General features: G+C 67.7%; 50 protein-coding genes, 1 tRNA gene and 1 pseudogene. 11 read left to right on the top strand and 41 right to left on the bottom strand.

The window, feature by feature from the left end; translation table 11 throughout:
• Positions 1-120: L,D-transpeptidase family protein (locus tag MKK67_RS06485; protein ID WP_243962143.1), on the top strand; the 120-nt coding region annotated here is incomplete at its 5' end.
• A 285-nt stretch (positions 121-405) separates the two neighbouring features.
• Here the strand turns inward: MKK67_RS06485 and dnaE are convergent.
• Positions 406-3,924 (bottom strand): DNA polymerase III subunit alpha, encoded by a 3,519-nt coding sequence (gene dnaE, locus MKK67_RS06480; RefSeq protein ID WP_243962909.1) that lies wholly within the window; start codon positions 3,922-3,924, stop codon positions 406-408.
• Positions 3,925-4,469: 545 nt separating this feature from the next.
• Here dnaE and MKK67_RS06475 point away from each other — a divergent pair.
• Both MKK67_RS06475 and MKK67_RS06470 read left to right on the top strand, forming a co-directional pair.
• A complete protein-coding gene (locus MKK67_RS06475; protein ID WP_243962907.1) occupies positions 4,470-5,756 on the top strand; it encodes a glycosyltransferase in 1,287 nt (428 codons plus the stop codon).
• A 175-nt stretch (positions 5,757-5,931) separates the two neighbouring features.
• Complete coding sequence (locus MKK67_RS06470) at positions 5,932-6,960, top strand: HWE histidine kinase domain-containing protein (RefSeq protein WP_243962905.1); 1,029 nt, start codon at positions 5,932-5,934, stop codon at positions 6,958-6,960.
• A gap of 22 nt (positions 6,961-6,982) precedes the next feature.
• On the opposite strand, the gene MKK67_RS06465 is transcribed toward MKK67_RS06470, so the two are convergent.
• From MKK67_RS06465 to proS, 3 genes are all read right to left on the bottom strand, one after another.
• Positions 6,983-7,696: an ABC transporter ATP-binding protein gene (locus tag MKK67_RS06465; RefSeq protein WP_243962903.1), complete on the bottom strand. Its 714-nt coding sequence runs from the start codon at positions 7,694-7,696 to the stop codon at positions 6,983-6,985.
• A 13-nt stretch (positions 7,697-7,709) separates the two neighbouring features.
• The gene (locus MKK67_RS06460) at positions 7,710-9,008 is read right to left on the bottom strand and encodes a lipoprotein-releasing ABC transporter permease subunit (RefSeq protein WP_243962901.1); all 1,299 of its coding nucleotides are present in this window, start codon (positions 9,006-9,008) and stop codon (positions 7,710-7,712) included.
• A 258-nt stretch (positions 9,009-9,266) separates the two neighbouring features.
• Complete coding sequence (proS, locus tag MKK67_RS06455) at positions 9,267-10,592, bottom strand: proline--tRNA ligase (RefSeq protein WP_243962900.1); 1,326 nt, start codon at positions 10,590-10,592, stop codon at positions 9,267-9,269.
• 642 nt (positions 10,593-11,234) lie between these two features.
• Here proS and MKK67_RS06450 point away from each other — a divergent pair.
• Positions 11,235-11,435 (top strand): hypothetical protein, encoded by a 201-nt coding sequence (locus MKK67_RS06450; RefSeq protein WP_243962898.1) that lies wholly within the window; start codon positions 11,235-11,237, stop codon positions 11,433-11,435.
• A 17-nt stretch (positions 11,436-11,452) separates the two neighbouring features.
• Here the strand turns inward: MKK67_RS06450 and MKK67_RS06445 are convergent, their stop codons facing one another.
• The 20 genes from MKK67_RS06445 to MKK67_RS06350 form a co-directional block, all read right to left on the bottom strand.
• Positions 11,453-11,776, bottom strand: a complete 324-nt coding sequence (locus tag MKK67_RS06445) for a DUF1467 family protein (protein WP_243962896.1) — start codon at positions 11,774-11,776, stop codon at positions 11,453-11,455.
• 8 nt (positions 11,777-11,784) lie between these two features.
• The gene (mce, locus tag MKK67_RS06440) at positions 11,785-12,189 is read right to left on the bottom strand and encodes a methylmalonyl-CoA epimerase (protein ID WP_243940259.1); all 405 of its coding nucleotides are present in this window, start codon (positions 12,187-12,189) and stop codon (positions 11,785-11,787) included.
• Positions 12,190-12,510: 321 nt separating this feature from the next.
• Entirely contained in the window at positions 12,511-14,184 is a 1,674-nt protein-coding gene (locus MKK67_RS06435; protein WP_243962894.1) for a ribonuclease J, read from the bottom strand.
• Between the two features lie 16 nt (positions 14,185-14,200).
• Entirely contained in the window at positions 14,201-15,004 is an 804-nt protein-coding gene (locus MKK67_RS06430) for a biotin--[acetyl-CoA-carboxylase] ligase (protein ID WP_243962893.1), read from the bottom strand.
• Between the two features lie 57 nt (positions 15,005-15,061).
• Positions 15,062-16,507, bottom strand: a complete 1,446-nt coding sequence (nuoN, locus tag MKK67_RS06425) for an NADH-quinone oxidoreductase subunit NuoN (protein WP_243962891.1) — start codon at positions 16,505-16,507, stop codon at positions 15,062-15,064.
• Between the two features lie 10 nt (positions 16,508-16,517).
• The gene (locus tag MKK67_RS06420) at positions 16,518-18,038 is read right to left on the bottom strand and encodes an NADH-quinone oxidoreductase subunit M (protein ID WP_243962890.1); all 1,521 of its coding nucleotides are present in this window, start codon (positions 18,036-18,038) and stop codon (positions 16,518-16,520) included.
• Between the two features lies 1 nt (position 18,039).
• A complete protein-coding gene (gene nuoL / locus MKK67_RS06415; RefSeq protein ID WP_243962889.1) occupies positions 18,040-20,154 on the bottom strand; it encodes an NADH-quinone oxidoreductase subunit L in 2,115 nt (704 codons plus the stop codon).
• 109 nt (positions 20,155-20,263) lie between these two features.
• Entirely contained in the window at positions 20,264-20,569 is a 306-nt protein-coding gene (nuoK, locus tag MKK67_RS06410) for an NADH-quinone oxidoreductase subunit NuoK (protein WP_058192287.1), read from the bottom strand.
• Between the two features lie 22 nt (positions 20,570-20,591).
• Entirely contained in the window at positions 20,592-21,212 is a 621-nt protein-coding gene (locus tag MKK67_RS06405; RefSeq protein ID WP_243962888.1) for an NADH-quinone oxidoreductase subunit J, read from the bottom strand.
• Between the two features lie 221 nt (positions 21,213-21,433).
• Positions 21,434-21,922 carry an NADH-quinone oxidoreductase subunit NuoI gene (gene nuoI / locus MKK67_RS06400; RefSeq protein ID WP_007560744.1) on the bottom strand — a complete coding sequence of 163 codons (489 nt, stop codon included), beginning with the start codon at positions 21,920-21,922 and terminating at the stop codon, positions 21,434-21,436.
• A 25-nt stretch (positions 21,923-21,947) separates the two neighbouring features.
• Positions 21,948-22,970, bottom strand: coding sequence for an NADH-quinone oxidoreductase subunit NuoH (gene nuoH / locus MKK67_RS06395; protein ID WP_147853845.1), 1,023 nt, complete (start codon positions 22,968-22,970; stop codon positions 21,948-21,950).
• Between the two features lie 10 nt (positions 22,971-22,980).
• Positions 22,981-25,062 (bottom strand): NADH-quinone oxidoreductase subunit NuoG, encoded by a 2,082-nt coding sequence (gene nuoG, locus MKK67_RS06390; RefSeq protein ID WP_243962887.1) that lies wholly within the window; start codon positions 25,060-25,062, stop codon positions 22,981-22,983.
• 10 nt (positions 25,063-25,072) lie between these two features.
• Entirely contained in the window at positions 25,073-25,303 is a 231-nt protein-coding gene (locus tag MKK67_RS06385; protein WP_243962886.1) for a hypothetical protein, read from the bottom strand.
• Positions 25,304-25,307: 4 nt separating this feature from the next.
• Positions 25,308-26,609 carry an NADH-quinone oxidoreductase subunit NuoF gene (gene nuoF / locus MKK67_RS06380; protein ID WP_243962885.1) on the bottom strand — a complete coding sequence of 434 codons (1,302 nt, stop codon included), beginning with the start codon at positions 26,607-26,609 and terminating at the stop codon, positions 25,308-25,310.
• 10 nt (positions 26,610-26,619) lie between these two features.
• On the bottom strand, positions 26,620-26,874 hold the full coding sequence (locus MKK67_RS06375; RefSeq protein ID WP_243962883.1) for a hypothetical protein: 255 nt from the start codon (positions 26,872-26,874) through the stop codon (positions 26,620-26,622).
• Positions 26,875-26,879: 5 nt separating this feature from the next.
• Entirely contained in the window at positions 26,880-28,184 is a 1,305-nt protein-coding gene (nuoE, locus tag MKK67_RS06370; protein ID WP_243962882.1) for an NADH-quinone oxidoreductase subunit NuoE, read from the bottom strand.
• Between the two features lie 12 nt (positions 28,185-28,196).
• Positions 28,197-29,387 carry an NADH-quinone oxidoreductase subunit D gene (locus tag MKK67_RS06365; RefSeq protein ID WP_243962881.1) on the bottom strand — a complete coding sequence of 397 codons (1,191 nt, stop codon included), beginning with the start codon at positions 29,385-29,387 and terminating at the stop codon, positions 28,197-28,199.
• Between the two features lie 16 nt (positions 29,388-29,403).
• Positions 29,404-30,054 carry an NADH-quinone oxidoreductase subunit C gene (locus tag MKK67_RS06360; RefSeq protein ID WP_238261884.1) on the bottom strand — a complete coding sequence of 217 codons (651 nt, stop codon included), beginning with the start codon at positions 30,052-30,054 and terminating at the stop codon, positions 29,404-29,406.
• 9 nt (positions 30,055-30,063) lie between these two features.
• Positions 30,064-30,663 carry a NuoB/complex I 20 kDa subunit family protein gene (locus MKK67_RS06355; RefSeq protein WP_007560753.1) on the bottom strand — a complete coding sequence of 200 codons (600 nt, stop codon included), beginning with the start codon at positions 30,661-30,663 and terminating at the stop codon, positions 30,064-30,066.
• Between the two features lie 41 nt (positions 30,664-30,704).
• Positions 30,705-31,070, bottom strand: coding sequence for an NADH-quinone oxidoreductase subunit A (locus tag MKK67_RS06350; protein WP_007560754.1), 366 nt, complete (start codon positions 31,068-31,070; stop codon positions 30,705-30,707).
• A gap of 342 nt (positions 31,071-31,412) precedes the next feature.
• On the opposite strand from MKK67_RS06350, the gene MKK67_RS06345 reads away from it, so the two are divergent.
• Positions 31,413-31,489, top strand: a tRNA-Asp gene (locus tag MKK67_RS06345).
• 63 nt (positions 31,490-31,552) lie between these two features.
• On the opposite strand, the gene MKK67_RS06340 is transcribed toward MKK67_RS06345, so the two are convergent.
• From MKK67_RS06340 to MKK67_RS06300, 9 genes and pseudogenes are all read right to left on the bottom strand, one after another.
• Positions 31,553-32,707 (bottom strand): hypothetical protein, encoded by a 1,155-nt coding sequence (locus MKK67_RS06340; RefSeq protein ID WP_243962880.1) that lies wholly within the window; start codon positions 32,705-32,707, stop codon positions 31,553-31,555.
• Positions 32,670-32,987: a hypothetical protein gene (locus tag MKK67_RS06335; RefSeq protein ID WP_243962879.1), complete on the bottom strand. Its 318-nt coding sequence runs from the start codon at positions 32,985-32,987 to the stop codon at positions 32,670-32,672. Before MKK67_RS06335 ends, MKK67_RS06340 begins: the two co-directional genes overlap by 38 nt.
• A 1-nt stretch (position 32,988) precedes the next feature.
• Positions 32,989-33,237 carry a hypothetical protein gene (locus MKK67_RS06330; protein ID WP_243962878.1) on the bottom strand — a complete coding sequence of 83 codons (249 nt, stop codon included), beginning with the start codon at positions 33,235-33,237 and terminating at the stop codon, positions 32,989-32,991.
• A complete protein-coding gene (locus tag MKK67_RS06325; protein WP_243962877.1) occupies positions 33,234-33,509 on the bottom strand; it encodes a hypothetical protein in 276 nt (91 codons plus the stop codon). The genes MKK67_RS06330 and MKK67_RS06325 overlap by 4 nt, the downstream gene beginning before the upstream one ends.
• A complete protein-coding gene (locus tag MKK67_RS06320; RefSeq protein WP_243962875.1) occupies positions 33,502-33,813 on the bottom strand; it encodes a hypothetical protein in 312 nt (103 codons plus the stop codon). The genes MKK67_RS06325 and MKK67_RS06320 overlap by 8 nt, the downstream gene beginning before the upstream one ends.
• Positions 33,814-34,036: 223 nt before the next feature.
• Positions 34,037-34,402, bottom strand: coding sequence for a hypothetical protein (locus tag MKK67_RS06315; protein WP_243962874.1), 366 nt, complete (start codon positions 34,400-34,402; stop codon positions 34,037-34,039).
• A gap of 2 nt (positions 34,403-34,404) precedes the next feature.
• Positions 34,405-34,509, bottom strand: a pseudogene (locus tag MKK67_RS06310) (GapR family DNA-binding domain-containing protein); the annotation flags it as partial.
• 91 nt (positions 34,510-34,600) lie between these two features.
• Positions 34,601-35,275: a hypothetical protein gene (locus tag MKK67_RS06305; RefSeq protein WP_243962873.1), complete on the bottom strand. Its 675-nt coding sequence runs from the start codon at positions 35,273-35,275 to the stop codon at positions 34,601-34,603.
• The gene (locus MKK67_RS06300; RefSeq protein WP_243962872.1) at positions 35,272-35,640 is read right to left on the bottom strand and encodes a hypothetical protein; all 369 of its coding nucleotides are present in this window, start codon (positions 35,638-35,640) and stop codon (positions 35,272-35,274) included. The genes MKK67_RS06305 and MKK67_RS06300 overlap by 4 nt, the downstream gene beginning before the upstream one ends.
• Positions 35,641-35,839: 199 nt before the next feature.
• On the opposite strand from MKK67_RS06300, the gene MKK67_RS06295 reads away from it, so the two are divergent.
• Positions 35,840-36,163 (top strand): hypothetical protein, encoded by a 324-nt coding sequence (locus MKK67_RS06295; protein ID WP_243962871.1) that lies wholly within the window; start codon positions 35,840-35,842, stop codon positions 36,161-36,163.
• A gap of 71 nt (positions 36,164-36,234) precedes the next feature.
• On the opposite strand, the gene MKK67_RS06290 is transcribed toward MKK67_RS06295, so the two are convergent.
• The 5 genes from MKK67_RS06290 to MKK67_RS06270 are packed head-to-tail and all read right to left on the bottom strand — an operon-like array spanning position 36,235 to position 38,152.
• A complete protein-coding gene (locus MKK67_RS06290; protein ID WP_243962869.1) occupies positions 36,235-36,462 on the bottom strand; it encodes a hypothetical protein in 228 nt (75 codons plus the stop codon).
• Positions 36,462-36,782 (bottom strand): hypothetical protein, encoded by a 321-nt coding sequence (locus MKK67_RS06285; protein ID WP_243962868.1) that lies wholly within the window; start codon positions 36,780-36,782, stop codon positions 36,462-36,464. Before MKK67_RS06285 ends, MKK67_RS06290 begins: the two co-directional genes overlap by 1 nt.
• Positions 36,779-37,147, bottom strand: a complete 369-nt coding sequence (locus MKK67_RS06280; protein WP_243962866.1) for a hypothetical protein — start codon at positions 37,145-37,147, stop codon at positions 36,779-36,781. Before MKK67_RS06280 ends, MKK67_RS06285 begins: the two co-directional genes overlap by 4 nt.
• On the bottom strand, positions 37,144-37,311 hold the full coding sequence (locus tag MKK67_RS06275; protein ID WP_243962864.1) for a hypothetical protein: 168 nt from the start codon (positions 37,309-37,311) through the stop codon (positions 37,144-37,146). Before MKK67_RS06275 ends, MKK67_RS06280 begins: the two co-directional genes overlap by 4 nt.
• Positions 37,312-37,357: 46 nt before the next feature.
• Positions 37,358-38,152, bottom strand: coding sequence for a hypothetical protein (locus MKK67_RS06270; RefSeq protein WP_243962862.1), 795 nt, complete (start codon positions 38,150-38,152; stop codon positions 37,358-37,360).
• 204 nt (positions 38,153-38,356) lie between these two features.
• Between MKK67_RS06270 and MKK67_RS06265 the strand changes: the two genes are divergently transcribed.
• The 5 genes from MKK67_RS06265 to MKK67_RS06245 all read left to right on the top strand — a co-directional run bounded on the left by MKK67_RS06265 (position 38,357) and on the right by MKK67_RS06245 (position 41,962).
• A complete protein-coding gene (locus MKK67_RS06265) occupies positions 38,357-39,265 on the top strand; it encodes an MT-A70 family methyltransferase (protein ID WP_243962860.1) in 909 nt (302 codons plus the stop codon).
• Entirely contained in the window at positions 39,262-39,426 is a 165-nt protein-coding gene (locus MKK67_RS06260; RefSeq protein ID WP_243962858.1) for a hypothetical protein, read from the top strand. The genes MKK67_RS06265 and MKK67_RS06260 overlap by 4 nt, the downstream gene beginning before the upstream one ends.
• A complete protein-coding gene (locus tag MKK67_RS06255) occupies positions 39,423-40,019 on the top strand; it encodes a hypothetical protein (protein WP_243962856.1) in 597 nt (198 codons plus the stop codon). The genes MKK67_RS06260 and MKK67_RS06255 overlap by 4 nt, the downstream gene beginning before the upstream one ends.
• A gap of 64 nt (positions 40,020-40,083) precedes the next feature.
• Entirely contained in the window at positions 40,084-40,491 is a 408-nt protein-coding gene (locus tag MKK67_RS06250; protein WP_243962855.1) for a MucR family transcriptional regulator, read from the top strand.
• A 4-nt stretch (positions 40,492-40,495) separates the two neighbouring features.
• Complete coding sequence (locus MKK67_RS06245) at positions 40,496-41,962, top strand: AAA family ATPase (protein WP_243962854.1); 1,467 nt, start codon at positions 40,496-40,498, stop codon at positions 41,960-41,962.
• Between the two features lie 56 nt (positions 41,963-42,018).
• Here the strand turns inward: MKK67_RS06245 and MKK67_RS06240 are convergent, their stop codons facing one another.
• From MKK67_RS06240 to MKK67_RS06235, 3 genes are all read right to left on the bottom strand, one after another.
• Positions 42,019-42,882: a sugar transferase gene (locus MKK67_RS06240; protein WP_243962853.1), complete on the bottom strand. Its 864-nt coding sequence runs from the start codon at positions 42,880-42,882 to the stop codon at positions 42,019-42,021.
• Between the two features lie 14 nt (positions 42,883-42,896).
• Complete coding sequence (locus tag MKK67_RS32850; protein ID WP_409568372.1) at positions 42,897-43,187, bottom strand: PadR family transcriptional regulator; 291 nt, start codon at positions 43,185-43,187, stop codon at positions 42,897-42,899.
• A 1,253-nt stretch (positions 43,188-44,440) separates the two neighbouring features.
• The coding region (locus MKK67_RS06235; RefSeq protein ID WP_243962852.1) for a methyl-accepting chemotaxis protein at positions 44,441-45,554 on the bottom strand (1,114 nt) is incomplete at its 5' end.

The following is a 45,554-nucleotide window of genomic DNA, read 5'->3' as shown; positions in this document are numbered from 1 at the left end:
ACCATGGTCTCGTCGGGCTGCGTGCGCTTCCTGAACCAGGACATCATCGACCTGTACCGCCGCGTTCCGGTGGGGACGCGGGCGGTGGTGCTGGCGGCAGGCGGGTCGGCGGCGAGTTAGATGTTTGATCCCGGGTTTTCGCGGACGCTCCAGCCTTCACCCTGTCATCCCGGGGCGCCGCAGGCGAGCCCGGGCTCCAGAGCCGCCGCCGGTGCAGGTCCTTGACCCGACAATGATTCTGGATCCCGGGCTCCGCTTCGCGGCCCCGGGATGACGCGGTTGTTTTCAGACCGGCCTCTGCAAAAACCACGGGTGCCGGCTAAGCGGAACGGTCCGATGCCGACCGCTGCTGCAAACATCGTGAAACGGCCGGATCAGGAGGCCGAACAGGCTCCTGGGCCGCCCTCAGCTCACCTCCACCTGCACCACCCCCGGCACGGTCCGGAGCTGACCGGCGAGCTGGGGTGAGGCCTGGAATTTGCCCGGCAGCCGGATCTCGACCTCGCGGCCGCCGCCGTCGAGCTTGAGGATCAGCGAGACCTCGCTCTCTCCCCGCATCGACAGCCGCTGCTGCACCGGCGCGACCCCGCGCGGGTCGCTCAGATGGATGCGGATGCCCTTCTGGTGCCGGGCCACCGCGTGGTCGAGGGGTTCCGCGGTCAGGATCCGGGCGCGCACGTCCTCGCCCTCCAGGTTCGCCTGGAGCTGGAGCACCAGGGGCCGGCCCGGTTCGAGGATGTCGCGGTACTGACCGAGGCCTTCGGAGAAAATGATCGCCTCGAAATGCGCGGTCCGGTCCGACAGGGTGACGATGCCCATCTTGTTGCCGGTCTTGGTGCGCCGCTCCGCCCGGTCGAGCACCGAGGCGGCGACCCGGCCGACGCTGCTGGTCCCGGCCCGCACCGAGCGGCAGAAATCGGTCCAGCTCTGCACCCGCAGCTTGTCCAGGAGATCGCCGTACTCGTCGAGCGGGTGGCCCGAGACGAAGAAGCCGATCGCCGTGTATTCGCGCTTGAGGGTGTCGGCCATCGGCCAGACCTCGTGCGGCGGGATCCGCAGGGACACGTCATCCGCGACCACGCCGCCGAACATGTCGGTGACGCCCGTGGAGGCGGCCTCGGCGGCGCTGGCGGCGAGCTTCATCATCGGCTCGACCGCCGCGAAGGCCCGGGCCCGGTCGGGCTCGATGCAGTCGAGGGCGCCGGCTTGGACCAGGCTTTCCAGGGTCCGCTTGTTGATCATCCGCGGGTTGAGGCGGCGGGCGAGGCAATCGAGATCCTTGAACGGGCGGTCGCCCCGGGCCTCGACTAGCGCCCGCACCGCCTCCCGGCCGACGCCCTTGATGGCGGCGAGCGCGTAGAAGATCTTGCCGTCGCGCACCTCGAACACCTCGCCGGAGGTGTTGATCGAGGGCGGCTCGACCGTGATCTTGAGGCGCTGCGCGTCCTGGCGGAATTCGGCGAGCTTGTCGGTGTTGTCGATATCGAGCGTCATGGCGGCCGCCAGGAACTCGACCGGGTGGTTCGCCTTGAGGTAGCCGGTCTGGTAGGTCAGCAGGGCGTAAGCTGCCGCGTGGCTCTTGTTGAAGCCATAATCGGCGAACTTCGCCAGCAGGTCGAAGATCTCGTTGGCCTTGGCCTTGGCCAGCCCGCGCTCGACGCAGCCCTTGAGGAACCGGTCGCGCTGCGCGTCCATCTCGGCGCGGATCTTCTTGCCCATGGCGCGCCGGAGCATGTCGGCCTCGCCGAGCGAGTAGCCGGCCAGGACCTTGGCGATCTCCATCACCTGTTCCTGGTAGACGATGATGCCGAAGGTCTCCTTCAGCATCGGCTCCAGCTTCGGATCCGGGTACCAGGACGCCTCGTTGCCGGCGTCGCGGCCGAGCTTGCGCTCGCAATAGACCGGGATGTTCGCCATCGGGCCCGGCCGGTAAAGCGCCACCAGTGCGATGATGTCCTCGAACCGGTCGGCCTGCATCTCGCAGAGCGCCTTGCGCATGCCGGCGGATTCCACCTGGAACACCCCGACCGTCTCGCCCCGGCCCATCGGCTTGTAAGTATCTTCGTTATCGAGCGGCAGGCTCGCCAGGTCGATCGTGATGCCGCGCTGCTTCAGCAGGTCGGTGCAGCACCGCAGCATCGTCAGGGTTTTCAGTCCCAAGAAATCGAACTTCACGAGGCCGGCCTGCTCGACCCACTTCATGTTGAACTGGGTCACCCGCATCCCGGTCTTCGGGTCTCGGTAGAGCGGCACCAGCTCTTCGAGGGGCCGGTCGCCGATCACCACGCCGGCGGCGTGGGTCGAGGCGTGGCGGTGCAGGCCTTCGAGCTTCTTGGCGATGTCGATGAGTTGGGCGACGATCGGCTCCTCTTCCATGGCCTGCTGGAGCTTGGGCTCGCCCTCGATCGCCTGGGCCAGCGTCACCGGGTTGGCCGGGTTCTGCGGCACGAGCTTGGTCAGCTTGTCGACCTGCCCGTAGGGCATCTCCAGCACGCGGCCTACATCGCGCAGCACGCCGCGGGCGAGCAGCGTACCGAAGGTGATGATCTGCCCGACCTGCCGCTCGCCGTAGCGCTGCTGCACGTAGCGGATCACGCGCTCGCGGCCCTCGACGCAGAAATCGATGTCGAAATCCGGCATCGAGACGCGCTCGGGGTTGAGGAAGCGCTCGAACAGCAGGCCAAAGCGCAGCGGGTCGAGATCGGTGATCAGCAGCGACCACGCCACCAGCGAGCCGGCACCGGAGCCGCGGCCCGGGCCGACCGGGATGTCGTGGTCCTTGGCCCATTTGATGAAGTCCGAGACGATCAGGAAGTAGCCCGGGAACTTCATCGTCACGATGACGTCGAGCTCGAAAGCGAGGCGCTTGCGGTAATCGTCCTCCGAGAAGCCCGGCGCGGTGCCGTGCTGCTTCAGCCGCAGCTCCAGCCCGGCCTCGGCCTGCCGGCGCAGCTCGGTCGGCTCGTCGGCCGCCACCGCCTGCACGGGGGCGTCGGCCGCCTCCGCGAGCGCCTCGGCCATGGGCGGGGTCTCGCCCGCCGCCACCGATCCGAAATTCGGCAGGATCGGCTTGCGGGTCCGCGCCCGCACGGCGCAGCGCATGGCGATCTCGACCGTGGCCTGGAGCGCGTCCGGCAGGTCGTGGAACAGCTCGGCCATCTCGGCCCGGGTCTTGAAGGCGTGACGTGGGGTCACCCGGCGGCGGCGCTCGTCCGAGACCAGCCGCCCGTCCGCGATGGCGAGGAGCGCGTCGTGCGCGTCGTAATCGTCGGGCTTGGCGAAGAACGGCTCGTTGGTCGCTGCGATGCCGAGCCCATGCCGGCCGGCGAGGTCGAGGAGCGCCGTCTCGATCCGCCCCTCTTCGGCCGAGCCGTGACGCTGGATCTCGACATAGAGCCGGTCCTCGCCGAAGGCCGACTTGAGCTGCTTCAGGCGGCTCAGCGCCAGCTCGGGACGCCCGGCCCGGAACGCGGCGTCGAGGGGGCCGGACAGGCCGCCGGTCAGCGCGATCAGCCCGGCCCCGGCCTCCGCCAGGGCGGCGGCCTCGACCCGGGGGGGCTCGCCGAGCGCGGTGTCGAAATAGGCGCGGCTCGCCAGCCGCAGCAGGTTGGCGTAGCCGGTCTCGTCCTGGGCGAGCAGCACGATGCCGTGGCTCGTCGGCGCATTGCGCTGGTGCGGGTCGGCGGCCTCGAACGCCACCGAGAGCTGCACGCCGGCGATCGGCTGGACGCCCTCCCCGGCCGCCTTCTCGGAAAACTCCAGCGCGCCGAACAGGTTGTTGGTGTCAGTGAGCGCCAGCGCCGGCTGCCGGTCCGCGACCGCGGCCTTGACCAGGGAGCCGACCTTCAGCGCGCCTTCCAGGAGGGAATAGGACGAATGAACGTGGAGGTGGACGAATCCGACCTCCTTGAGCTGGCGTGGCATGGCCGACCTTGATCCGGGGTCGCCCAACATCCCTGCTCGGCCTTGCCAAGTCGACGTATGGCGGCACCGAACCTGACGATATCCACCGATCGTGCTCCGGGCGCACCAGTTCGGCCGCCCTCTGTGGACAATCGGCGCTGCGGGTCCGATCGCCTGTGCATAAGCCGTTTCGGGTGGGAACCCGGCGCCGAAACGCAAAGCCCGGCTAACGGACCGGTGCCAACGCTATCGCCCAGGCGCCGACCGCCGCGAACAGCATCCCGAACGCCATGAACTCGACCATCCCGGTCAGGACCAACCGCTTCAGCATCGTCGTGCCTCCCGTGTTCGTCCGCCATTATGTTCATGTTTTGTTCTGATGGAAGAGGCCCGAGCCGGACAAGGCCTGCGGCTTCAAATGATGGTAAACAAATAGTGGCTTGATACAGATCAGGGGGGCTGGCATGTCCGGCGCGTTAAGGGGGACGTTCATTATTTGACCGCTGGGGTCAAAGGAGCAGGCTATTCCCGCGCAGGACATTGGTGGGCGGATCGAGGTGGCCCTCGTGGCCATTGGGACACACGGCGACGTGCTGCCGTTCATCGCGCTGGGCCACGCACTTCTGGCCCGCGGTCACGGTGTTACGCTGGCTGCCCCGGCCCCTTTCGAGCCGATGGCACGCCGCGCCGGCCTCGCCTTCCAGCCCCTCGGCACGGCCGCCGATTACGAGGCCGTGATCGGCCAGCCCGAACTCTGGCATCCGCGCTGGGGCTTCCGCCCGATGTTCGACTTCGCCCTGCGGGTCGCCGAGACGACCTGCCTGTGGCTCGGGGCGACCCGGGCGCGCGGGGTCGCCCAGATCGTGGTCGCCTCGCCGCTCGCCTGGGGCGCGCGGCTCGCGCAGGAACTCTACGACATCCCGGCCGCCACGCTGCACGTGATGCCGTTGCTGATCGAGAGCCGATCCGATCCGCCCCGTCTGCCGGGGCTGCCCCTGCCGCGGATCCTGCCGGCTGCGCTACGGGCCTACGTCAACCGGGGGGCCGACAAGCTGGCGGTCGGCCCGTTCACCCTGCCGCCCCTGAACGCCCTGCGGGCGCGCCTGGGCCTCGATCCGATCACCCGGCTGCGGCACTGGTGGAACAGCCCGACCCGCATGCTGCTGATGTTCCCGGACTGGTACGCCGCGCCTCAGGCGGACTGGCCGGCCCAGGCGGTGCAGCTCGGCTTCCCGCTAGTCGACCGGTTCGGCGACGTGCCGGCGATGCCGCCGGAGCTGGAGGCTTTTCTGGCCGCCGGCGAGGCGCCACTCGTCTTCACCTATGGCTCGGCGATGCGCCAGGGCGCGCCCTTCTTCGAGACCGCCTTGTCGGTCTGCCGCCGCATGGGCCGGCGCGGCGTGCTGCTCGCCCCTCAGGACGGCCAGATCCCGAAGCCGCTGCCGCCCGGGATCATCCACCTGCCCTACGCGCCCTTAAGCGCGCTGCTGCCGCGCAGCGCCGCGTTGATCCATCATGGCGGCGTCGGCACGGTGGCGCAGGCCCTGGCGGCGGGCATCCCGCAGCTCGTCGTTCCGGTGGCGTTCGACCATTTCGACGAGGGGCGGCGGCTTAAGGACCGGACACTCGGCGCCACCTTGAGCCGCCGCGCCTTCCGCCCGGCCCGGGCCGCCCGGGTCCTGGGCCACCTACTGACCGATCCGGCGGTGGGGCGCGCCTGCGCCCAGGCCAAGGCGCGTATGGCCGAACGCGGCGACGCACTCCTGGAGGCGTGTGACTGGATCGAGGCGCTGGGTCGTCCGGAAGCTGCGAGCGGATCCGGACCGAGGGCCGCAGAAGCCGGCCGCCGTTGAGGGGCCGGGTATCGATCGGGAGACGGCGCCCTGGCGCGTCCCCTTGGACGATGGATGGTGGCCCGCGGCTATCCCCCTCAGTGGACTTGCCCCCGGCCCCATGCTCCGGTCCGACACGCTTGCCGCGATTTCGTGTGCCATCTGCGATCCGACGGGCGAGCGTCGGGAGACTGTCATGCACGGCTCTCCAGAGTCCGGCGTCGAAATCGGCACGGCCCCCGACATCAACGCGGCCTTCCTGAGGGCGGCGGTCGAGGCCACCGGCGAAGCCATCCTCGTCACCTCGGCCGACCTCTCCGAACCCGGACCGATCATCGAGTACGCCAACCCGGCCTTCGCGCGCATGACCGGGTATTCGCAGGCCGAAGTGATCGGGCGCTCGCCGCGCTTCCTGCAGGGGCCGCTGACCGATCCGGTCAGTCTCGCCGCCATGAAGCGGGCGCTCATGGCGGGGGAGCCGTTCCAGGGCGAGGCCGTGAACTACCGCAAGGACGGGACGACCTACGCGGTCGAATGGCTGATCACACCCGTTCTCGATGGCAACGGGGCGATCGCACATTGGGTCTCGGCCCAGCGCGAGGTGACCGAACGCAGGGAGGCGCTCGAACACCAGAAGCTCCTCGTGCGCGAGCTGCATCACCGCGTGAAGAATACGCTCGCCACGGTCCAGGCCATCATGAGCTCGACCGCGCGGGGGAGCCTGACCATGCAGGAATTTCAGCGCGCGTTCGGCGGACGGATCGCATCCCTGGCCAAGACGCACACGCTGCTGACCGAAGACCGGTTCCAGTCGGTGCCGTTTCGGGACCTGCTCTGGGCCGAACTCGAACCCTACGACGACGGCAGCAAAATCCGCATTCGCCTTGCGGGACCGGACGTGGTCCTGGCCTCGGAATTCGCCGTCCCGGTCGGCATGGCGGTCCATGAACTCACCACCAACGCAGCCAAGCACGGCGCCCTGGCCGAGTTCGGCGGTCGCGTCGAGGTCACGTGGTCCTTGGACGAGACCGAGGAAGGTCCGCGGCTGATCTGGATCTGGAACGAGCACGACGGGCCGCCGGTCGCGCTTCCGACCCGCGAGGGGTTCGGATCCCGGCTGCTGAAGCGGGTCCTGTCCACCCAGGTCCATGCGGAGGTTCACATCGACTATGATCCCGATGGCCTGCGCGTCACCGTGAACCTGCCGCTCTTCTCGCCCTATTGAGCGCGACCTGAGGCCGTTCCGCTCAATCGAGCGGCGTGATCAGCCCGTCGCGGATCGTCACCCGGCGGTCCATGCGGGCAGCGAGATCCAGGTTGTGGGTGGCGACCAGGGCCGCGAGACCCGAGGCCCGCACCAGCGACATCAGCACCGAGAAGACGTGGCCGGCGGTGCCGGGGTCGAGATTGCCGGTGGGCTCGTCGGCCAGCAGCAGTCGCGGGCCGTTGGCCACGGCCCGGGCGATGGCGACGCGCTGCTGCTCGCCGCCCGACAGCTCGGCCGGGCGATGCGGCAGGCGCTCCTTGAGGCCGAGGAAGCTCAGCAGCTCGGTGGCGCGGGCTTTGGCCTCGGCGCTGCCGAGGCCGCGGATGAGCTGCGGCATCACCACGTTCTCCAGGGCGGAGAATTCCGGCAGCAGATGGTGGAACTGGTAGACGAAGCCCATCTCCTCGCGGCGCAGGCGGGTGCGCTCGACATCCGGCATCGCGGCGGTGGGCCGTCCGCCGATATAGACCTCGCCGCCATCGGGCCGCTCCAGCAGGCCGGCGAGGTGCAGGAGCGTCGACTTGCCGGCGCCCGAGGGCGCCACCAGGGCCACGAGTTCCCCGGGCCAGATCGCGAGGTCGGCCCCGCGCAGGATATCGAGGGCCCCTTCGGCCTGAGGATAGCGCCGCTCGACGCGGGCGAAGAACAGGGCCGGCACCGGCGGGGTGCCGGCGGGCTGGCTTGCATCGCTCATGGGGTGCGGACCGTCAGCCGTAGCGCAGGGCCTGCACCGGATCGAGCCGGGCGGCACGCCAGGAGGGATAGAGCGTCGCCGCGAGCGACAGCAACAGCGACGTGATCACCACGGCGGTGATCTCCTTCGGATTCATCTGGGCCGGGATCTCGGCCAGGAACCGCACGGTCGGATCCCAGGCGCCGGGAAACAGCACGTGCTGGATCGGCTTGATGTTCAGGGTGATCAGCACGCCGAGCCCGAGGCCGCTCAGGGTCCCGACCAAGCCGATCAGCGCGCCGTTGATCAAAAAGACCCGCATGATCGTGCCGGGGGTCGCCCCCATGGTGCGCAGGATCGCGATGTCGCTCGACTTGTCGCGCACCAGCAGGATCAGGCCCGAGACGATGTTGAGCGTCGCCACCACGACGATCAGGCTGAGGATCAGGAACATTACGTTGCGCTCGACTTCGAGCGCCCCGAAAAAGGTGCGGTTGCGCTGGCGCCAATCGGTGAGCAGCACCGGGCGCTCGGCCGCCATCTCCAGGGGCTCGCGCATCTCGCCGACCTGATCGGGCTTGTCGACGTAGATCTCGATCATGCTGACGTCGCTCTCCCGGTTGAAGAACGCCTGCGCCTCGGTGAGCGGCATGAACACGAAAGTCTGGTCGAACTCGGTCATGCCGACCTCGAACACCGCCTTCACCGCGTAGCTCTTGGTCCGGGGCGCCGTGCCGAACGGCGTGGACGCGCCCTTGGGCGTCACCAGGGTGATGTTGTCCCCGGCCTGAAGCCCCAAGGAATCCGCGAGCCGCCGGCCGATCAGGACGCCGGTGCCGTCATCGAACCCTTCCAGGGTGCCGCCGCGGATCGCGCTGGAGACGGCGGCGAGCGCGTCGAGATCGGCGGCGCGCACGCCGCGCACGATCACGCCCGAGCCGCCGAACTGCGACGAGGCGAAGGCCTGGCCTTCCACCAGCGGAACCGCGGCGCGCACGCCCGCCACCTTCGACAGGCGCTCCGACAGGTCGACCCAATCGTTGAAGGGCCGGTCGATCGGCGTGGCGAAGAGATGCCCGTTGATGCCGACGATCTTGGAGAGCAGCTCCGCGCGAAACCCGTTCATCACCGAGAGCACGATGATCAGGGTGGCGACGCCGAGCGCGATGCCGAGCACGGAAAAGAACGCGACCACCGACACGCCGCCGCCCCGGCGGCGCGCCCGCAGGTAGCGGCCGGCGATGATCCACTCGAACGGCGCGAACGGGGCCGTCCCCTCGCGGAAGGAGGCCGCGAAGCCCCTCACCCGATCGATCGCCGCTGCGCCCGCCATGGGGAAAGTCCTACGCATCCTGTGCCGAATGGCCGCCGTGCCGATGCATGAACACAAATCCTGGCAGAATTGCCTCCCGCAAATCCACTATCCGGCCGACAGGGACGTCATGGGATCCCAAAGGGCAAGCCCTTTGGCGGGGTATCGGGGCGGAGCCCCGATGTCGCGGACTTTGCCCTGCACCCCCACAAGGCCTTGGACCCTTTGAATCCGGGACCTTTTGCGGACGCCGCCCGCCGCCAACGTCGAGAACGGGTTCTACACCCGGCGGATGCGGGCCAGCAGGTCGATTGTGGCGAGGCTCTCGCGCTCGCCCCCGGCGCGGCGCTTCAGCTCGACCTTGCCCTCGGCCAGGCCCTTCGGCCCGACGATCACCTGCCAGGGCAGGCCGATCAGGTCGGCGGTGGCGAACTTCGCGCCCGGGCGCTCGTCGCGGTCGTCGTAGAGCACCGACAGGCCGGCGGCCTCGAGCTCTGCCTGGATCTGCGCGCAGGCGGCGTCGGTGCCGGCATCGCCGACCTTCAGGTTGATCAGCGCCACGTCGAAGGGCGCGACCGAATCCGGCCAGATGATCCCGGCCTCGTCGTGGCTGGCCTCGACGATCGCGGCCACCAGCCGGCTCGGGCCGATGCCGTAGGAGCCCATATGGACCGGCCGCTCGATCCCGTCCGGCCCGGTGACCTTGGCGCCCATCGGCTCGGAATACTTGGTGCCGAAATAGAAGATGTGCCCGACCTCGATGCCGCGCGCACTCAGGCGGCTCTCCTCCGGCACCTCCGCGAAGGCCTCCGGCTCGTGGATCTCGTCGGTGGCGGCGTAGTGCGAGGTCCAGGCGTCGACGATGCCCTGGAGCGCGGCCACGTCGTCGAAGTCGACGGTCTCGGGCGGGGTGTCGAAGTCGAGATAGGCGCGGTCGCAGAACACCTCGCTCTCGCCGGTCTTGGCCAGGATGATGAACTCGTGGGACAGGTCGCCGCCGATCGGGCCGGTATCGGCGCGCATCGGGATCGCCCGCAGGCCGAGCCCCGCGAAGGTGCGCAGGTAGGCCACGAACATGCGGTTATAGGCGTGGCGCGCCCCGGCCTGGTCGAAGTCGAACGAGTAGGCGTCCTTCATCAGGAACTCGCGCGAGCGCATCGTGCCGAAGCGCGGCCGCACCTCGTCCCGGAACTTCCACGAGATCTGGTAGAGGTTTTTCGGCAGGTCCTTGTAGGAGCGCACGCTGGCCCGAAAGATTTCCGTCACCATCTCCTCGGCGGTGGGGCCGTAGAGCATCTCGCGGTCATGCCGGTCCTTCAGGCGCAGCATCTCCTTGCCGTAGGCGTCGTAGCGCCCGGATTCCCGCCACAGCTCGGCCGATTGCACGGTCGGCATCAGGATCTCGATGGCGCCGGACCGATTTTGCTCCCGGCGGATCACCGCGCAGACCCGCTCCAGCACCCGCAGGCCCAGCGGCAGCCAGGCATAGATGCCCGCCGCCTCCTGGCGCACCAGGCCGGCGCGCAGCATCAGGCGGTGGGAGACGATCTCGGCTTCCTTGGGCGTCTCGCGCAAGGTCGGCATGAAGTAGCGGGACAGACGCATGTTTTGGGAGGCTTGTCTTCGGGGGTTTCGGCCTGGATCCGGCCGGGAGGAACCGAGGCGCGCGGGCACACAACACGCCGGGGAAGCAAATTACAAGCACTGTCGGATCACGGCGGGGCGTAATCGGGCCACGCCGCCCGGACCGCCTCACCGAGGGCTGCGCCGCCCGGTCTTGCTGCCTCAATCGGAATCGATCTGCCCATTTGCCGGCAAGAAAGCGCAGATTTTTCTCGCAGACCCGGTGACAACACGAATTGTTGTTCCTATAAGCGGCTCGTGATGTTTGCGACGCCCGCAAGAGGTGGCGCAGGGTCCGAGTCTCGGGAGGAAAACCGACCGCCACGCAGGCAATGCGTAGGATAATCAAAGGTCGAGCCACTGCAGCTTGAAAAGCAAGGCCTCAGGCCTTGCTTTTTTTGTTGTTGGACATCCTCCGCGACGGCGTTCCCGATCCTGCCCTGTGCTGTTCGGCGCCAACGGCCGGTCGTCGGTCCGCGGCAATCGGCATGCTGTGAACAGCGGTGAAAGCGCGGACAAGTCGATGGTTTGTCGACTACTGGACTTTGCCGGCGCAAGTCATTAACCCGCAACATCTTTTCGCGGCGCATGGTGTGGCATGGACCTTACACGGGTGAGCCCGCCATGCACTTCCAGATCCGCCAGGCCGAGCATCTCTGGTCCTGGGTCCTGCTCAACGAGGCCGACGAGACGGTCGCCGAGTCGCACCGGACGTTTCCATCGGCCGCGCAGGCTTCAGCGGCCGCCCTTGCCTTCGCGCATCTGGTGTCCCGGGCCGGCAAGTCGCTGACGGTGCGGTCGTCCTCTTCCGGGACGCTGCTGTAGGGCCCAGTCGTTTGGCTTCACAGCCCGGTCAGCGGGAACACCGCCAGCGCGACCAAGAAGGCGGCGCCGGCGACCAGCGTCGTCCAGATCGCCTTCTCGCGCAGCCGCGGAGACGCCGGGGCGCCCGGATCCTGTCCGGGGACCACGTGGCTCGGCCGGGTCTCGGGCTGGTTGCGCAGGGGCAGGACGGCGAAGAGCAGCGTCCACCACACCACGAAGTAGAGCGCGATCGCCCCGCCGATCGTCAGATTGAACTGGCTGACGCCGACGGTCACGAAAGCGGCCACCAGCACGGCCACGACCAGCAGCGTCGCCGGGGTCGAGCGGGCCAGCGCGGTCATGATCCGGCTCACACCTGCTCCAGCTCGACCAGGGTGCCGAGAAAGTCCTTGGGGTGCAGGAACAGCACCGGCTTGCCGTGGGCGCCGATGCGCGGCTCGCCGGTGCCGAGCACCCGGGCGCCCTGCGCCTTGAGCCGGTCGCGGGCGGCCAGGATGTCGTCGACCTCGTAGCAGACGTGGTGGACGCCCCCGCCCGGGTTGCGGGCTACGAACGCCTCGATCGGCGAGCCTTCGCCCAGCGGCGCCATCAGCTCGATCTTGCTGTTGGGCAATTCGACGAACACGACCGTGACCCCGTGCTCCGGCTGCGGCAGCGGTGGGGTGATCGTGGCGCCCAGCGTGTCGCGATACACCGCGCAGGCGGCATCGAGATCCTGCACGGCGATGGCCACGTGATTGAGCCGCCCGATCATTGTTTGGTTCCTCCCGTTGACGCTCCGATCGGCAGGTCCCGCGTCTCCCTCATGCCGACCTCATCCTGAGGTGCTGCGCAGCAGCCTCGAAGGAGCCCTCCGGGGATCGCGCGGCCGGCTGGAGGGCTCCTTCGAGGCCCAGCGATCTTCGATCGCCGGGCACCTCAGGATGAGGGGATTGGGTGGGGCCTGCCGTGGTCCGTCGTCTCGTATGTCTATCCTAGCGCGTCGTCCTGGATATCAGAACCCGGACGATGCGCTCGGTCTTTGGTTGCGCGTCATCGTTTTCCGAAAGCCGGAACGGCCTTTCGGGATGACCGCTCAGACTTCCACCACCTGCACGTGGCAGGCGGGCTTCTTGCCCCAGACCTCGTTTACGGCGGTGCGCACGGCCCGGTCGACCGTCTTCTCGACGCCCTCCGAGTCCTTGAGCTTGCCCCGCGACATCCCCGACAGGGTGCGCGAGACGGCATCGACCACCGTCTCGATCAGCGGCTCGCCGGAGCGGCCGCGATTGGGCAGGCCGATGATGTCGACGGCCGGATCGCCCAGCACGACGCCGTCCTCGTCGATGGCGATCGCCACCGAGACGAGGCCGGCCTGCATGAGCTTGCGCCGCTCCGGGATCGCCCGGTCCTTCTCGTCGATCAGGACGTTGCCGTCCTTGAACAGGCGGCCGGCCTTCACGTGGTCGATCACCTCGGGCTTGCCGGGGCTGAGGCGGACGAGGCTGCCGTTGCGGGCCTTGACCACGTTCTGGACGCCCTGGGCCCCGGCGAAGCGGGCGTGCTCGTCGAGGTGCAGCGCCTCGCCGTGGACCGGGATCGCGGTGCCTGGACGGGTCCACTTGTACATCTCGACCATCTCGTCCCGCCTCGGGTGGCCGGAGACGTGGACCAGCTCGGTCCGGTCGGTGATCACCTCGACGCCCTGCTCGACCAGATCGTTGATGATCGACCCGACATCGCGCTCGTTACCGGGAATTGCCCGCGAGGAAAAAATCACCCGGTCGCCGGCGGCCAGGCTGATATCCGGATGGTCCTTGCGCGAGACCCGGGCGAGCGCCGCCCGCGGCTCGCCCTGCGAACCGGTGAGCAGGGCCACGACACGCTCGCGGGGCAGGTTCTTCCAGGAATCCGAGCGGCGGAACTCGGGCAGGCCGTCGAGGTAGCCGCATTCGCGCGCCACATCGATCACCCGGTCCATGGCCCGGCCGACCGCAACGACCTCACGCCCACAGGCCACGGCCGCCTCGGCCACGGCGCGGATGCGGGCGACGTTCGACGCGAAGGTGGTAACAGCGACCCGGTGGGGCGAATCCGCGATCAGCGTCTTGAGGGTGGCGGCGACTTCCTTCTCGCTCGGCGAGAAGCCCTCGCGCACCACGTTGGTCGAGTCGCAGACCAGCGCCAGGATGCCCTCGTCGCCGAGCGCCGTGAACGCCTCGGGCGAGGTGACCTCGCCAGCCACTGGGGTCGGGTCGATCTTCCAGTCGCCGGTATGGACCACGAGGCCCGCGGCGGTGCGGATCGCGATGGCGTTCGACTCGGGGATCGAGTGCGAGACCGGCACGTATTCGAGTTCGAACGGGCCGACGGTCACGCGCCGGCCGGGCTTGACCTCGCGCAGGTCGACCTTCGGGGCGCCGGGCTCGGAGAGCCGCCGGGTCTCCAGCAGGTTCTTGGCGAAGCGGGTCGCGTAGACCGGCACCTTGAGGCGCGGCCACAGCTCCGAGATCGCCCCGATATGGTCCTCGTGCGCGTGGGTGATGAAGATCCCCAGCAGGTCCTTCCGCCGCTCCTCGATGAAGGAGAGGTCGGGGAACATCAGGTCGATCCCCGGCATCTGCTCCTCACCGGCGAAGCCCATGCCGCAATCGACCATGATCCACTTCCGGCCCTTCTCCGGACCGAACCCGTAGAGGGCCGCATTCATCCCGATCTCGCCCACGCCGCCGAGCGGCAGGAAGACCAGCTCCTCCTGTCCCATCACCATCTGTCGTCGTCCAACATCATGCCGCCGTCGCGGCCGTTCCGAAATGCACCTCGCCCGCCGTCACGGTATGCCGTTTTCCGTCGGGGGCGAGGATCACGAGCCGCCCCCCCTCGTCGATGGTCTCGAACACGCCCCGCAGGATGTGTTCGCCGCTGCGCACCGCGATCTCCGACCCAAGACCCGCGGCCCGCGCGAGCCAATCCTCGCGCAGGTCAGCGAAATTCCGTCCCCGGTCCCAGGCGCGTGCCCGCACGGCCATCCGGTCCGAGAGATGTTCCAGTAGCGCTTCGGCGCCGCCGGCGTAACCCGTCGCGGCCAAGCTCGTCGCGCCGAGGCCGTCGGGGGCCGCCGCGACGTTGACGCCGAAGCCGATCACCGCGGCCCTGCGCCCGCCCGGCAGGGTCTCGGCCTCCAGGAGCAGACCAGCCAGCTTGCCGTCGCCCAGCAGCACGTCATTCGGCCATTTCAACTTCAGAGATCGTGCGCAACCCCCGGTTCGGGTATCCGGCAGGGTGCCGCAGGCCGCCTCCAGCGCCTCGATCAGGGCGAGCCCGGCGACGAAGCCGAGCTCGGCGAGGTGATCCGGTGCCACGCCGGCCGCCGGCCAGAGGACGCTCGCGGCCAGATTGCCCGGCAGCGACGCCCAGGTGTTCCCCCGGCGACCGCGACCCGCCTCCTGCCGGTGCGTGACCACCCAGAGCGGGCCGGTCTCGCCGGCCCGCGCCTGGGCCATGGCCTCGGTGTTGGTCGAGCCCAATGTGTCGTGAACGTGCAGGCGATGGCCCTGGGCGCGCGCCTCGGACCCGAGACGGTAGCTCAAGGCGTTCTTTTCTGATCGGGCCGCATTCTCATCGGGAGCGCCGGAAGGCCGCCGGACCTAGAACAGCGACCGGGCCGCCCGGCCGGCGACGCCGACCAGCGGACCGGGGAGCAGGAAGAACAGCACCACGACGACGCTCGACAGGGCGAGCACCACGCGCAGGCCCGGGGCCATCGCCTCGTAGGGCTCCTTCGGCTCGTCGAAATACATGATCTTGACCAGGCGCAGGTAGTAGTAGGCGCCGACCACGCTGGTCACCACGCCGATCACCGCCAGGGTCACGAGGCCCGCCTTGATGGCAGCGGCGAAGACGTAGAACTTGGCGAAGAACCCGGCGAGCGGCGGGATGCCGGCCAGCGAGAACATCATCGCGGCGAGGCAGAAGGCCACCCAGGGATGGGTGCGCGACAGCCCCGACAGATCCTCGATCGACTCGAACATCACGTCCCGGCGCCGGAGCGACAGGATGATCGCGAAGGTGCCGAGCGTCATCGCCAGGTAGATGATCATGTAGGTGACCAGCCCGCTGATCCCCTCCTCGGAGCCGCAGGCGAGGCCGATCAGCGCGTAGCCGATATTGGCGATCGACGAGTAGGCCATCAGGCGCTTGATCGAGCGCTGGCCGATGGCCGCGAACGAGCCCAGCGCCATCGAGACCACGGCGACGAAGATGAAGATCTGCTGCCAGATCGCCGTCACGTCCGGCATCGCGCCGATGAAAACCCGCACCGTCATGGCGACGGCAGCCATCTTGGGCGCCGTGGCGAAGAAGGCGGTCACCGGGGTCGGCGATCCCTCGTAGACGTCGGGCGTCCACATGTGGAACGGCACCGCCGCCATCTTGAAGCAGACGCCCGCGGCCAGGAACACGATGCCCAGCACGATGCCCAGCCCGGCATTCTCGTTGAGTGCCGAGACGATGCCGGGGAACGAGACCGTGCCGGTGAAGCCGTAGACCAGGGAGGCCCCGTAGAGCAGCATTCCGGAGGAGAGCGCGCCGAGCACGAAGTACTTGAGGCCGGCCTCGGTCGACTTGGCATTGTCCCGGTGGAAGGCCGCGATCACGTAGGCGGCCAGCGATTGCAGCTCCAGGCCGAGATAGAGCGCGATCAGGTCGTTGGCCGAGACCATCACCATCATGCCGATGGTGCAGAGGACGATCAGCACCGGGAACTCGAACCGGTCGATCTGCTCGCGCTTGAAGAAGTCGTGCGCCAGCAGGATCGTCGCCGCCGAGCCGAGCAGCACCAGCGACTTCATCACCTTGGCGAACGCGTCCGAGACGAAGGCCCCCGACAGGGTGGTCACCCGGCCGGCGGTCGGTTGTGACAGCACGACGAACAGGGCGAACAGCAGCAGGACCAGGGCGCCGATGCTGACGCTCTCGGCGGAACGGTCGCCGCGCCAGGCGCCGTACAGGATCATCAGCAGCACCCCGACGCCGAGGATCAGCTCGGGCAGGAGCGGCGCCAGCGAGGGCAGGACGGAGTGGACGGTGGGCATCTGTTCCGTCTCAGCGTGGGAGCGGCAGCGCGGCGGCTGCGGTCTGGGTGTTGGCCAGCGCGGCCTTCATGCCGGTCATCAGCGCCTCGGTGGAGGGCGCGAAGACATCGAGCACCGGGGCCGGATGCACGCCGTAATAGATCGTCAGCACGACCAGCGGCCCCAGGATCAGCTTCTCCCGGATGTCGAGGTCCAGGATGCCCTGGAGGTTGGGCTTCTCGAGCTTCCCGTAAATCACCCGTGCGTAGAGCCACAGGGCATAGCCCGCCGACAGGATGATGCCGAAGGTCGAGAAGAACGCGACGTTCGGGTTCGCCTTGAAGGCGCCGAGCATCGACAGGAACTCGCCGACGAAGCCGGAGGTGCCGGGCAGTCCGACATTGGCCATGGTGAACACCATCATGGCCACCGCATAGAGCGGCATCCGCTTCACGAGGCCGCCATAGGCGGCGATCTCGCGGGTGTGCATCCGGTCGTAGACCACGCCGACGCACAGGAAGAGGGCCGATGCCACGATGCCGTGCGAGATCATCAGGAACAGGGCGCCCTGGATGCCCTGCTCGTTCAGGGTGAACAGGCCGAGCGTCACGAATCCCATATGGGCCACCGACGAGTAGGCGATCAGCTTCTTGATGTCGGTCTGCATCAGCGCGGTGAGCGAGGTGAAGATGATCGCGATCACCGAGAGGGCGAAGACCAGGGGGGCGAAATCCTGGCTCGCCACCGGCAGCATCGGCAGGGAGATCCGGATGAAGCCGTAGCCGCCCATCTTCAGCAGGATGCCCGCCAGGATCACCGAGCCGGCGGTGGGCGCCTCGACGTGGGCGTCGGGCAGCCAGGTATGGACCGGCCACATCGGCATCTTCACCGCGAAGGAGGCGAAGAAGGCCAGCCACAGCCAGGTCTGCATCTGCACCGGGAAGCGGTATTGCAGCAGGGTCGGGATGTCGGTGGTGCCGGCCTGCCAGTACATCGCCATCACGGCGAGCAGCATCAGCACCGAACCGAGCAGGGTGTAGAGGAAGAACTTGAAGCTCGCATAAACCCGGCGCGCGCCGCCCCAGATGCCGATGATCAGGAACATCGGGATCAGGCCGGCCTCGAAGAACAGGTAGAACAGCAGCAGGTCGAGGGAGGCGAACACGCCGATCATCGTCGTCTCGAGGACGAGGAAGGCGACGAAATACTCCTTCACCCGGACGTGGATCGAGGTCCACGACGCGCCGATGCAGAACGGCATCAGGAAGGTGGTGAGCAGGATCAGCGGCATCGAGAAGCCGTCGACGCCGAGCTTGAACCGGATCGTCTCGGCCAGCCACGGATGGCTCTCGACCAGCTGGAAGCTCGACGACGCGGCGTCGTAGCGGCCCCAGGCCACCAGCGAGAGCACGAAGGTGACGACGGTGGTGGCGAGCGCGGCCCAGCGGCTGTTGCGCGCCACCGACTCCTCGTCGCCCTTCAGGGTGAGGATGAAGGCCGCGCCGCAGAGCGGGACGATCAGCAGGCCGGAGAGGATGCCGAGGCCGAGCATGTCAGTGAACACCCTTGGGCAGGCCGGCCATCAGGTACCAGCTGATCAGGCCAGCGACGCCGATGAGCATGACGAAGGCGTAGTGGTAGACGTAGCCCGTCTGCAGGCGGACCACCCCGCGTGTCACGTCGACGACGCGCGCCGCGATGCCGTTGGGGCCGAGCCCGTCGATGATCTTGCCGTCGCCCTGCTTCCAGAGGAACAGGCCGAAATCCTTGGCCGGACGCACGAAGATCCGATCGTAGAGCTCGTCGAAGTACCACTTGTTGAGCAGGAACCGGTACAGCGACGGCTGCTGCGCGGCGAGCGCACCGGGCAGTTCCGGGCGGCGGATATACATCCAGAACGCCAGGACGAAGCCAAGGATCAGCATGATCAGCGGCGAATAGGACACCAGGGCCGGGACCTCGTGGATCTCGTGCATGATGTGATTCTCGGGGCCGTGCGCCAGGGCATGGCCCCAGAACGCGTCCATGCCGGACCCGATGAAACGGTCGTGGAAGATGATCCCGGCAAACAGCGCGCCGAAGGCCAGCACCGCCAGCGGGATGGTCATAACCAGCGGGCTCTCGTGGGGCGTGTGGTCGCCGTGCCCGTGATGGTCGTCCGCGACGAGGTCGCTCTTGTGGGCCGGCTCGACGTCGTGGCCGTGATCGTCGTGGGCCACGCCCTCGGTGTGGCCCGGAGCGCCGTCGGCCTCGTGGGCCAGGGCGGCATGGGCGGTGCCCGCATGCGCGACTGCCGGGGCGGCGTGGTCATCATGGGCCGCATGGATGCCCCAGCGGGCCGGACCCTCGAAGGTCATGAAGAACAGGCGCCAGGAGTAGAACGAGGTGAAAAACGCCGCCACCACGGTGCACAGGAAGGCCAGGGTGTGCCCGGGCCGGGTCGAGGCGTAGGCGGCCTCGATGATCGCGTCCTTGGAATAGTAGCCGGCCGTGTACGGGAAGCCGATCAGCGCGAGCGAGCCGATCGCCATCATGGCGCAGGTGAACGGGATGTGGGAGCGCAGGCCGCCCATGTTCCGCATGTCCTGCTCGTGGTGCATCGCGTGGATGACCGAGCCGGCGCCGAGGAACAGCAGCGCCTTGAAGAAGGCGTGGGTGAACAGGTGGAACACGCCGGCCGAGTAGGCGCCGACGCCGAGCGCTACGAACATGTAGCCGAGCTGCGAGCAGGTCGAGTAGGCGATCACCCGCTTGATGTCGTTCTGCACCAGCCCGATCGTGGCCGCGAAGAAGGCCGTGATGCCGCCGATCACCGTCACGACGATCAGCGCGTTCGGCGCCTCCTCGAACAACGGCGACAGCCGGGCGACCATGAACACGCCGGCGGTGACCATGGTGGCGGCGTGGATCAGTGCTGAGACGGGGGTCGGGCCCTCCATGGCGTCCGGCAGCCAGGTGTGCAGCAGGAACTGCGCCGACTTGCCCATGGCGCCCATGAACAGCAGCAGGCAGGCCAGCGTCAGGGCGTTCCAGTCATAGCCGAGGAAGTGGAAGCTCAGGGTCTTGATCGTGTCGACCTTCGAGAAGATCGCGTCGAACGCCACCGAGCCGGTCAGCACGAAGACCAGGAAGATGCCGAGCGAGAAGCCGAAATCGCCGACCCGGTTGACGATGAACGCCTTCATGGCGGCGGCGTTGGCTGAGGGCTTCTCGTACCAGAAGCCGATCAGCAGGTAGGAGGCGAGGCCGACGCCCTCCCAGCCGAAGAACATCTGCACGAGGTTGTCGGCGGTCACCAGCATCAGCATGGCGAAGGTGAACAGCGACAGGTAGGCGAAGAACCGCGGCCGGTGCGGATCCTCGTGCATGTAGCCGACGGAGTAGAGGTGGACGAGGGTCGAGACCGTGGTGACGACCACGAGCATCACCCGGGTCAGCGCGTCGACCTTGAAGGCCCAGTCGACCTGGAGGTCACCGGCCGAGAACCAGGATGCGACCTGCACCCGTTCGGCGTGGCCGCCCTCGAGGAACACGCCCCAGGCGATCAGGGCCGTGAAGGCCAGGAACGCGGTGGTGATGTACTCGCAGGCCCGGGCCCCGATGTACCGGCCGAACAGGCCGGCGGTCAGGAAGCCGATCAGCGGGAAGAAGACGATCGCGTGATACATCGCTCTCTTGCAGTCCGTCCTCCGGGCCGACCGCTGGGCGGCGTCCGGATTGTCACTCGGGGCCCATGAACGCGGGGCCGCGAACTCGGGTCGCGTGAAGAAGGGCGCCCTAGCCCTTCATCATGCTCACGTCCTCGACCGCGATGGTGCCGCGGTTGCGGAAGAAGACCACGAGGATGGCGAGGCCGATCGCCGATTCGGCGGCCGCGACGGTCAGCACGAACAGGGCGAAAACCTGTCCGGTGATGTCGTTCAGCTGCGTCGAGAAGGCGACCAGGTTGATGTTGACCGCGAGCAGGATCAGCTCGATCGACATCAGGATGACGATGACGTTCTTGCGGTTGATGAAGATCCCGAGCACGCCGAGCGTGAACAGGATCGCCGCGACGGTGAGGTAGTGGCTCAGGCCGATCATCGTTCGAGTCCTTCGGCGGGCATCAGACCTCGACACCCTGGCGGGAGGGCACCTTCCGGGTCTCCACCGCCATGCTCTGTGTGCGGGCGTTCTGGACCGAGATGTTCTGGCGCTTGACGCCCGGGCGGTCGCGCAGGGTCAGCACGATGGCTCCGATCATCGCGACCAGCAGGATCAGGCCGGCAAGCTGGAAGAAGTAGACGTAATCCGTATAGAGCACCCGGCCGAGCGCCTGGGCGTTGGTGAGGTTCTCCGCCGCCGCGACGTTGCTGAGCGGCGCCTGAACCAGGTTCGGATCGATGGTCCAGGAGCCGACCACGAGCAGCAGCTCCACCAGGAAGATCGCCCCGATCAACCCGCCGACCGGCAGGTATTGCTGGAAGCCCTGGCGCAGCTCGGCGAAGTCCACGTCGAGCATCATCACGACGAACAGGAACAACACCGCGACCGCGCCGACATAGACGACGACCAGGATCATCGCCAGGAACTCGGCGCCCATCAGGACGAACAGCCCGGCGGCGTTCACGAAGGCGAGAATCAGGAACAGCACCGAGGCGACGGGATTGCGCGAGGCGATCACCATGAAGCCCGACGCGACCGTGACGCTCGCGAACAGGTAGAAGAAGGCGGCTGCTGCGGTCATGCGCTCGTCGGGATCGGCCGCCGGAGCGGCCCCTTCTGCCTTGCGTGGAAACGGGCCGCAGCGGGCGGCCCGTCTATAGAACCCGGTCGGCGGGGGCACAACAGCGCCCCCGTCATCCCTCTAGCGCATCACCCCGGGCAACGGAACCGGGATGATGTGCTATCCCCTTGCTTTGCATCGTCTTTTTCCGAAAGCCGGCAACCACCTTTCGGAACGATGCCCTAGCGATACGGCGCATCCATCGCGATGTTGCGCGCGATCTCGCGCTCCCAGCGGTCGCCGTTCAGGAGAAGCTTCTGCTTGTCGTAGAGCAGCTCCTCGCGGGTCTCGACCGAAAATTCGAAGTTCGGCCCCTCGACGATGGCGTCCACCGGGCAGGCCTCCTGGCACATGCCGCAATAGATGCACTTCACCATGTCGATGTCGTAACGGGTGGTGCGGCGGGTGCCGTCGTTGCGGCGCGGGCCCGCCTCGATGGTGATCGCCTGGGCCGGGCAGATCGCCTCGCAGAGCTTGCAGGCGATGCACCGCTCCTCGCCGTTGGGATAGCGGCGCAGGGCATGCTCCCCCCGGAAGCGCGGGCCGCGATGGCCCATCTCGAAGGGATAGTTGATCGTCGCCTTCGGCTTGAAGAAGTAGCGCATGCCGAGGATCATCCCCGACACGAACTCTTTCAAGAGAAGGCTCTTGGCAACCTGATCCAGCTTCATGCCGTGATCTCCGGATTTCGTTGGATCACGCGCCCGGGGCCAGGCCGGTGAGCTTCAACACGAAGGCCACGACCACCACCGAGACGAGCGAAATGGGCAGAAAAACCTTCCAGCCGAGGCGCATGAGCTGATCGTAGCGGTAGCGCGGCACGATGGATTTCACCATCGCGAACAGGAAGAACAGGAAGCTGGCCTTCAGGATGAACCAGATCACGCCCGGCACCCAGGTGAACGGCGCGAACGGGATCGGCGACAGCCAGCCGCCCAGGAACAGCACGGTGCCGAGCGCGCACATGCTCATGATGGCGACGTACTCGCCGAGCATGAACAGCAGATAGGGCGTCGAGGAGTATTCCACCATGTAGCCGGCCACCAGCTCCGACTCGGCCTCCGGCAGGTCGAAGGGGGGGCGGTTGGTCTCGGCCAGAGCCGAGATGAAGAACACCACGAACATCGGGAACAGCCACAGCCAGTACCAGCCGAACAGGCCGAGGCTGGTGTCCTGTGCCATCACGATGCGCGAGAGGTTCAGCGAGCCGGCGCAGAGCAGCACGCAGATGATCACGAAGCCGAGCGAGACCTCGTAGGAGATCATCTGCGCCGCCGAGCGGAGCGCACCCAGGAAGGCGTATTTCGAGTTTGACGCCCAGCCACCCATGATGACGCCGTAGACGCCCAAGCTGGAGATCGCGAAGATGTAGGTGATGCCGACATTGATGTCGGCGATCGCCCAGCCATCGGCCAGCGGGATCACCGCCCAGCTCGACAAAGCCAGCATCGCGAAGACCAGCGGCGCCAGCAGGTAGATCGCCTTGTTGGCGCCGGCCGGGATCACCGGCTCCTTCAGCACGAACTTCAGAAGGTCGGCAAACGATTGGAGCAGGCCGAACGGCCCGACCACGTTCGGGCCGCGCCGGAGCTGCACCGCTGCCCAGATCTTCCGGTCGGCCAGCAGCGCGTAGGCGATGAAGACGAGCAGCGCCGAGAGCAGCACGAAGCTCTTCAGCACGATCAGGAGCACGGTCCCGAGGATTTCGAGCGAGGTCATCGTGAGATCCCTACTCTGCCGCCGCGAGCGGCCGCGCTTCGGCGGCACGCTCGCGGGCCAGGCGCGAGCACTCGGCGAGCACCCGCGAGGCGCGGGCGATGGGGTTGGTGAGGTAGAAGTCGGTCACCGGGGAGGCGAAGGCGGGGCCATTGGTGGCGCCGCCGAGGCCCGCCAGCCGATCCACGGCCGCCGCGACATCGCCGGTCTCCACGATGCCGACCGCCGCGAAATGCGGGTGGGCGGCGTAGAGCGCCCGACGCAGCGCCGTGAGCGAGTCGAACGGCAGGCGCTGGCCGAGCACGTCCGACAGGGCGCGCAGGATCGCCCAATCCTCGCGGGCATCCCCCGGCGGGAAGCCGGCGCGGTTGCCCATCTGGACCCGCCCTTCCGTGTTCACCCAGGTCGCCGACTTCTCGGTATAGGCCGCGCCCGGCAGGATTACGTCCGCCCGGGAGGCGCCGCGGTCGCCATGGGTGCCCTGGTAGGTCACGAAGGCGCCGGGGGCTACGTCGTGCTCGTCGGCGCCGAGATTGAACAGCACGTCGACGCCGCCGGCTGCCAGCATGGCCGGGAAGCCGAGGCCGCCCTCCCCCGGCACGAAGCCGAGATCGAGGGCGCCGACCCGGGCCGCGGCTGTGTGCAGAACGCCGAAGCCGTTCCACTCGGGGCCGATCGCACCGATTTCCTTGGCGAGCGCTGCCGCCGCCGCCAGGATGCCGGGCTCGACGTTGGCGCCGACGATGACCAGCGGCGCCTTCGCGGCCTTAAGGGTCTCGAGGAAGCTGTGCTCGCCGCGGGCGAGGCCCGCCAGTGATTCGGGGCCGGCGCCGATGTAGTGGCTCGGATAGGTCAGGTCGACCGGCTCGCCGATCACCCCGACCGCGAGCGGGCCCATGCGCCAGCGCTTGCGGATCCGGACGTTGAGGAGCGAGGCCTCGGTGCGCGGGTTGGCGCCGACGATGAGGATCGCGTCCGCGGCCTCGATGCCCGGGATGGTCGGGTTGAACAGGTAGGAGGCGCGGCCCAGCGCCGGATCGAGCCCGGTCTGGGTCTGCCGGCAATCGAGGTTGGGCGTGCCCAGCGCGCGCATCAGCTCGCGCAGGGCAAAGATCTCCTCGACGCCCGCGAGGTCGCCGACCACGGCGCCGATGCGCTTGGGATCGGTCGCCTTCACCTTGGCGGCAATGGCCTGGAACGCCTCGCCCCAGGAGGCGGGCCGAAGCCGGCCGTTCTCGCGCAGGTACGGGCGGTCGAGGCGCTGCATCCGCAGCCCATCGACATGGTAGCGGGTCTTGTCCGAGATCCATTCCTCGTTGATCTCTTCGCTGACCCGCGGCTCGATCTGCATCACCTCGCGGCCGCGGGTGTCGATGCGGATCGACGAGCCGACAGCGTCCATCACGTCGACCGATTCGGTCTTGTTCAGCTCCCAGGGCCGGACGTTGTAGCTCTGCGGCCGGTGCACCAGGGCGCCCACCGGGCAGAGATCGGCGACGTTGCCCTGGAGCTCCGAGGCCATCGACTGCTCGAGGTAGCTGGTGATCTCCATGTCCTCGCCGCGGCCGATGGCGCCGAGGTCGGGCACGCCCGCTACCTCCGCCAGGAAGCGCACGCAGCGGGTGCAGTGGATGCAGCGGTTCATCGCGGTCCGCACCAGCGGGCCGATATGCTTCTCCTCGACCGCGCGTTTGTTCTCCTGGTAGCGGGTCGAATCGACCCCGTAGGCCATCGCCTGGTCCTGCAGGTCGCAATGGCCGCCCTGGTCGCAGATCGGGCAATCGAGTGGGTGGTTGATGAGGAGGAACTCCATCACCCCTTCTCGGGCCTTCTTGGTCAGGCCTGAGCGGGTCAGCACCTCCGGCGGCTCGCCGTTCGGGCCGGGGCGGCAATCCTTCACTGCGTAGGCGCAGCTCGCCACCGGCTTGGGCGCGCCCTTCAACTCGACCAGGCACATCCGGCAATTGCCGGCGATCGACAGGCGCTCGTGGAAGCAGAAGCGCGGAATTTCGGCCCCCGCGGCCTCGCAGGCCTGGAGCAGCGTGTATTCGGCCGGAACCTCGACCTCGGTGCCGTCGACGAGGATTTTTGTCATCGGTGCAATCTCAATGCGATGCGTCGGCGAGATCGAGGCGTCGCTCGATCCGTTCGAGGCGCGCCTCGACCCTGTCGATGCGCCGGTTGACGCCGGCGATCGACAAATCGACTTTTGCGAGGTGCTCTTCCACGGCGGTCATGCGCGTCTTCAGCTCGCGGACATCGTCCGCCAACCGATCCACCTTCTCGTCGATCCGACGCAGGTAGACGAGCAGCAGGTTGTCGGGCTGGTCCGCCATCCCGTCACTCCGCGGCCATCGGGATCGGGTCGGAATGCGGGTTGGCCGTGTAGCGGTCGATCCGCTTCTCGATCTCGGGGCGGAAGTGCTTGATCAGGCCCTGGATCGGCCAAGCCGCCGCGTCACCGAGCGCGCAGATCGTGTGACCCTCGATCTGCTTGGTGACCTCGAACAGCATATCGATCTCGCGCTTCTGCGCCCGGCCCTCAGCCATGCGCAGCATCACGCGCCACATCCAGCCGGTGCCCTCCCGGCAGGGCGTGCACTGGCCGCACGACTCGTGCTTGTAGAAGTACGAGATGCGGGCGATCGCCGCGACGATGTCGGTGGATTTGTCCAGCACGATCACCGCCGCCGTGCCGAGGCCGGAGCCGAGGCCGCGCAGGGTGTCGAAATCCATCTTGGCGTCGATGATCTGGTCGGCCGGCACCAGCGGCACCGAGGAGCCGCCCGGGATCGAGCACAGCAAATTGTCCCAGCCGCCGCGCATGCCGCCGCAATGCCGGTCGACCAGCTCGCGGAAGGTGATGCCGAGCTCCGCCTCGACGTTGCACGGCTTGTTGACGTGCCCCGAGACGCAGAACAGCTTGGTGCCGGTGTTGTTCTTGCCGCCGAGCCCGGCGAACCAGGCGCCGCCCCGGCGCAGGATCGTGCCGGCCACCGCGATCGACTCGACGTTGTTGACCGTCGTCGGGCAGCCGTAGAGGCCCATATTGGCCGGGAACGGCGGCTTGAGCCGCGGCATCCCCTTCTTGCCTTCGAGGCTCTCGATCAGCGCCGTCTCTTCGCCGCAGATATAGGCGCCCGCGCCGTGGTGGACGTAGATGTCGAAGGGAAAGTCGTGCACGTTCGACTGGCCGACGAGACGAGCCTCGTAGGCCTCGTCCACCGCCCGCTGGAGGGCGTGCTTCTCGGCCACGTACTCGCCGCGGATGTAGATGTAGCAGGCATGCGCGCCCATGGCGAAGCAGGCCAGCATGCAGCCCTCGATCAGGAGATGCGGATCGTGCCGCATGATCTCCCGGTCCTTGCAGGTGCCCGGCTCCGACTCGTCGGCGTTGACCACGAGGTAGTGCGGGCGCCCGTCGGACTTCTTGGGCATGAACGACCACTTGAGGCCGGTGGGGAAGCCCGCGCCGCCGCGGCCGCGCAGGCCCGACGCCTTCATCTCCTCGATGATCCAGTCGCGGCCCTGCTCCAGGAGGAACTTGGTCCCGTCCCACGCGCCGCGCTGCTTGGCAGCCTCCAGGCCCGGCGAATGCAGGCCGTAGAGGTTGGTGAAGATGCGATCCTGATCTGCGAGCATGAGCTGTCTCTTAGCGGACCGGAGTGTCGATGATGTCGAGGCGGCGCTCGATCCGGGCGAGTCGCGAGTCGAGGGCACCGAACGCTTCGTAGAGGTTGCCGATATCGGTCTGCACGGCGTTCATCTGCACCTGCTGGGCCTGCTGGTTACCGCGCACGCCCTTCAGCTCGCCACGCACCTCGCGCAGACCGTCGTCCAGAGTCCCGAGGCGCGTCTGCACCGCTTTCAGCACCTCGTAGATCAGTTCGTTCGTCACCTCGGCCATCGCGGTCAGGTCCCGGTAGCCGACAGTGTCTGAGCCTGCCCGACCCAGTTCTCCCGGTCGATGCGACCCGGGAACGCGAGGTACGTCCCGACCCAGGTGATCTCGTCGCGGGTCCAGGCGGCGATCTGGTCGAAATGGTAGATGCCGAGCCCGTTCAGGCGCTGGCTGTTGCCCGGGCCTATGCCCTTGATCCGGGTGAGATCGTCCGGCTTGCCGGCGCGGGCAGCGTCGAGGCCGGCCGGGCGGGTGCCGACCGCGTTCGCCTTCTGCTCCGGGGTCGCGTCCTTCGGCAGGGCGGCGAGCGCTCCGGCGACGCGGGCCTCCTCGGCTTCCGCCGCGACCTCGCCCTCGCTGGCGCCGGAGGCCTCCGGCTGCGGCGGCGGCGTATCCCGGGTCAGGCTCGATTGCGTTCCGGCCTCGGCCCCCGCCGCCTCGCCGGCGGCTGCGGCAGGGCTCGTGCCGGGCACGTTCGCAGCGGTCCGATCCTCCGGCTTGACCGGCTCCTCACCCCGGGCGGCGCGCTGGGCGGGGGCGTCGGACGACGGCCGTTCCGTCTGCCGGCCGGCATCGGGCTTGGCGGGCTTCGGATCGGCGGCGGCGCGCTGCTCGCTCGACCGGGCCTCGTCCGTCTTCGCGGCCTGATCCTCAGGCTTTGCGATGTCCTCGAAGCGCTTGCGCCAAGCGCCGATCCGCGACCCGTCGAACAGGGTCGGGTCGGTGAGGGTGTCCGGGCCGCCCTGCGGCTCAGAGGCCTGGCGCCCGGTCTGTGAGCCGACCTTGACCGGCCGTCCCGCCGCCAGATCGTCCATCAGCGTGCCGAAGGATTCCGGGGTCAGATCCTCGTAGTAATCCTGGTTGATCTGCACCATCGGGGCGTTGCAGCAGGCGCCCAGGCATTCGACTTCGAGCCAGGAGAAATTGCCGTCGGTGGAGACGTGGCCAGAGGGACCGAGGCGCGCCTCGAGCATTTCCTTCAGGCCCCGGGCGCCGCAGGAATCGCACGGCACCGTGCCGCAGACCTGGATCCAGAAGCGGCCCACCGGCTCCAGGGCGAACATCGTGTAGAAGGTCGCCACTTCCAGCACGCGAATGTTGGGCATGCCGAGCTCGGCCGCGACTGCCTCGATGGCCGCCCGCGGCAGCCAGCCGCCGTTCTGCTCCTGCGCCTTCCAGAGCAGCGAGATCACCGCGGAGGCCTGGCGGCCCTCCGGGTACTTGGCGATCTGGGTCTTAGCCCACTCGGCGTTCTCAGGCGAGAACGCGAAGCTTTCAGGCTGCTCAGAGGCCGGCGCGAGTCTGCGGTTTGCCATCCTGCTAACGCCTTACCGATCCACTTCGCCGAACACGATGTCGAGGGTGCCCAGCACGCACGACACGTCGGCCAGAAGGTGCCCCCGGCACATCCAATCCATCGCCTGAAGATGCGCGAAGCCCGGCGCGCGGATCTTGCAGCGGTACGGCTTGTTGGTCCCGTCGGACACGAGATAGACGCCGAACTCGCCCTTGGGCGCTTCCACGGAGGCGTAGACTTCGCCCTCCGGTACGTGGAAGCCCTCGGTGTAGAGCTTGAAGTGGTGGATGAGCGCTTCCATCGAGCGCTTCATCTCGCGGCGCGGCGGCGGCGCGAACTTGCCGTCGATGGCGGCGATCGGGCCCTGCCCGGCCGGCTCGCGCAGCTTGGCGCAGCACTGCTTCATGATCTTGGCCGATTCCCGCATCTCCTCCATGCGGATCACCTGCCGATCATAGGTGTCGCCGTTCCGGCCCACCGGAACGTCAAACTCCATCTCCTCGTAGCACTCGTAGGGCTGCGCCTTGCGCAGGTCCCACGGGATGCCCGAGCCGCGCAGCATGACGCCGGAAAAACCCCACTCCATGCACTCGTCCACCGACACGATGCCGATATCGACGTTGCGCTGCTTGAAGATGCGGTTGGCCATGACGAGGTCGTCGAGATCCTGGACGACCTGCAGGAACGGGTCGCAGAACGCCTCGATGTCGTCGATCAGCTTGGGCGGGAGGTCCTGGTGGACGCCGCCCGGCCGGAAGTAGTTGGCGTGGAGCCGAGCGCCCGAAGCGCGCTCGTAGAAGATCATCAGCTTCTCGCGCTCCTCGAAGCCCCAGAGCGGTGGCGTGAGGGCGCCGACATCCATCGCCTGCGTGGTGACGTTGAGCAGGTGCGACAGCAGGCGGCCGATCTCGCAGAACAGCACGCGGATCAGCTGCGCGCGCCGGGGCACTTCGATGCCCGCGAGCTTCTCGATCGCCAGGCAGAAGGCGTGCTCCTGGTTCATCGGCGACACGTAGTCGAGCCGGTCGAAATAGGGCGTCGCCTGCAGATAGGTCTTGTGCTCGATCAGCTTCTCGGTGCCGCGGTGCAGCAGCCCGATATGCGGATCGACCCGCTCGACCACCTCGCCGTCCAGCTCCAGCACGAGGCGCAGCACGCCGTGCGCCGCCGGGTGCTGCGGGCCGAAATTGATCGCGAAGTTGCGGATGTTGTGTTCTGTCATGGACAGTCTCCGCGGTTCAGGCCGACGTCTTCTTCTCGTCTCCGGGCAGCACGTAGTCGGTGCCTTCCCACGGAGACAGGAAGTCGAAGTTGCGGAATTCTTGGGTGAGCTGGACGGGCTCGTAGACGACCCGCGCCTCGTCCTGGTCGTACCGGACCTCGACAAAGCCGGTCAGCGGAAAATCCTTGCGCAGGGGGTGCCCCTCGAACCCGTAATCGGTGAGTAGGCGGCGCAGGTCTGGATGCCCCGAGAACAGGATGCCGTAGAGGTCGTAGGTCTCGCGCTCGTACCAGTTGGCGGCCGGAAAAACCTCGATCGCCGAGGGGACCGGGGTCACCTCGTCGGTCTGCACCTTCACCCGGATGCGCGCGTTGTGGCGCAGCGAGAGCAGGTGGTAGACCACGTCGAAGCGCTTCTCGCGCTGCGGATAATCCGCGCCGCAGATGTCGATGAAGCTGCGGAACGCGCAGGCCGGGTCGTCGCGCAGGTAGGTCAGCGCGTAGACGATGTCGGAGGCCTGGACCACCAGGGTCAGCTCGCCGAATGCGATAGCGTGCGACACCACCGCCGGGCCGAGCGCGCCGGTAACCCGCTCGGCCAGCGCCGTCAGGGCAGCCGCGCCGCTCTCCGGCTGCGTATGCGACAGGATCGAGATGCCGTTGGTCATGGCCGCTCCTCAGCGCTCGATCGTGCCGGTGCGGCGGATCTTCTTCTGGAGAAGCAGCACGCCGTAGAGCAGCGCCTCGGCGGTGGGCGGGCAGCCGGGCACATAGATGTCCACCGGCACCACCCGGTCGCAGCCGCGCACCACCGAGTAGGAATAGTGATAGTAGCCGCCGCCGTTGGCGCAGGAGCCCATCGAGATCACGTAGCGCGGCTCCGGCATCTGGTCGTAGACCTTGCGCAGGGCCGGAGCCATCTTGTTGGTCAGGGTGCCGGCGACGATCATCACGTCGGACTGGCGCGGCGAGCCGCGGGGCGCGAAGCCGAAGCGCTCGCAATCGTAGCGCGGCATCGACATCTGCATCATCTCGACGGCGCAGCAGGCGAGCCCGAAGGTCATCCACATCAGCGAGCCGGTGCGGGCCCAGTTGATCAGCTCGTCCGTGGTGGTGAGCAGGAAGCCCCGGTCGGCTAGCTCGTCGCTGATCGACAGGAAGGTCGGATCGTCGGCGCCGATCGGCCGGCCGGTGTTGGGATCGATGATCCCCTTGGGCTGGGGCGCGACCGCGGGGGCGCGGGACAGGCTGTGGGTCGTGTCGGTGATCAGGGCCATCGGCGACTCGGAATGCGGTGCGGGCAGGCTGCTGTTGCGAATCAATCCCACTCGAGGGCGCCCTTGCGCCACTCGTAGACGAAACCGACCGTCAGCACGCCCAGGAAGACGATCATCGACCAGAAGCCGAACCAGCCAAGGTCTCCGAAGGTGATCGCCCACGGGAACAGGAACGCGACCTCGAGATCGAAGATGATGAACAGGATCGCCACGAGGTAGAACCGCACGTCGAACTTCATGCGGGCATCGTCGAAAGCATTGAAGCCGCACTCGTAGGCCGAGAGCTTCTCCGGATCCGGGCTCTTGAAGGCGACCAGGAAGGGCACGACCAGCAGCGCGGTGGCGATGAACAGAGCAACGCCGATGAACACGATGAGCGGAAGATAGTCCGCCAACAATCCGGTCATGCCAGGGCCTCGCGAGAGCGTCTCGTATCGACGTGGGAAACCGCGGTGCGCCGCCGAACCGGATTCGCCCGTGGAATTGTTCTTATGCCAGGATGCGCGCGGCCGGAGGCTTAGTCGAGCCGCCGATCCGTGACAATGGCTTGCCGCGTCGCACAACGTGCACGGTCTGTCTTGTGTAGGGATGTGGGAGCACGCGGCAGCCCTGCAACACGACGCAAGCGCGCAGCCCCTCCAGCCGGCCTTGGCGCAAAACCGTCACGGACACGCTTGACAGTCCCCGACGTGGACCATACACCCCGCCCCGTCGCCGGGCGAAACGCCCCTTCGAGGCGACCACGCCGTGCGGGCGTAGCTCAGTTGGTTAGAGTGCCGGCCTGTCACGCCGGAGGTCGCGGGTTCGAGTCCCGTCGCCCGCGCCACTTCCATCAGATACTTAGCCTAATTTCGTCGAGCGCCGTTCAACTCGCGTTCGTTCGGGCCGTTCAACTTTTCGCACTTGATCTGTTCTGCCGCGCCCTCTTCCGCGCCACTAAACGCGCGCGGTCGACGGCCTGCACCGCATCGAGATCTACGGGCTGATAGGTCCGCTCCAGTTCGGCATTGGCGGCGATCGAGTTGGCCAGCTTGGCTCCCAGGTGCTCCCGTGACGCACCCCCTGCCCTCGCCTCGATTGCGACCGAACGGCGGATGTCGAGCATCTGCCGCGTCTCCTTCGGATCAACCAGCCGGCGCAGGTCACGGAAATCCTCGGCCAGCGAGTTCTTGCGGTAAGGTGCACCCTCGCGCGTCCGGAACAGCGGCGTGGATGGTAACGGCCGCAAGCCGAGCTGATCGAGGTAGGCCCGCATCAGCACGGCCGACCGCCGCGAGAGCGTACCGATCGCCGCCTGCCCCGTCTTGGCCCGCCCGACCTTGAAGGCGCCGAACCGTCCGGCGCGCACCAGTTGGCCGACGGTCAGCGATCGCGCGTCAACCGGAGAGAAGGCGGTGTCCCACATGATCGACACCAGGCAGGCCAATCCGCGGTAGCCCTCGTGCCAGGCGCGGTGGATGATCCGCCGGAGCTCGTGCTCCTGCCAGACTGCGGAGCGGCTCTTCGGGGTGACGCGCCGTACGCCGAGCGAGGGGTCGGCGCCACGTGCGCAATAGAACGGCCGACCTCCACTCATGGCAGCCGCCACGACCCACAGCGCGCGCCAGATCTTCATCGCGCGGTGCGCCTCGCGGACGCCGGCCGTCTCGATCAGGTCGGCATACCAGGTGTCGATTAGATCGTAGTCGATCGTATGCGGAGCGACGTCACCGAAGATCGCTGCGATGTAGCGCCAGCCGCGTTCCCAGTCCTCACGGGTCCGGGCCTGCTTGCGCTTCCAGCCCTCTGTCGCCCGGTACCGCTCGTAGGCTTCGCCGAGCGACCCGCGGGGCCACTTGGGCTTCTCAGCCGCCTTTGCACCGATGCGGTGGGCCTGCCAACGTTCGTTCCACTGTTTCGCGTCGCGCCATGCGTCAGGACCGTCCGGCCCGAGCGCCATCAGTGAGAAGCCCGCAGCCTTCATCTTCGGTGTCGGACACCAGTAGGCGAGCCGCTTACCGTGGCGCTCACGGACGACGAGGTAGGGTATCTTCACGGTGCCCACCTGATCGTCTCTCCGTGAGTCGCTGTCTTGCGACCGAAGCGTCCCGCGCTTCGCTGGAGGCTGTCAATTCGGGGAAGAGATCGGGGTGGCGACGGCGGCGCCAGCGGTCGATCGCCTCGATGCAGTAGTGGCCCGACGTCGGGTCCGCTGACGGAAAGCCACGCCGGCGCAGCTCGGGCAGCGCCGACTCGAACTCGCGCACGCCGGCGAACCCCATGCGCGACGCCACCTTCGCCACAGGCACGTCGCCGATCTCGGGGATGAGTTGCGGCCGTCCCATCTCAAGCGCCCTCCCCCGCCTTGGCGCGTGCCCGGGCCACCAGCGCCCGCACGTCCGGCCAGTTTCGTCGATCGGCCCACTTCGCCCAGCGCGTGCCAGCGTCCCGGTGGAGCTGGCGGATCTCCGTGATCAGCTCGTCCGCCGGCGAGGCCAGCAGGCGGGCGGCGCGCTCGGCCGTCCAGGCGGCCGCATCGCGCACACCATCGGCATAACCGGCCGCATAGTCGTCGCTCTCGGGGCGGGCGGTCATCGGCCGGGCCTCCCGAAGCGCAGGCCTTCGAGGCGCGCGACCTCAGCCCGCAAGAGCGTCAACCGCTCGGCCTGCAGCTGGCGCGCATAGTTCTCCGCGGCCCAGCGCTGCCGGTGCCACCCACAGCCCTCCCCCGTGGCGCGATAGGCGAACGGCCCGAAGGTGACGGTATCGCCCTCTATCCGACCCCAGGCCTCCAGGATCTCGCCCTGGGCCAGCGGATCGAGCGTGATGAACACGCGGACGAGCGGCGGATACTGATCGTCAGCCATGACCAGCCTTCACGGCATCACGCTCGGCGCGCTCCGCTTCCTTCGCGGCACGAGCAGCCTTCGCTTCAGCGATCACGGCCGTCAGCGTCTCACCGGCATGCCGGCGCCAGTCCGCACCGTGCTCCAGGACGAGCGTCACCAGCCAGTGGAGGATGAAGGCCTGTTCGTCCTCGCACTTGGACCGGATCTCAGCCCGGCCGGCGTCACGGAAGGCGTGCGCCATCGGCCCCGTCCGGAAGTTCGGCATGCCGAGGACCTCGATCAGATCGGCGGTCAGCTCGCGGGGGAACACCAGGTCAGCCATCGATCGCCTCCGTAGGCTTCGGAAAGGTGCGCATCGTGCCATCACCGGCGGCCTTCAGGATGCCTGCAGCCAGCTTGCGGGCCTCCGGACGATCCATGGCAAAGCGCGCGGTGATGGGCTTGCCCTGGAGCGTGAAGGCGATCGCGAGCTCGACGCCCTCGGACGTGTTGAGGGCGTCGATCGTCCAGTCGGCGCCGTCGGGTTGGGACGAGGCGGATTGCGGTCATGCGGCGGTCCTTCCGTAGCTGGCTTGCAGGGCAGCCCAGGCACGATCCCGGGCCGCCTCGATGCGCTTGGCGGCACGATCGAGACGCTGTTGTTCGACGCGCTTCGCCTCGCGCACGGCGAATTGATCGACGAAGGTCGAGGAGAGCGACGATATCTCGATCGGCGCGCAGGCCGCGACGTAGTCTGTGAAGGCCTCCAGCTCCCGCTCGCGTGCATCCAGCGCGCGTCGTGAAAGCACGGCCCACCGCGCGCCCCACAGATCAGCGGGGCGCAAGCCGAAGGATAGCCGTTCCTTGAGCAGCTGCAGCAGCTCCTCGCGGTCGAGATCGTCGAGGGCGATCGGGGGCGGGGCGGCGGCCATCACTACGCCATGCCGAGCGCTTGCAGGTACAGCTCCAAGATCGCCTCCTGCTCCTGGCGCTCGCTGTGATCCTGCTTGCGGATCCGGATGATCGTGCGCATGATCTTCGCCATGCGGAAGACCTGGTGGCGCGCATCGGGGGCTTTGCGGGCGGCGTGGACGAGGGACGGGGCTGGCATCGGCGAAACTCCTCAGGCGCTACAGGGGACGGGTGACGGGTGATGCGGAGCCCTCCGGGGGGGGGGCTCGACGCTTGGCTGTGGCCTTGGTTTTCGCCTTGGCTTTTCTCGGCCGCGGCTCGGCCAAGGCGATCTCTTCAGGCGTCGGCGCACGCCAGGTCTGCGACCACTCCGGCCCGAACAGGCCGTCGTTGCCCGGCGCGATCAGGCGCAGGGCGATCGCGCGTTCGGCCGCCGCCGTGCGCACGCGCCGGCCGGACGGCGCCAGACGGTAGCCTCGAATGCCGTCCGGACTGACGGTCGACACCATCACGGCGCCGGCGGCGAGCTCGGCGAGCAGCTGCAGCACCGGCTTTGCGGTCCGCTTCTTGGGCAGGACGACGATCGCCGGCTCGGCCGACACGGGCCGCGGCGCCTCCGGCTCGCTGGCGCCGTTCCACTCGGCGTCCGCCGCCGTCCAGGATTGGCGACGCGCCTCAGCCCGCACCTGCAGCTCGACCTCGGCGATCCAGCCCTCGATCCGGGCGGCGACGTCCCGCCCGGGCGGGACCAAGTATGTCCAGGCCTCAGCCGCGGCCTGCAGGCGCGGGAACGTCCGGCGCAGCCCGACCACCAGCCAGAACTGGCGCGGCAGGCTCACCAAAAAGCCGCAGGCGTCCTCAGCGACCCCGATCGGGACGGGGGTCGCCTTCAAAGGGCTGCTCCATCCATTGAACGCCGGCCGGTGAGCACACCGCGGCGGAACAGGTGCACCATCTGGTAGAGGATGCGGTGCGCGTGATCCTCGCGGATGAGCCTGAGCTCTGACCAGGTGAGGCCGCTCAGGACTCCGACGGCCTCGGTGGCATCGAAGCCGCCGCGCTCCGAGATCCGCTCGATCGTCTGTTCGTGGTTGCTCTGGCACCTGGCGCGTGCGGACTGCGCGTTGAATAGCTCCCACGGCACCCGGTCCACCACCACGGTGCGCGGGGCCTTGCGCACTTGGTCCTGCATCGCTGTGCTGAGCATGATCCGCATAGTGCGGCCGGATTCGCACGGGGGCTTGCTGACCTCAGCCACGGGCGCCTCCCGTTGCTACGATCGGATCCCGCATCGATACATCCGCCAAGACAACCCTAAGATGCATACTGAGGGCCAGCATACACCTCTGTATTGTATAGACAGAAAGAAATCGCGAATATTGCGCAGTATTCACACCTGCGTATCTTCCGGAGACTGAGGCATACGTGCGCTCGATTGAATTTAGGAGCGCACACTGATGATCACGGAACGCCCTGACGACGTTGCAAGCTGTGGTGAGGCAACCACTGCCGCGGCGCAGGAGGCGAATGGCGTGGCGTTTCTTCTCGCCAGCGCAGCTTTCCTGACGCTCGCCGGGGCTCATCTGCGTCTTGAGGGATCGGACGGTCTCGCCCTAATGGACGCAATCGAGGACCAAATCACGGAAGCGCTGGACAGTTTCGCCGCTGAGCACTCGAACGACGTGGCACGCCCCGACATCGTTCTGCATGCGATGCGCAAGGTTCGCGTCTTGCTCGACGCTGGACGGTCGATGGCCCCTGAGGGACGTGTCCTTCAGTGACGCGATCTGCGTGCCGGTGTCAGTCGCCGCCTTGATCATCTCGCCCGTGATGGTGCTGGAGCCGGCCATGCTCACCGCTCCTTCCGCTCGACCCGGAACGAGAAGGTCTTCGCCTGGTCGTCCGCACCCATGAGCAGGACGAACGACCCCGTACCGTCGACCTCCTCGACGGGCATCTCCAGGGATCCGCCGAGGCGGTTGACCAGCGCGATGATCAGCTGGCCCTTCATCGCCTCGATGCGCTGCTGGGCTTGGTAGTCCAGGTTGGCGATGCCGTAGGGGCGCTTCTTCTCGGCCATCAACGGGGCTCCTCGACTGGCTTCACGGTCAGCACCACGTCGCAGCCGACGGCCGTCTTCAGCTGCTCGGCGAACTGCTCGATGCGGGCGGCGATCGCGTCGGGCTGGCCCGGATCCGGGACGGTGATCTCGGCGGACAGCTGCGGGATGTTCCACAGCGCCTTCGGGACCCGGACCTCGACGCGCATGGCGCGCTCGTCGGGCGATAGGCGCGGCGACTCGCGATTGAGGCGGACGTTGCCGTCCTGATCGAAGGTCAGCCAGAGCGAGTAGAAGATCTCGGTCGGAGTGGACCGGTGGTGCTTGCCGGAGGCGCTCATGCCAGCACCCCAAACAGATCAGGGGTCGCGAGCTTGCCCGCAGTCGCCACGGCCGGCCGCACACCGTGCTCGGCCAGCGCCCGCAGGTCCGGGATCATCTCCGCTTCGATCTCGGCCCTCGTGTATTCCCAGCCCGGCAGGCAGGCGTGGGAATAGCGATCGTTGACCTGGAGGAAGCCGGGGAGGCTCGCCCAGGTGATGTGGCGCTCGCCCCGCCGGGGATTGCTGAAGTCGAGGAAAGCGACGCTGCGCTCGCCCATAGTGGCGGGATCAGCGAGGGCCGCGGCCAGAGCCTCGGCGGCGATTGCCGCGGCTTCGCGTTCCTGTCTGGTCGGCGGCGGGAGCTTGGGCGGGCGCTTGCTCACAGCTCGTACCCCTGCAGGTCGTGGTAGGCCCGGATCATCTGGACGAAGTCGCCGGACTCGATCGCCTTCTGTCCGCGCTCGACCGCTGCCTCCATCAGGGCGGCGGCGATGAAGCCCATCTCGACCTGGCGGTACTGTCCGGCGATCTTGGTGACGCGGACCATCTCGCGGGGGAGCGCAGCGGCGAGGGTGTCGGTGGCGGGCGGTCGGTCATGCCGCGAGATCCCGGATCTGCGGGCGCCGGGGCGTCGGCGGGAACTGCAGGCGCATCCGCCTCGCCTCGGTCGAAACCGCCGCGAGGGGGCGGTTGATCTCCTCGCAGACGACGTCCAGCGTCTGCCCGGCCGCGAACACGCGCAGAAGCACGGCGCGCTCTGCATCCGTCCAACGCTGGCGTTGCTTGAGCCCGAGCTTGCTCGCCATAGTGGCGATGCCCTGGATGCCGCGCCCCATCTCCGCGGCGATCTCCCGGACTGGGCGTTTCTCGGCGTAGCGCTGGCGCAGGAGCGCGAATTCAGCCTCGCTCCAGGGATCGGTGGCGCGGTTCACGCCCATCTTGTGGGCGAGGCGGACGATCGAGGTCAGGCCACGGTCGAACCCCTTGGCCTCCAACTCGCGGCGAATGGCGTCGAAGGTGCGCTCGGCGTCGAGGCCGGCGCGCACGATCGCCTTCTCAGGCTGCGTCCAGACCTGAGTGCGCTGCCCCGCCACGCCCAGCGCGATCGCCCGCATCTGGATCGCGCCGCGGTTGCGCCGGAAGCCGGCCCTCGCGAGCTTCAGGCGGATCGCAGTGATCAGCTCGCCGGCCTCGTAAGCTTCCCGCAGGATGGCATCCTCGGGCGCGGTCCACAGCGGCGCCGCCCGGACGCTGGTCAGGCCGAGCGCCTGGGCATGTTGAGAGATCGAGCCCAGCGAGCGCGACTTGAACCCTGCTGCGATCAGCTCGGCCCGAACGACCGCGAGCGTCGACTGGCGTCCGTACCCGAACGACGTCTGGTACTGCACGCCGTGCGTCCCGCCCGAGCTGCGCCTGCCCACCGAGCCCGGCTACGCCGCCCCTACGGCCATGCCCAACGTCCCGGCGATCGCCGCCATCGTGGCAACCCCGGCCGCCGACCTCCTGTCGGGCCTTTTCCCCGCATGACGTCCGGGCGCGCCATGCCGCGCGCCGCCTCCACTCGTAATCCGCCACCCCTCCAGGGCTCGTTGATGCGTCGCGTCGAGAAGCTGTTCCGTCCGAGCGAGGTCTACGCGATGGGGCTGTCCCTCCTGGCGCGGGAGCAGGCGGCGGCACACGAGCGCATGCTCGCCGCCGCGGCCCGGGGCGGTCGGATCAGCCCGCTGAAACCCGCCAAGCCCGGCGCAAGGCCCGCGAAAATTTCGCGAGCCTTGGCGGACAGGACTTTCGATCGGATCGCCGCCCACTGGGGCATCTCCGGCCGCCAGCTGGAGAAGATCCGGGACGTGTGCGAGGCCGCCGAGGCCGATCCGGATCGCTTCGGCGCGCTGCTGGAGGAGATGGATCGGACCGGCAAGGTCAACGGCCCGCACACCAAGCTCCTGCGCCTGCGCGACGAGATCCGGATCCTGGACCTCGCCCCGGTCGTCGGCCGCTTCCGCACCCTCGTCCTCGATCCGCCCTGGCAGGAGGACAACATCTCCGAATCCTGCGGGCACGACTACGCCACCATGCCGATCGCCGAGATCGCCGCGGTGCCGGTCGAATCGTGGGCCGAGGAGGACTGCCACCTCTACCTCTGGGCGACGAACAACACCCTGCAGCTGGCCTTCGGCCTGCTCGCCGGGTGGGGCTTCCAGCACAAGACGGTGCACACCTGGACGAAGCCGGACCTCGGCTTCGGGCGCTACTTCCGGAACACCACCGAGCACGTGATCTTTGCCGTGCGCGGCGAGCTGCGCACCCGGGCAGCCGGGCGCTCGACCCGCACCGATCACGACTGGCCGGTGGGTGCCAACAGCGTGAAGCCGGAGGGCTTCTACGACCTGGTGCGAGCCTGCAGCTACCCGCCCTACGGCGAGGCCTTCCAGCGGCTCGCCCGGCCCGACTTCGCGAATCTGTACGCGGCCCCGGCCTCCATGAGCGAGGCCGCCGAATGATCGCGGCCACCGTCCTCATGGCGATCGCCGCCGTCGAATCCGAGGCGTTGCACCGGCGCGTCCGGAGCGGCGTCCCCGTCCCGCAGCTCGCGGTCCTGCACGCCGGCCGGTTCGCCGTCGCCGGCGCGCTGCTGGCCACGATGTGGATGCTCGGGCCATGAGCGCGAATCCGCACCGCCGCCGGCTCCTCGGCCTGTTCGCCAGCAAGGCCGGGTACGGCGCCGACGCGCAAGAACTGACCACCAAGGTCGGGTTCTACGCCCAGGCGCTCGCCGGCGAGCCGCCGTGGGCGATTGAGCGGGCCCGCCTACGGTTCCGTCAGCCTGGCTGGCGCTGCCTGTGGGACGGCAAGGGCTGCCCGTCCGACGCCGACGTGGTGGCCGAGTGCCGGTACGAAACCCTGCCGCTGGAGACCGAGCTCGCCAAGATCGAGGCGGTGCTCGGCGCCGAGCTCTACGACACCGGCGCCACCGACAACGACCGCGCCAACGCCGTCGCCCACTGGGAGACCGTGAAGGCCGAAATCCGGGGCGACTCCGCGGCGATCACCGAGCGAACCGAGGAGGAGATCTCCGAGGAGCGCTCATCGATGGCCCGGGCCAACGAACGCTTCCGGGAACGGGCTCGGCGGGAAGCCGAAGCCTCCGGACGCGGCCAGGCCATGTGGGGCCGCCTCCCCATCAGCGACGAGCTCGCCCGCCGCATTGGCCTGCGCGTGCCGATGCCGGCCGAGGACGAAGAGGAGGTGCACTGACCCGCGACCCGCCCCGACCGGCGGCGCGCCCGCCGGGATCTGTCAAACCCAACGGAGATATCCAATGTCCCGCACCAACGAACGCCTGATCACCCGCACGGCCGACCTCGCGGCCGCCTACGTCGCCCACAATCACGTCGCAGCCTCCGAGTTGCCGGCGCTGCTCACGACGCTCCACGGGGCGCTGTGCGGGCTGGGCCACGCGAACGCCGCCCACCGGCCAACCCCCGCCCAGATCCGCGCCTCGATCGGCCCGGACGCGCTGATCAGCTTCGAGGACGGCCGCCCCTACAAGACGCTGCGCCGGCACCTGACGATCCGCGGGATCACCCCGGAGACCTACCGGGCGAAGTGGGGCCTACCGCCGGACTACCCGCTCGTGTCGGCAGCCTACAGCGCGCGGCGTTCGGAGATCTCGAAGGCGATCCAGTTGGGCGGGTCGACCCGCCGGGTGCAGCAGGCGGCGGAGTGATTTGATGTCGACTTGGGATCGCAAGCCGCCGGGCAACCAGAGCCCCTACGAGAACATCGGCCGCGGTGGCGGGAAGATCATGCGGCCGGCCGAACAGGTCGAGCCGGAGCACGTGCAGGGCTGCGGGGATCGCAACTGCCCAATCTGCATGCCGAAAGGCGGACGCGGAGGCGGAGCGAAGATGGGTGGCGGCGGTGGCGCTTTCGGAGGCGACTACATCAGGCGCGAGATGGAGCGGGTGCTGGAGGCACAAATGCAAAGCGCGCTGCTCGGCGGTCCCTTAACGGTGACGTTCGACGGCGTGGACATCCGGGGTTTTGCTGGCGGCGGCGGAGGCGGTTCGTCCTCGCGCAGCAGCGGCGACCCCGCGCGGAGAAAGCTCGAAGCGGAAGAAAAGCGCCTCCGCGAGCCTGTCCAGAAGTACCTGCTCACCACCCGCCTCGGCGGGGCCTGGGATGACGTGGTCGGCAACGACACCGCCCGCACCCACCTGGTGGAGGCGATCGAGCATCCGATCCGGTACCGCGAGCTCTACGCCCACTACGCCAAGAAGCCGACGAAGGGCGTGCTGCTCTACGGTCCGCCCGGCTGTGGGAAGACGATGTTCGGCAAGGCGGCGGCGTCCGTGCTCGCCGAACTGCACGGCCGCAAGGACGGCGAGGCCTCGTTGCTGTCGATCAAGGGCCCGGAGATCCAGAGCCCCTACGTCGGTGTCACTGAGGAAATCATCCGGGCCGTGTTCGCCTACGCCCGGGCGTACAAGGCGCTTCACGGCTTCCCGCTGGTCGTGTTCATCGACGAGGCCGACGCGATCCTGCCGAGCCGGGACGGCAACGGCGGCAGGCGTGCTCTGCCCTGGGAGGAGTCGAACGTCGCGACCTTCCTGACCGAGATGGACGGGCTGGAGGACTCGGGTGCGCTCGTGATCCTGGCGACCAACCGTCCGGAGGCGATCGACGCGGCGATCCTGCGGGACGGGCGCTGCGACCGGAAGATCCGGGTCGAGCGGCCGAACCTGAAGGCCGCGGCGGGGATCCTGCAGCGAGCGCTACAGGACGTGCCGAAGGCGCCCGAGGTCGTGTCGACGGGCGAGCTCGCGCTGCAGGTAGCCTACGCCGTCTTTGCCCCCGAGCAGGTCGTCGCCCAACTCGCCACCGACGCCGGCGCTCGCTTCATCCGCCTCTCCGACATCGTCAACGGCGCCATGCTGGTCGGCATCGTCGAGCAGGCCAAGGGCAACGCCTTCCGCCGGGATCTCGCCGCCGGCGGCACGCCCTCGGGGCTCACGCGGGAGGATGTCGACCAGGCGGTGCTCTCTGTCGTCGCGCAGAACCGTGGGCTCAACCACGTCGGCGTCATCCAAGAGATGGCCGCGCGGAACGGCTTCAGCATCGCGAAGGTCGTTGCGGAAGGCGCGGCAATGCTGCGCTACACGGTCGACGAGAACGATCAAGTCGTCCGGATGCAGTAGTGCCGATCAACAGATAGATCTTTGGGCCGGAACAATAATTTACGGCCTACTCACTATCAACGGTATTCACGTTGAGACAAAATGTCGGGAACGGTTCGCAGCAGTATCTTGATATCGCTGCGAATGCTCCAGTTTCTGACATATTCTAAATCAAGGTCAACCCGCTCTTCGTAGCTCATGTTGGACGTGCCCTTGACCTGCCACAGACCAAACAGCCCAGGCTTAACCGAGAAGCAAGTTGAAAAATTCACTCCGTAGCGCTGGATTTCTTCTTCCACAATCGGGCGGGGTCCAACCATGCTCATTTCACCACGCCAAACATTTATAAACTGGGGAAGCTCATCAAGGCTTGTCTTGCGCAGCAATTTTCCAATGGCAGTTATTCGCGGATCATCTTTCAATCTGTAGGTTGCCATCCATTCGGCTCTGGCAACTGGATTTGCAGCCAGATGCGCGGCGAGGATAGCGTTACCATCAACGCGCATAGTCCGAAATTTGAAACATGAAAATCTACGGCCATCCTTACCAATTCTGCTATGCATAAACATAGGTGCGCGCCGATCTTCGATCCATATCGACGCCGCGATGGTTAGAAGCAGCGGGAACAGGAGAAAGATGGCGGTTCCGCCAAGCACAACGTCTAAAGCTCGTTTGGCCGTTATCTCCCAGGAAAAAAAAGAAGACGCAATACGGCCGGCCACAAGATTGTAGCCGAAAGCGGTCCATACCTTGGCTATATCTCCTGGAATTTCTTCCAAGTGACTGCGCCACTCCTCCGCATAACGCTCCTGAAGTTCAGCCGGCATCTTGCGGACAGCGCGGGCAACTAAACGGTCAACGATCATTGGGCGGAAAGCCTTAAACTCGTCGGCTAACACGCGACCGGCAACAGAAATGACGAGTGAGACAACGACTGCCACGACAGAGGAAGCGATTACGCCCACTTGAGACCCCCGACCCCGATCTGAAGCTCGTTGAGCGCCGATTGTGCTTTGCGCGCGCCTACCGCGGACAACCAATAAAAACGCCTCCTTGGCCGACCTAGCTCACGTGGCTCTCCAGCCTCCCATTTGCTTTCGAGCCAACCACAACCCTCCAATCTAATCAGGATTGGGTACAGGGTGCCTGAAGCGAGCTTCGTCGCATCTGCTATCTGAACTCCGGAGAGTTCCTTCGCAGAAGACGTGAGTAGGGCGCGCAACACCTTGAGCGTTTGCGCCGACATGCGTGGCTCGCCGTTCATAGTTGTAACTCTACATAGGGGTGGGACACCAGTCAATCAGTGATGATGCGGACCATTGCCGAGCTGCCACGGTTCCGTACCAGGGAACATGCTAGGAACGGTGAGCGGCGATGTGGGCCGCGCCACCGCGTTCGATGCTACCCCGCCAGGAAGGTCCACCACTCCCCGTAGGCCTCGGTCACACGCCCTCCTGGACGAGCGGCGACGTGCTCCTCTGGATGAAGCTCTGGCTGAACACGGGCCCGCGCAAGCCTGCCGGGCGAAGCGGGCTTTAGCGATCGATTACCGCTCGTGAGGCCTGCAGCGCGCGGCGGGCAGAGATCTCCAAGGCGATCGGGTGGGTGGGCCGATCGGCCGGGCGCGACAGGCGGCAGACTTGGCGGAATGACGTGTCCTGAGCAGCGCAAGTCCGTCTCTCTCGCTGCTCAGGACGGAGTTGAGATCGGTGTCAGCGGCTTCCTGCAGCGGGTTTCGACCCCGAACCTGCGTCGTTGGCGCCCGTGCTGTTCGTAGTCCCGGACCGGCTCATGTTTCCTGTCGACGGACCGCTGCCGTTCGCGCCCGGCGTAGAGCCGGACCCAGCATCGTTTGCCCCAGTGCTGTTCGCGGTCCCGGACCGGCTCGTCGGCGCAGAATTGTTATCGGCGGCGAGTGCCGCCGAGCCGGCCACCAGTAAGCCGGTGACGGCGAGCGTCATGACCTTCATCACGTATCTCCCTGTGCCCGGGCGATCGGATTTTAGAGGTTGCTGCCCGGTTCTACCGGAACGCTAGCTCAGCGCGGCTGTTCCTGCGCAGCGCTTCGCCCAGGATCCTCAGCGGCCGGTTTGCCCCAGCTGAAGGCCGTGAAGGCCGGGAGCGAACCTACGGTTTGGGTTTCTGCGTCGCCGGTGCCGATTGGTCGGTCTGCGGCTCGAGCTGCCCCGTGGTCGGCTTCGTGGGTGTGTTGTTCTGGGCTTGCTTATCGTCGCAGGCCGCAAGACTGAGGACGAGCAGAGCCAAGAGAGCCGGGATCCTGAGTTTCATCGTATCATCCTCCGCCCGCGTCGCGAGGCGGGCGAAGAACGCCGGGCGGATGTGTGCCGTTCCTGTCTGCTGTGACCGGCGGTGTCCGGCGTACGTTGAACCGGAGAACCAGCGAGCGGCGCTAGAGTCGCGCCGAAGCTGCGCTGGGTCGGAATAGCAGTACTCCGACCGGATGGCGTGTTAGCGACACGACACGCCAGCCCACCGGCCTCAGGCTGCACGCACGGTGGCGAGGAAGCGGTCGACCTCGGCCGCCAGATGCTCGGACTGACGGGATAGCTCCGAGGCAGCACCCAGCACCTGGGTAGCCGCCGCGCCTGTCTCCTCGGCCGCGCCCGCCACACCCGAGATGTTGTTGGTCACCTCACCCGTGCCGATGGCGGCCTGGGTCACATTGCGGACGATCTCCTGAGTCGCCGCGCCTTGTTCCTCCACAGCTGCCGCGATGCTCGTGGCGACGCCGCTGAGCTCCTGGATGCGACCGGTGATGCCCCCGATCGCGGTCACCGCTTGTCCGGTGGATGCCTGGATCCGAGCGATCTGACCGGAGATTTCCTGCGTGGCTTTAGCAGTCTGCTCCGCCAGCGCCTTCACCTCCGAAGCAACGACGGCGAAGCCACGGCCGGCCGCACCGGCCCGTGCCGCCTCGATGGTGGCGTTCAGAGCTAGCAAGTTGGTCTGGCCGGCAATCGACGAAATCAGCCCGACGACGTCGCCGATCCGACCGACTGCGCTGCTCAACTCCTGCACCAAGGCGCCGGTCTGATCAGCCTCGGCCACCGCCATCCGGGCGAGATCCGCCGAGCCGGCGACCTGCCGTCCGATCTCGTGGACGGATGAGCCCAGCTCCTCGGCAGCGGCTGCAACGGTGTTGACGTTTGAGGCGGCTTCCTCGGCGGCAGCCGCTACCGCGCCGGACTGTGCGGAGGTCTGCCCCGCCATGGCCGACATCGAACCGGCCGTGGCCTGCAGTTCGGTGGCGGAGGCGGACACCATCCCGATGACACCACCCACCGCGGCCTCGAAGCTATCGGCCATCTGGCGCATGCCCGCCTTGCGTTGCTCCTCCGCGGCGAGGCGCGCCTGGGCGGTCTCCACTTCGAGCTGGCGGGTGTGGATCAGGTTGTCCTTGAACACCTGCACCGCGGCCGCCATCGCGCCGATCTCGCTTCGCTCACCCGTATGCGGCACGTCGGTCGCCGTATCGCCATCCGCGACCTTGCTCATCGCGCCCGCCATCCTGCGGATCGGGACGGAGATCGTGGTCACGGACATCCAGCCGACCGCGAGAGTGATCGCAGCGACCAGGCCGAGGACGACCAAG

Origin of the sequence: Methylobacterium sp. J-072 (assembly GCF_022829425.1) — a bacterium.
Lineage (GTDB): Bacteria > Pseudomonadota > Alphaproteobacteria > Rhizobiales > Beijerinckiaceae > Methylobacterium.
The sequence above is the reverse complement of the archived record's forward strand: the minus strand, read 5'-3'. Positions and strand labels throughout refer to the sequence as shown.

Excerpts from the sequence above, each read along its gene's own strand:
- MKK67_RS06405 (WP_243962888.1), bottom strand. The coding sequence starts at position 21,212 with ATGACCGCAGCAGCCGCCTTCTTCTACCTGTTCGCGAGCGTCACGGTC.
- MKK67_RS06375 (WP_243962883.1), bottom strand. The coding sequence starts at position 26,874 with ATGGCCGAGGTGACGAACGAACTGATCTACGAGGTGCTGAAAGCGGTG.
- nuoG (WP_243962887.1), bottom strand. The coding sequence starts at position 25,062 with ATGACAAAAATCCTCGTCGACGGCACCGAGGTCGAGGTTCCGGCCGAA.
- MKK67_RS06360 (WP_238261884.1), bottom strand. The coding sequence starts at position 30,054 with ATGACCAACGGCATCTCGATCCTGTCGCATACGCAGCCGGAGAGCGGC.
- MKK67_RS06260 (WP_243962858.1), top strand. The coding sequence starts at position 39,262 with ATGATCGCGGCCACCGTCCTCATGGCGATCGCCGCCGTCGAATCCGAG.
- MKK67_RS06250 (WP_243962855.1), top strand. The coding sequence starts at position 40,084 with ATGTCCCGCACCAACGAACGCCTGATCACCCGCACGGCCGACCTCGCG.
- MKK67_RS06315 (WP_243962874.1), bottom strand. The coding sequence starts at position 34,402 with ATGGCCGCCGCCCCGCCCCCGATCGCCCTCGACGATCTCGACCGCGAG.
- nuoI (WP_007560744.1), bottom strand. The coding sequence starts at position 21,922 with ATGAAGCTGGATCAGGTTGCCAAGAGCCTTCTCTTGAAAGAGTTCGTG.
- proS (WP_243962900.1), bottom strand. The coding sequence starts at position 10,592 with ATGCGTCTGTCCCGCTACTTCATGCCGACCTTGCGCGAGACGCCCAAG.
- MKK67_RS06435 (WP_243962894.1), bottom strand. The coding sequence starts at position 14,184 with ATGGTGATGGGACAGGAGGAGCTGGTCTTCCTGCCGCTCGGCGGCGTG.
- MKK67_RS06385 (WP_243962886.1), bottom strand. The coding sequence starts at position 25,303 with ATGGCGGACCAGCCCGACAACCTGCTGCTCGTCTACCTGCGTCGGATC.
- MKK67_RS06445 (WP_243962896.1), bottom strand. The coding sequence starts at position 11,776 with ATGACCGCGCTGGCCCGCTCGACCCCGGCGACGCTGCTGGTCGTGGCC.
- MKK67_RS06365 (WP_243962881.1), bottom strand. The coding sequence starts at position 29,387 with ATGACAGAACACAACATCCGCAACTTCGCGATCAATTTCGGCCCGCAG.
- MKK67_RS06275 (WP_243962864.1), bottom strand. The coding sequence starts at position 37,311 with ATGGTCCGCGTCACCAAGATCGCCGGACAGTACCGCCAGGTCGAGATG.
- MKK67_RS06355 (WP_007560753.1), bottom strand. The coding sequence starts at position 30,663 with ATGGCCCTGATCACCGACACGACCCACAGCCTGTCCCGCGCCCCCGCG.
- MKK67_RS06255 (WP_243962856.1), top strand. The coding sequence starts at position 39,423 with ATGAGCGCGAATCCGCACCGCCGCCGGCTCCTCGGCCTGTTCGCCAGC.
- nuoH (WP_147853845.1), bottom strand. The coding sequence starts at position 22,970 with ATGACCTCGCTCGAAATCCTCGGGACCGTGCTCCTGATCGTGCTGAAG.
- MKK67_RS06245 (WP_243962854.1), top strand. The coding sequence starts at position 40,496 with ATGTCGACTTGGGATCGCAAGCCGCCGGGCAACCAGAGCCCCTACGAG.
- mce (WP_243940259.1), bottom strand. The coding sequence starts at position 12,189 with ATGATCGGGCGGCTCAATCACGTGGCCATCGCCGTGCAGGATCTCGAT.
- MKK67_RS06320 (WP_243962875.1), bottom strand. The coding sequence starts at position 33,813 with ATGGCTGACCTGGTGTTCCCCCGCGAGCTGACCGCCGATCTGATCGAG.
- MKK67_RS06335 (WP_243962879.1), bottom strand. The coding sequence starts at position 32,987 with ATGGGACGGCCGCAACTCATCCCCGAGATCGGCGACGTGCCTGTGGCG.
- MKK67_RS32850 (WP_409568372.1), bottom strand. The coding sequence starts at position 43,187 with ATGTCGGCGCAAACGCTCAAGGTGTTGCGCGCCCTACTCACGTCTTCT.
- nuoN (WP_243962891.1), bottom strand. The coding sequence starts at position 16,507 with ATGCCCACCGTCCACTCCGTCCTGCCCTCGCTGGCGCCGCTCCTGCCC.
- MKK67_RS06420 (WP_243962890.1), bottom strand. The coding sequence starts at position 18,038 with ATGCTCGGCCTCGGCATCCTCTCCGGCCTGCTGATCGTCCCGCTCTGC.
- MKK67_RS06465 (WP_243962903.1), bottom strand. The coding sequence starts at position 7,696 with ATGAGCGATGCAAGCCAGCCCGCCGGCACCCCGCCGGTGCCGGCCCTG.
- MKK67_RS06285 (WP_243962868.1), bottom strand. The coding sequence starts at position 36,782 with ATGAGCGCCTCCGGCAAGCACCACCGGTCCACTCCGACCGAGATCTTC.
- MKK67_RS06325 (WP_243962877.1), bottom strand. The coding sequence starts at position 33,509 with ATGGCTGACGATCAGTATCCGCCGCTCGTCCGCGTGTTCATCACGCTC.
- MKK67_RS06330 (WP_243962878.1), bottom strand. The coding sequence starts at position 33,237 with ATGACCGCCCGCCCCGAGAGCGACGACTATGCGGCCGGTTATGCCGAT.
- nuoK (WP_058192287.1), bottom strand. The coding sequence starts at position 20,569 with ATGATCGGCCTGAGCCACTACCTCACCGTCGCGGCGATCCTGTTCACG.
- nuoL (WP_243962889.1), bottom strand. The coding sequence starts at position 20,154 with ATGTATCACGCGATCGTCTTCTTCCCGCTGATCGGCTTCCTGACCGCC.
- MKK67_RS06350 (WP_007560754.1), bottom strand. The coding sequence starts at position 31,070 with ATGACCGGATTGTTGGCGGACTATCTTCCGCTCATCGTGTTCATCGGC.
- MKK67_RS06265 (WP_243962860.1), top strand. The coding sequence starts at position 38,357 with ATGCGTCGCGTCGAGAAGCTGTTCCGTCCGAGCGAGGTCTACGCGATG.
- nuoE (WP_243962882.1), bottom strand. The coding sequence starts at position 28,184 with ATGGCAAACCGCAGACTCGCGCCGGCCTCTGAGCAGCCTGAAAGCTTC.
- MKK67_RS06295 (WP_243962871.1), top strand. The coding sequence starts at position 35,840 with ATGATCACGGAACGCCCTGACGACGTTGCAAGCTGTGGTGAGGCAACC.
- dnaE (WP_243962909.1), bottom strand. The coding sequence starts at position 3,924 with ATGCCACGCCAGCTCAAGGAGGTCGGATTCGTCCACCTCCACGTTCAT.
- MKK67_RS06460 (WP_243962901.1), bottom strand. The coding sequence starts at position 9,008 with ATGGCGGGCGCAGCGGCGATCGATCGGGTGAGGGGCTTCGCGGCCTCC.
- MKK67_RS06450 (WP_243962898.1), top strand. The coding sequence starts at position 11,235 with ATGCACTTCCAGATCCGCCAGGCCGAGCATCTCTGGTCCTGGGTCCTG.
- MKK67_RS06290 (WP_243962869.1), bottom strand. The coding sequence starts at position 36,462 with ATGGCCGAGAAGAAGCGCCCCTACGGCATCGCCAACCTGGACTACCAA.
- nuoF (WP_243962885.1), bottom strand. The coding sequence starts at position 26,609 with ATGCTCGCAGATCAGGATCGCATCTTCACCAACCTCTACGGCCTGCAT.
- MKK67_RS06470 (WP_243962905.1), top strand. The coding sequence starts at position 5,932 with ATGCACGGCTCTCCAGAGTCCGGCGTCGAAATCGGCACGGCCCCCGAC.